Genomic DNA, 49,343 nt, shown 5'->3' on the forward strand with positions numbered 1-49,343 from the left:
GCTGAAGAAGCCGATCTCACCGGCGCCGTCGGCGATCTCGCCGTCCGCCCGGTCCTCCGGGCGCAGGTCGATGCGGCGGGACACGAACCAGAAGAAGCCGCCGCACATCGAGCAGAGCAGGAACGACAGCAGCAGCGCCACGGTGCCGACCCACTCGACCCGGCCGTCGCTGTCGGCGTACGTCCACGCGCCGTAGAGGATGGTGGCGCCGAAGAGGAACGCGGCGATGGTCAGGAAGATCTTCCACTCGGTCTTCATGCCGGACCCCTCAGCTTCCCGCGTCGGACGGGTTGAAGTTGGCGGTGTTGCGCCGCGTGTCGAAGGGCTTCGTCGTGCTGGCGTACTCGTCCTCGCCGATCGCCTTGAGCGCGTCCTGGGTCGAGTTGCCGGCCTTCTTCGCGGCCAGGAACTGCTCGTACTTCTCCGGGGAGACGACCCGCAGCTCGAAGTTCATGAAGGCGTGGTAGCTGCCGCACAGCTCGGCGCAGCGGCCGACGAACGCGCCCTCCTGGTCGATGCTGGAGACCTCGAACGTGTTGCGGATGCTGCCCGGCATGACGTCGCGCTTGAACAGCAGCTCCGGCACCCAGAACGAGTGGATGACGTCGCGGCTCTGCTCCTCGAACCGGATCGACCGGCCGCTCGGCAACACCAGCACCGGGATGACCTCGCTGGTGCCCAGCACCGAGGCGACGGTGTTGGCGTCCCGGCCCTGGCCGTCGCGGTAGTTGAACTGCCAGTTCCACTTGAAGGCGACGACCTCGACGGTGACGTCCGGGTTCTTCGTCTCCTTGACCACGTCGGTCTGCACGACCGCCGTGTAGTAGAAGAGCACGGAGACGATGAGGATCGGCGCGATGGTGTAGAGGAACTCCATCGGCAGGTTGTAGCGGGTCTGCACCGGCAGCTCGTTGCCGCGCTTGCGGTAGCGGATCACGCACCAGAAGATCAGGCCCCAGACGAAGAANACTCGGGGGTGATGCCGCCCTGCGGCCAGCCGAAGCCGCCGAACGTCTTGCCGACATCACAGCCGGTGAGCGTGACCAGCAGCGTCGCCGCGCCGAGACCGAGCCCGGCGAGTCGACCAGCACCACGCCGGCGCCCACCGGCCCCCGGGGAGGCGCTGTGCCGTACGGCCGACGGCCGTACCTCCGAACTCCTTGCGACCACCTGGTCCTGCCTCCCTAGCGCGCCGCGGCGATTGCTTTCCCTGACACCGACGGCAAAGGCGTCACCGACGGTCGCAGATTACTCGACCATGGCAGGCCGGACCGTGTTGGGGTCACTGTCCGCCCCCATCGGGGAGATCTTGGGCGTACCCGGGCGATAGCGTGGGACATCATGAGCGCATCCCCGGTCTACCTGGACGCGGCGACCGCCGCTCCGCTCCATCCGGTCGCGCGGCAGGCGATGCTGGCCGCGCTGGAGGACGGCTGGGCGGACCCGGCCCGGCTCTACGCGCCGGCCCGCCGGGCCCGCCAGCTCCTCGACGCCGCCCGGGAGGCCGCCGCGCAGACGCTCGGCGTCCGCGCCGACGAGCTGTCCTTCACCCCCAGCGGTACGACCGCGGCGCATGCCGCCGTACTCGGTGGCCTGGTCGGGCGGCGGCGGGCCGGTACGACGCTAGCGCACTCGGCGATCGAGCACTCGGCGGTGCTGCACGCCGCGCAGCGGCACATGGCCGCCGGTGGCGACGCGGTGTCCGTACCCGTGGACCGGCTCGGCCGGCTGGACCTGGACGCCTGGGCGGCGGCGGTGGCCGCGCCCGGTGTGGCCCTGGCCGCGTTGATCGGGGCCAGTCACGAGGTGGGCACCGTGCAGCCGGTGCCGGCCGCGGCGGAGTTGTGCGCCGAGGCGGGGGTGCCGCTGTACGTGGACGCGGCGCAGCTCGTCGGCCGGGCGCCACTGCCGGCGGGCTGGTCGGTGCTGACCGCCAGCGCGCACAAGTGGGGCGGCCCACCCGGCGTCGGCCTGCTGGTGGTGCGCAAGGGCACCCGGTGGGAGTCGCCCTACCCGGCCGACGAGCGGGAGTCGGGGCGTACCCCCGGGGTGGTGAACCTGCCGGCGGTGGTGGCGGCGGCGGCGAGCCTGCGCGCGGCGGCGGCCGACGCGGCGACGGAGGCGGCCCGGCTGACGCCGCTGGTGGACCGGATCCGGGCCCGGGTGGCGGCGGAGGTACCGGACGTGGAGGTGGTCGGCGACCCGGTGGACCGGCTGCCGCACCTGGTGACGTTCTCCTGCCTGTACGTCGACGGGGAGGCGCTGCTGCACGCGCTGGACCGGCGGGGGTTCGCGGTCTCGTCCGGTTCGTCCTGCACGTCCTCGACGGTGCGCCCGTCGCATGTGCTGGCCGCGATGGGGGTGTTGTCGCACGGCAACGTGCGGGTGTCGCTGCACCGGGACATCACCGAGGCGGACGTGGAGCGGTTCCTGGCCGAGCTGCCCGGGATCGTCGCGGACCTCCGCGCGCAGGCGGGGGTGACCGGGCTGTGAGCGAGCCGGACGAGATCCTCGACTGCCGGGGTCAGCGTTGCCCGCTGCCGGTGATCAACCTGGCCCGCCGGGTGCCCGCGCTGCCGGCCGGCACGGTGGTGCGGGTGCTCGCCGACGACCCGGCGGCGGCCGTGGACATCCCGGCCTGGTGCCGGATGCGCCGCCACGAGTTCCTCGCCGCTCACCCGGCCGCCGGCCCCGCCTACGACGTCCGCGTGTAAGGAGGGGCCCCTTGTTAACGCCTCCGGTATAGAAGGGGCCCCTTCTCACCGCCGACGGACGGCGGCGGCTCAGCGCAGGTAGGCGAGGATGCCGGGGAGCGGGTCGGTGGCCACGGCGGTGTCGACCACCAGGCGCGGCCCGATCAGCGGTTCGTACTCGGCGCGGCGGCGCAGCGTCTGTGCCCAGGTCGCCTGGTCGTCGGGCGGCCGGGCCTCGACCCGACGCCGGTGCTCGGCCTCGTCGCCGCAGTGCACCTCGATCAACCGCAGCGAAACGCCGGCCCGTTCGCCAGGTCGTGCCAGAGGCCACGGGCGCTGGCGACCGGGTTCACCGCGTCGACGACCACGCTCAACCCCAGGCCGAGCTGCACCTCGGCCAGGCCGGCGACCGCGCCGTACGCGGCCATTGCGGGCACGTCGCCGGCGAGGCCGTAGCGGCCCAGCGCCCGCTCGACCGGGTCGACCGGCAGGACCGGGGCGCGCAGCGCCGCGCCGACCCGGACGGCCAGGGTGGTCTTGCCCACACCGGGTAGCCCGGCGAAGGCGACCAGCAGCGGCCCGCCGCCGCCGGACGAGGCCCCGACGCCGTACGCGGCAGGGCCGCCGGTCACAGCAGGTGCGGCCGGACGTCCTCGGCGGCCGCGTCGCCGTACGACTCGGCGAGCCGCTTCACGAACAGGTCGCGGCGGACCTCGTACTCCTGGCCGCCGTAGTTCTCCAGCACCAGGGTGGCCAGCAGGCAGCCGACCTGGGCGGCGCGCTCCAGCTCGACGCCCCAGTCGAGCGCGGCGAAGAAGCCGGCCCGGAAGCCGTCGCCGACACCGGTCGGGTCGACGGCCTGCGCCTCCCGCGCGACCGGCACCCGGATGGCGCCGATCTCCCGACCGACGATCTCGACGCCCTGCTTGCCCAGCGTGGTGACGCGCACCTTCACCCGGTCCAGCAGTTGCTCGTCGGTCAGCCCGGCCTTGCTCAGCAGCAGCGACTTCTCGTACTCGTTGGTCATGAGGTATTCGGCGCCGTCGATCAGGCCGAGCACGTCCGCGCCGTCCATCCGGGCGAGCTGCTGCGACGGGTCGGCGACGAAGGCGTACCCCCGGTCGCGGCACTCGGCGGAGTGCCGGACCATCGCGGCCGGGTCGTTGGCGCTGACCAGCACCAGGTCGAGGCCGCCGAGGCGCTTCGCCACCGGGGCCAGCTCGATGTTGCGGGCCTCGCTCATCGCGCCGGCGTAGAAGGACGCGATCTGGCACAGGTCGGTGTCGGTGGTGCAGACGAAGCGGGCGGTGTGGGCCACCTCGCTGACGTGCACCGAGTCGCAGTCGACGCCGTGGCGCTCCAGCCAGGAGCGGTAGTCGGCGAAGTCGGCGCCGACCGCGCCGAGCAGCACCGGCCGCAGCCCGAGCTGGGCCATGCCGAAGGCGATGTTCGCCGCGGTGCCGCCGCGCCGGAGCACCAGCTCGTCGACGAGGAAGGACAGCGAGACCTTGTCGAGCTGGTCGGCGATGAGTTGGTCCGCGAAGCGGCCCGGGAAGCTCATCAGGTGGTCGGTCGCGATCGAGCCGGTCACGGCGATCTTCATGTCTACCCTCGCGGTCGGGAGCACGGCGCGGTCAGCCTACCGGGCGTCCGGACCGCCCGGGCGTCGGTCGGTGACCATCTGGTCGCCCCTCGCGCATCCGGACCTCACCGACCGGGTACGACAAAACGGCGGGACCACCCCGCAAGGGAGGTCNTCAGCTGAAGGAGTCGCCGCAGGCGCAGGAGTTGCCGGCGTTCGGGTTGTCGATGGTGAAGCCCTGGGCGTCGATCCGGTCGGCGAAGTCGATGGTGGCGCCGGTCAGGTAGGGGGCGCTCATCCGGTCGACGACGACCTCGACACCGCCGAAGTCGGTGACGACGTCACCGTCGAGCGACCGCTCGTCGAAGAAGAGCTGGTATCGCAGGCCGGAGCAGCCACCCGGCTGCACCGCGACCCGGAGCCGCAGGTCGTCGCGGCCCTCCTGCTCGATCAGGGCCTTGACCTTCTGCGCCGCGACGTCGGTGAGGACGACGGTGCTGGGGGCCTGCGTGGCCTCGGTCGACTCGGTCTGCGCTGGCGTGGTCACGTGGAAGTCTCCCTGCGCGGTATGAGGTCCGGACGTACTGGCCAACGCCACACGTCCGCCAGTATTCCCGGTGGTCCGCCTCCGATCGTACGCCGCGGCCGGCACCGTCACCGGGCGACGTGACCAGCGGAACGGGTCAGCGGCTCCACTGGCCGGCCAGCCGGGCGCCGAGCGCCCGCAGTCCCTCGGCGGGTCGCCCCATGGCCGCCGCCACTCCCCCGCGCTCCTCGCCGCCGAAGTGCTCGACCAGGCTGTACGCCTCGGTCACGCCGGCCGCGGCGGCCTCCCGACGCCCGGTGCTCACCCGTCCCGCCAGCACCACGCACGGCACACCGCGGTCCCGGGCGGCCCCGGCGACGCCGGCGACCACCTTTCCGCGCAGCGACNGTCCAGGCCGACCGCCCGGGTGACCAGTCCGATGCCCGAGGAGCACCGGCCACCCAGGGCGAGCACGGCCGCGCCGAGGCCGCCGGCCGCGCCGCCGCCGGGCAGCGCGCCGAGCCCGGCCGGGCAGCCCGGCAGCCGCTGCTCCAGGACGGCCGCCCAGCGTTCCAGCGCGGCGTCGAGCAGCAGCACGTCCGCCCGGTCGGCGCCCTTCTGCGGGCCGAAGACGCTGCTCGCGCCGTGCAGGCCGAGCAGCGGGTTGTCCACGTCGGTGGCGGCGACCAGCGTCACGCCGCGCAGCCGGGGCTCACCGTCGAGCCCGGCCACCGCGCCGAGCGCCGCCCCGCCGTACGGCAGCGCCCGGCCGGCTTCGTCGAGGGCGGTGACGCCGAGCGGCACGAGCATCCCGGCGCCACCGTCGTTGGTGGCCGAGCCGCCCAGCCCGATCACCACGGTCCGCGCACCCGCCTCGACCGCGGCGGCCACCAGCAGGCCCAGCCCGTACGAGGTGGTGGCCTTCGGGTCGCGCTCGGCGTCGGCGAGCAGGTGCAGGCCGCACGCCTGGGCGCTCTCCAGGTACGCCACGCCGTCGTCGGTGAGGAGGATCTCACCCGCGGCGGGACGGCCGAGCGGGTCGACCGTGGGCACCGGCAGCCGACGCCCGCCGAGGGCCTCGGCGAGCACGGCGACGAACCCCGGCCCGCCGTCGGCCAGCGGTCGGAGCAGCAGTTCGTCGCCGGGCGCGACGTCGCGCCAGCCCTCGGCCACCGCGGCGGCGACCTCCGGGGCCGACAGCGTTCCGGCGAACTTGTCCGGGCAGAGGAGCACGCGCATGCCGAGCAGTGTGGCAGGCCACATCAGCGGCGGCCGCGCGGCGGCCGGGCTGTGGGACCATGGGGGCGTGACGTCGACCTGGGTTGAGCCCTCCAACACCGCCACTGCGCTGCTGCTCCTCGGCCGCGGCAGCGACCCCGCCACCGAGCGTGGNCGGCGGCGGCGAAGGCCGCGCTCGGCACGAAGGTGTTCGTGCTGGGCCACCACTACCAGCGCGACGAGGTGATCCAGTTCGCCGACGTGACCGGCGACTCGTTCAAGCTGGCCCGGGAGGCGGCGGCCCGCCCCGACGCGGAGTTCATCGTCTTCTGCGGCGTGCACTTCATGGCCGAGAGCGCCGACATCCTCACCTCGGACGCGCAGCGGGTGATCCTGCCCGACCTGGCGGCCGGCTGCTCGATGGCCGACATGGCGGTGCTGTCGCAGGTCGAGGCCGCCTGGGACGCGCTGACCGACCTGGGTGTCGCGGCGGAGACCGTCCCGGTGACGTACATGAACTCCTCCGCCGACATCAAGGGTTTCGTCGGTCGGCAGGGCGGCGTGGTCTGCACCTCGTCGAACGCGAAGCGCGCCCTGGACTGGGCGTTCGAGCAGGGCCGCAAGGTGCTGTTCCTGCCCGACCAGCACCTGGGCCGTAACACGGCGGTGCTGGAGATGGGCTTCTCGCTGGACGACTGCGTGCTCTGGGACCCGCACAAGCCGAACGGCGGCCTCACCCCGGAGCGGCTGCGCGACGCGAAGATGATCCTGTGGCGCGGGCACTGCTCGGTGCACGGCCGCTTCACGCTGGAGAGCGTGGACGACGTGCGGGCCCGGGTGCCCGGCGTCAACGTGCTGGTGCACCCGGAGTGCCGGCACGAGGTGGTCACCGCCGCCGACCTGGTGGGCTCGACCGAGTTCATCATCAAGACAATCGAGGCGGCGCCGGCCGGTTCGGCGTGGGCGGTGGGCACCGAGCTGAACCTGGTCCGCCGGCTCGCGCTGGCCCNAACCGGATCGACCTGCCGCACCTGGTCTGGGCGCTGGAGGAGCTGGTCGCCGGCCGCGTGGTCAACCAGATCACGGTCGACCCGGAGACCGCCCGGCACGCCCGGGCGGCGCTGGACAAGATGCTGGCCCTGCCGGGGTCCTGATCACCGTCGGTGACCTTGCTGGCACGGAAACGCACCGGAAACCCCGGTTCGTTCCCTCGTTGGCGATGTGACCGATTCCATTCTCGTCACGGAGGGCTATGCTGCCGGGGCGACGACACGCGGTCCGTTTTCCGATGACCGCGATCCGGGTAGCCATGGACACCGTGGCCCCAACTTCTTACACGGCAGCACCCAACGCGCTGGAGGTTGCGTTGACCGACGACGTCCTGGTCGTACACGGAGGCACTCCGCTGGAAGGGCGGATCCGCGTCCGCGGCGCGAAGAACCTGGTGTCCAAGGCGATGGTGGCCGCTCTGCTCGGCGACACACCCAGCCGGCTGTTCGACGTGCCGCGGATCCGCGACGTCGAGGTGGTCCGCGGGCTGCTCGGCCTGCACGGGGTGAAGGTGACCGACGGCACCGAGGACGGTGAGCTGGTCTTCGACCCCTCGAACGTCGAGAGCGCCAGCACCGACCAGATCAACGTGCACGCCGGGTCGAGCCGGATCCCGATCCTGTTCTGCGGCCCGCTGCTGCACCGGCTCGGCCACGCCTTCATCCCCGACCTGGGTGGCTGCCACATCGGCCCGCGCCCGATCGACTTCCACCTCCAGGCGCTGCGCGAGTTCGGCGCGACGGTCGACAAGACCCCGGAGGGGCTGCACCTGTCCGCGCCGAACGGGCTGCACGGCACCAAGTTCGCCCTGCCGTACCCGAGCGTCGGCGCCACCGAGCAGGTGCTGCTCACCGCGGTGATGGCCGAGGGCGTCACGGAACTGCGCAACGCGGCGGTCGAGCCGGAGATCATCGACCTGATCTGCATCCTGCAGAAGATGGGCGCGATCATCAAGGTGCACACCGACCGGGTGATCGAGATCCAGGGTGTGAAGAAGCTGCACGGCTACACCCACCGGCCGATCCCGGACCGGATCGAGGCGGCGAGCTGGGCGGCGGCGGCGCTGGCCACCCGTGGTCACGTCGAGGTGCTGGGCGCCCAGCAGGCCGACATGATGACCTTCCTGAACATCTTCCGCTCGGTCGGCGGCGAGTACGAGGTCACCGACGCCCGGCCGCCGAAGCTCGGCGACCCGGGCCAGGAGGGCGGCATCCGGTTCTGGCACCCGGGCGGTGAGCTGAACGCGGTGGCGCTGGAGACCGACGTGCACCCCGGCTTCATGACCGACTGGCAGCAGCCGCTGGTGGTCGCGCTCACCCAGGCCCGGGGCCTGTCGATCGTCCACGAGACGGTCTACGAGCAGCGGCTCGGCTACACCGAGGCGCTGAACACGATGGGCGCCAACATCCAGGTCTACCGGGACTGCCTCGGCGGCACGCCGTGCCGCTTCGGCCGGCGCAACTTCAAGCACTCGGCGGTGATCGCCGGCCCGAGCAAGCTGCACGCGGCCGACCTGGTCATCCCGGACCTGCGGGCCGGGTTCAGCCACCTCATCGCGGCGCTCGCCGCCGAGGGCACCTCCCGGGTGTACGGGGTCGACCTGATCAACCGGGGCTACGAGGACTTCGAGGCCAAGCTGGCCGACCTCGGCGCGCACGTCGAGCGTCCCTGATCGCACCGCTCTCCGAGCCCGGCGCACCGCGATGTGCGCCGGGCTCGCGCGTTTGGCTACCCTTGCCGACGTGCCGTCGCTGTTTCGCCGCAAGCCCGCCGACCTCGTCGAGGAGTCCGTCACCCCGGTGACGACCGACGAGGAGTCCGCCGCCGCCCGCCCCCGGGGTTACACGCCCAGCAAGAAGGAGCTCGGGCAGACCACCCCGAAGCGCCCGGCGGCCGGTCGCCGCCCGGCCGCGCCGGCCCGTCCCCTGACCAAGGAGGAGGCCCGGGAGCAGCGCCGCGTGGCGCGAGCCGAGTCCGCGGCCGAGTTCCGCCGCGAGGGCGGCCCGCGTGACCGGGGCCCGGAGCGGCTGCTGGCCCGCAACGTGGTCGACTCCCGGCGTACGGTCGGCACCTGGTTCTTCGGCGGTGCGCTGATCGTGCTGGTCGGCTCCAACCAGGCCATGCCGCAGATCGTGCGACTGCTCTCCAACGTGCTCTGGGGCGCGCTGGCCCTCGGCGTGCTGGTCGACTCGGTGCTGATCACCCGGAAGATCAAGAAGCTGGTCCGGGAGCGGTTCCCGAAGAGCACCGAACGCCTCGGTTCGCTCTACTTCTACGCGATCATGCGGTCGATCACGTTCCGCAAGATGCGCGCCCCCGCCCCCCGGGTGGCCATCGGCGAGAAGATCTAAGTGTTAAGCGGGGCCCCTTCCTATACGCCAGGCGTTAACAGGGGGCCCTTCCTTTCATAGAGGCGGGCGACGACCGCCTCGATGTCCGGCTCGACGATGGAGATGTCGCGGAGTGTGGCCACGCCGGCCAGGGCGGCCACCACCTCGGCCACGCTCGCCGACTCCAGCGCGAACACCAGCCGGCGTCCGTCCGCCTCCACCCGCTGCACCGGCGCGCCGGGCAGCACCGGCGGTTCGGGGAGCGCGGCGTCCAGCTCGGCGACCACCATCCGGCGTGAGCCGTACCGGCGGTGCAACTCGGCGATCGAACCGTCGTGCACCACCCGCCCGTGGTCGATCACCACCAGCCGCCGGCAGAGCCGCTCGATGTCGGCCAGGTCGTGCGTGGTGAGCACCAGTGTGATGTCGCCGGCCCGGCCCAACTCGGCCAGGAAACCGCGGACCGCCTGCTTGCTGACCACGTCCAGCCCGATCGTCGGCTCGTCGAGGAACAGCACCTCCGGGCCGTGCAGCAGCGCGGCGGTCAGCTCGCCGCGCATCCGCTGCCCGAGGGAGAGCTGCCGGACCGGGGTGTCCAGGAACCCGTCCAGGTCGAGCAGATCCCGGCAGCGGGCCAGCCGGGCGGCGTGCGCGCCGGCCGGCACCCGGTAGACGTGCCGCAGCAGGCCGAACGAGTCCCGCAGCGGCAGATCCCACCAGAGCTGGGAGCGCTGCCCGAACACCACGCCGATGCGCAACGCCAGCCGGGTCCGGTCGGCGACCGGGCGCAACCCGCACACCCGTGCCACCCCGGCCGAGGGCATCAGCACACCGGTGAGCATCTTCAGCGTGGTCGACTTCCCGGCCCCGTTCGGGCCGATGTAGCCCAGCATCTCGCCGCGCTCCACCCGCAGGTCGACCCCGTCGACCGCGGTCACCGTCCGTTTCTCCCGCCGCAGCCGCCCGGCCCGCACCCGGACCGTGAATTCCTTGCGCAACCCGTCCATCTCGATGACGCTCATGACCCCGTACTCCGGTAGTGACGGATCCCGACCCGCCAGGCCAGGGCGGCGACCGACGCCGCGACCAGCGCGACACCCGGCGAGACCCAGCCCACCCAGGGTGGCAGGCCCAGCGGATCGGCGCGGCCCAGCAGCGCCAGCGCCGGGTGGTAACTGACGAACGCGAACCCCATCCCGTACGCGAACAACGCGCGGAACCAGCCGCCGTAGACGGTGATCGGGTACGAGGTGAAGTCGCGCCCGCCGTAGGTCACCGAGTTGGCCAACTCGCCCGAGTCGACCCAGTAGAACGACACCGTGGCGGTGGTGACGAAGACCGAGGCGAAGAAGACCACCGCGGCCGGCGGGACGACCACGGCCAACGCGACCCGGCCCGGCGTCCAGTCGATCCCGGCCGAGGCGAGCGCGTACAGCAGCACGGCCAGCCCGAACACCGCCCGGGACAGTTTGCGCAGCGGCACGTCCATCAGCAGCAACTGGGGCAGCGCGGCGAGCGGGCGCACCAGCACGGCGTCGAAGAGGCCGGTGCGGACGTACCGGGGCAGCCGTTCGATGTTGCCGACCAGCAGGTCGGCGGTGGCGAACCCGGACGACGACAGCCCGACCACGACGAGCGTCTCGCGCAGCGTGAACCCGCCCAGCTCGCGGGTGACCCCGAAGATCACCAGGACGGTGACCACGTCGAACACGGTCGCGCCCACGTTGCCGACCAGGTCGACCACGAACGACGTGCGGTAGGACGCCTGCGCACGCGCCTGCGCGCCGAGCAGCGACCGGTACGCCCGCAGCGCGCTGCCGCCCTCAGCCACCCTGCACCACCAGGCGACGTTCGGCGCGGCGCTGCACCAGCCGGCAGAGCGCCAGCAGCAGCACCGCCCAGCCGCACTGGATCCCGACCAGGCCCAGACCGGTCGACATCGGCTCCCGCTCGACCAGCACGTCCAGCGGGACCTGGAGGATGCTGGGGAACGGCGTGCCGTACCGCAGGGTCGACTCCAGCCAGCCGGGGAGGAAGCCGAGCGGGAAGTAGAGACCGGCCAGCACGCCCGACCCCAGCGTCCAGAGGATCATCGGGCCCCGGACGTCCTGCAACCAGTACGCGGTGGCGTTGACCAGGTACCGGCAGCCGAAGCAGATCACCACGGCGAGCAGCACGGAGAGCACGAACAGCGGCACCGTGGCCCACTGCCGGGGCAGGTAGACGGCGAAGAAGAACGGGCCGATCACCAGCGGGGGCACCAGCCGGGCCAGCGCGGCGAACCCGGCCCGGCCGACGTCGGCGGCGAGGTAGCTGGTCACCGGGTGCACCGGCCGCAGCAGGTCGGCGGCCACCTCGCCGGTGCGGATCCGGTCGGCCAGCTCGGTCCAGCCCCAGATGGCGATGACCGCCAGCAGCCCCTGCCCGGCCCAGACGAACGTGGCGAGCTGGGCCCGGTCGTAGCCGGCCACGGTGCCGGCCGCACCGGTGGCGGCGAGGAAGATGTAGCAGCGCAGGAAGCCGAAGACGGTGTTGGTGACGACGCCCGCCACGGCGGCCTGGCGGTAGGTGGCGTGACGACGAAAGCCGGCAGCCACTATCGCGCCGAATGTCCGAAACCATGGGGTAACGTGTGCGTCCGTGGGTGGTGCCACAGTGGCGGTGACCGAGCCCACGCCGCTACCCTCCTTCCGCAGCCAGACGTGCCGGACCGGGCGACTCTACCGGCGCGTTCGACGCCCAGCGCGACAATTTCCAACGAGGTGACACCGCCGTGAACGAGCGACGCGAGCCGGTTCCCGGGCCGCGCCGCGCGACCGGCGGGGGGGGNAGCGGCTGGGGCAGCTGGCGCGAGCCGGCGGAACCGGCCTGGGCCGCCGAGCCGACCCACGAGTGGGAGCCGCAGTTCCCCGGGCAGCGCTACCCCGGTGACATCGGCCTCGAACACCTGACACCACCGCCGCGACGGACCGTGGTCGGGCGTGCCGAGGTACGGCCGGTGAGCCCCGCTCCCGACGACATGCACCCGATCAGCCCGGCCGGGCCGCACCACGTCGGATCGCACCCGGTCAGCCCCGCCGGATCGCACCCGGTCAGCCCCGCCGGATCGCACCCGGTCAGCCCCGCCGGGGCGTACCCGGTCAGCCCCGCGCCCGGCGGCGGCAGGTACCCGGTCAGCCCGGCGAGCCCGCACGGCACGTACCCGGTCAGCGCCGCGCCGGCCGGCGGGGCGTACCCGGTCAGTCCCGCCGGTCCGGATGCGTCGGGAGCGCGGTACCCGGTCGGCCCGCCCGAGCGGCGCGGGTCCGGTCCGGGCAGTTCCCCCGGTCCGGACGGCCGGCGCGCGTCGTTCCCGGTGAGCCCCGACGGTCCGGACCGGACGCGGGACGACCGGCGCGGGTATCCGTCCGGGCCCGGCCCGGACGGTCGGCGCCCCTGGCCCGAGCAGCGGCCCGGCTCCGAGCCGTCGCCCGAGCGTCTCGACCAGCGCTGGACCCGGCCCGGCGCGTCCCCACACCGCCCGGCTCCGCCCGCGTCCGAGCCCGGATGGATGCCGGAGCCGAACGAGGCCCCGCGTGCCGAGCCGGGCTGGTCCGAACGGCGCCGACCGCTGGACGGTCGCGGCGCCGCCCCGGACGGGCGGTGGGGTCCGGCAGCCGACCCACGGCGGGACCGTACCTCCGACGGGCGTCACGAGCGCTCGCTCGACGGGCACCGCGGCTTCCCGGACGAGCGCCGACCCCCGTCCTACGACCCGCGGCGCGACGCCGCGCACGCCGGCCCGCACGACACCGTGCATGACGGCCGGCGCGACACCGGTCCCGGTCGGCCCGCCGGCTGGGCCGTGCCCCCGCCGGAGCACGACGCCGCCGCCCGTGACGGTCGGCGTGACCCGGTCCGTCCCACCACGGACCGGCGCGAGCCGACCGGCGGCCGATGGGACGACGGCGCGGGACGCCGGGACGTCGCCGCGTACACCGAGGCCCCGCACCGGGCCCCCGAGGACGGGCATCGCCCACACCGGACCGAACCCGACCGGTACGGTGCCGCGCGTCCCGCCGCTGACCAGCGGTGGGACGGCGCGCGCCCGCCGGTCGAGCGGGTGCGCCCCCAGCAGGGCGAGTGGCCGGTCATCGAGCCCCGGCCGCGCGTCGAGCCCGCCGCGTACCGGCCGGACGATCGACACCGCCCGCCCGTGGAGCGGCCGGTGCCGCCCGGGTATCCGGTGCCACCGGCCGACGGCGTGCGCCCGGACGGCCGTCGCCCCGGCCAGGATGGTCCCGGCCGCCCCGAGCCACGGGACATCCGGCCGGCCGCCGCCGAGCAGGCCGAATCCCGCTACGCCCGCCCCACGGACCCACGCGACACCCGACCGCCCGGCACTGTGGCCCGCCCCGAGCAGCCCGGCACTGTGGCCCGCCCCGAGCCGGGGCGGGCGCGACCGGAGCCGGCGGGCCGGCGGNCGGCGTCCCGCGGGATCAGTGGAGGGCCCGGCCGGACGAACACGGGCCCACCCGCGCCGCCGACGCCCGAGGCGCGGCACCGGTCGAGCCGGCAGCCCGTACCCGTCCCGACGACGGCCGGCCTCGTTCCGCCCCGGCGCGGCCGGATCAGGCGCCGGTCGCACCGAGCAGCCCCGGGGAACGGCCGACCCCGCCCCGGGCCGACGACGCCCCGGCCCGGCCGGTACCACCGGTGCGACGGCCGGACGAGCCGTACCGGGCGACGACACCGGCGCCGGGCCGGTACGACGACAGCCGCCGTCCGAGCGCCGAGCCCGACCGGCGGCTGTCCGGCGACCCGATGCCACCGGCACCCGTCCGCGACGCCCCCGTGTCCGGTACGCCCGCTCCCTCGTTGCCCGTGGCCGGTACACCCGCTTCCTCGACCCCCGTGTCCGGCGTGCCCGCAGCGTCGACACCGGACTCCGGCACGCCCACCCGCTCGACACCGCTCACCGGCGCGCCCGCGCCGTCGTCATCCCGTCCCAGCGCGGCCGGCCCGTCGACGCCGGCACCCGTCCCGCCGACGCACGTCCCGCCGACGCACGTCCCGCCGACGCACGTCCCTGATCTGCCCGCACCCGCAACGCCCGTCTCGGGTGCGCCGGTCCCCGGGGCGCCCGCGCCCGCAGCGATGCTTCCGGACGGCGCAGACCGAAGGGGCCGAAGCGACGACGTCAACGGGCCACCGCCGCCGCAGGTCCGTCCCGAGGATCACCAGGGTCCGCGTACCGTTCGACGACCGGAGCGGACCGCGACCGACGCGCCGGCCGACGGGCAGTCGACGCGGGCCACGGACGATCGGCCGGGCGACCAACGGGCAGAGCGGGTCGAAACCGGTCGACCGGCGGATGAGACAGGTCGGACGCCTCAGATCGCGGACTCCGGCGCGGAAGCGTGGTTCCGGCCGAGCCGACCGGCGGTGGCCGTGCAGCGGGACACCGACGAGCCGGCCGCCGGGGCGGACGCGGCGGTCGACCGTCCCACGAAGACGGTGTCGGAGTCCTCGGCCGACGTCGGCCGAGCCGGTGCGGCCCGACCGGTCGAGGCCGGTGCCCGACCCGACGACCCGACCGATTCGACGGATGCGGTCGAGGTCGCCCCGCGCGACCCCGCCCCGCCCGTCGATCCGTCCGCTGCCGGCGATCCGGTCGACGAGAGCCCCGCCGGCCGATCCTCGGCCGCGGAACCCCCGGCCGGTCCCTCCGGCCCGTCCGAGCCCGAACACCCGGCCGGTCCCTCCGGGGCCAACCACCCGTCGGGCGGCCGGACGTCCGGCGCCGGCGACCGCGTAGCGGTGGTGCGGGCCGAGGCCGGCGAGGACACCTGGGCGACCGGTCGCCCGGCGGGCGACGCGGACCGGGCCGCTCCCGACACCGGTGTCGGCCCGTCGCTTGCCGGCGCCGGGATGGTGCCGGCCGGCGCTGCGGCGGTCCCCGGCACGCGCCCGCCGGCCGAGGCCCGGACACCGACCTCGACCGAGGCACCGGCACCCACGCCGATCCCCGTCGACGCCCTGACACAGGCATCCGCACCGGTCGACGACACGGCACCGGCGTGGACGCAGGTCGAGACACCGACCGAAACCGCGACCCCGACACGAGACGAGGCCGCAACCGCGCCCCAGGCACCGGCCGAGGCACCCGCACCTGCGCGGGACGAGGCTCCGAAGCCGCCGTCCACACCGGCACCGTCCGCCAGGCCTCTCGTAGCGGTACAAGCCCCGGCCGAGGCGGAGGCACAAGCAGCCGAGGCGGAGGCACAAGCATCGGCATCATCGCCGGCCGAGGTCCGGCCCTCGGCACTGGCCGGCGCGTGGCAGGCCACCACGAGCACGCCCCAGCCGACCCACCCGCGGCAGGCCCCCACGAGCACGCCTCAGCCGGTCGACGCGCGGCCACCAGCGGCGGCCCGGACGACGTCCACTGCGGCAGCCGCTCCCACCCCCGACGCCGGCACCGTCGGTCCCTCCCGCCCCGTCGGGCCGGGGTCGGACGCCGGTCCGACGCCACCCGCCGTCATCGCGCCACCCGACGCCGCAACTGACTCCGACACCGACACGAAGGCACACCACACCGTCGCGCCCGCCCCCGAGAACACCGCCTACCCCGGTACCGGAACGAGGACGCACCACCCCGACGCGGAGACACACCACCTCACGACCCGCGACGGGCGGACGCCCGAGGTGGCCGCGTCGCCGGACGCCGTGGAGTCGACGGCGGCGCCCGACCACGCGGAACCGGGACCGGATCACGCACCCACGCCCGACCCCCCGGCAGCGGGACCGCTGCACGCACCCACGTCCGACCGGACCGACCGGGCAGCGGAGCACGCATCCACCGACACCGCTCGTGCCGACGACACCGAGGTCGGGGCCGACGACACCGAGGTCGGGGCCGACGACGCTGAAATCAGGGCCGACGACACCGAGGCCGGGGCCGACGACACCGAGGCCGGGGCCGACGACACCGAGGTCGAGGCCGACGACAGCGAGGTCGGGAAGGACACCGGGGAACGGGACGGGACCGACGAGGAGCCAGCGGAACCGGAGCAGGCCGACGCCCCGGCGAGAACGGAGCCGACCGGTGACGCCGGCGTCGACGGGTCGGCGGCGGCGCGTACCCCCGACCCGGGGTCGGAGGCCGAGGCCCCCGCGGAGCCGGCGCGGCCGGTGGACCCGGAGCAGGCCCTGGCCGCCGTCGGCTGGCGGCTGCACCCGGTGACGCTGCGCGAGGAGGCGCCCGACCCGGTGGAGCTGCGGCGGATCCGGGACGGCCTCACCGGCAAGCTCGACACCGCGCTGGACAACCGCAGCCGGGCCCGGCTGCTCCGCCTGCGTGCGGTGGCCTCCCGGGTGGTCGGTGACCTGGACGACGCGGTCGCCGCNCCGGCTCTTCGCCGAGGCCAACTCGCCGGAGCTGCCCGACCGGCTGCGCGCGTTGCTGCACGAGCACGCCGGGCGCTCCTGCTACGACCAGGGCCGGTTGACCGAGGCGTGCCTGCACTTCGAGCGGGCGCTGGACCTGCGCAGGGGCGAGGACGCGCAGCTCAACGCCCGGACCGAGGTCGCCTTGGACGCGGTCGCCACGCGGGCGGGCAGCGACGGCTTCGGCCCGCGGCCGCGCGGCCGGGAGGAGGTGCTCGGCAACCCGCGGTACCCGGTGGCGACGTTCGACGAGGAGCAGGGGCTCTGGGGGTACGCGGACGCCGACGGCGAGCTGATCATCGCGCACCGGTACGCCGAGGTGCAGCCGTTCCGCGAGGGTCTGGCCTGGGTACGCCGACCGGAGGCGTCCCGCTGGGCGTTGATCGACAGCACCGGCGCGGCGCTGATCGAGGCGAACAACGGCTACCGGGCGGTGGGCGGCTTCGCGGAGGGGCTGTCCTGGGTGTCCATGGACGGCAAGGGCCGGTGGATGGCCGTCGACCGGATGAACATCGTGCAGGTCCCACCCGGGTACGAGGACGTCCGGCCGTTCCGCAACGGCCTGGCCGCGGTCCGGCAGAACGGCGGTTGGGGGGCGGTGGACCGGGCCGGGGAGGTCGTGGTGCCGACCCGCTACCACGCGCTCGTCACGCCGCTGGCCGATGGTCGACGGCTGGACGGTTTCACCTCGGACGGGCTGGCGGTGGTCGAGCTGGCCGGCCGCCGGGGCGTGGTGGACCGTGCCGGGCGGGTGTTGGTGACGCCCGCGTACCCGATGTTGGTGATCCATCCGGTCGCGTTCCTGGTCACCGTCGAGTCGGGCCGCTGGGGCGCGCTGGACCGGCGCGGTGAGCCGCTGATCGACCCGGTGCACCCGGGCCGCGCCGAGGTGGTCGCCGAGATCGACCGGCTGCTGGCCGACGCGAGCCCGGTGCTCTGAGCGCCGGGGCGGGCACGCGGTTAGGGTCGGGGGATGGAATTCCGTCACCTGGGCCGTTCCGGCCTGATGGTCAGCGAGATCTCGTACGGCAACTGGATCACCCACGGCTCGCAGGTCGAGGAGGAGGCCGCCGTCGCCTGCGTGCGCGCCGCCCTCGACAGCGGCATCACCACCTTCGACACCGCCGACGTGTACGCCGGCACCCGGGCCGAGTCGGTGCTCGGCCGGGCGCTCAAGGGCGAGCGCCGCGAGGGGCTGGAGATCTTCACCAAGGTCTACTGGCCGACCGGCCCGGGCCGCAACGACCGCGGCCTGTCCCGCAAGCACATCATGGAGTCGATCGACGGCTCGCTGCGTCGCCTGCAGACCGACCACGTCGACCTGTACCAGGCCCACCGTTATGACTTCAGCACCCCGCTGGAGGAGACCATGGAGGCGTTCGCCGACGTCGTGCACGCCGGCAAGGCGCACTACATCGGCGTCTCCGAGTGGACCGCGTCGCAGTTGCGCGAGGCGCACGCACTCGCCCGCGAGCTGCGCATCCCGCTGATCTCCAACCAGCCGCAGTATTCGATGCTGTGGCGGGTCATCGAGACCGAGGTGATCCCGGCCAGCGAGGAACTGGGCGTCAGCCAGATCGTCTGGTCGCCGATCGCGCAGGGCGTGCTTTCCGGGAAATACCTGCCCGGTCAGCCGCCGCCGGCCGGCTCCCGCGCCACCGACGAGAAGTCCGGCGCGAACTTCATCGCCCGGTTCCTCAACGACGAGGTGCTCACCCGGGTGCAGCGGCTCAAGCCGCTCGCCGAGCAGGCCGGGCTGACCATGCCGCAGCTCGCCGTCGCCTGGGTGTTGCAGAACCCGAACGTGGCCTCGGCGATCGTCGGCGCGTCGCGGCCCGAGCAGGTGCACGACAACGTGAAGGCGGCGGGCGTGAAGCTCGACGCCGGCCTGCTCAAGGCGATCGACGAGATCGTCGAGCCGGTGACCGAGCGGGACCCGGCGAAGACCGAGAGCCCGGCGCAGCGTCCGTGACGCCCACCGTTTCCCGGGCCGGCACGCCGCCGGCCCGGGAACGGACCGGTCAGCCCTGCCAGAAGCGGATCAGGTAGAGACCCAGGCGGTAGAGGTCCGGCGGGAGGCCGATCGCGTCGCCGACCGCGAAGACCCCGCCGAAGAACGCGCCGCCGATGCGCGGGCTCCAGAGCAACGCGAAGAGCAGAATGAATCCGTACGGGGCGAAGAGGTCGTACATCCGCCGGTAGGCGGGGCTGAGCCAGGGCTGGATCATGTTGCCGCCGTCCAGGCCCGGCACCGGCAGCAGGTTGAGCACGCTGGCCATGAGCTGGAGGAACGCGAGCAGGCCGAGGCCGGCCCAGAACTCCAGCGGGCCGCCCAGCGCCGGCCCCCAGGTCACGGCCGCCACCAGCAGCAGCGTGAACAGCACGTTGGTGGCCGGCCCGGCCAGGCTGACCAGGGTGTGCCGCAGCCGGCCGGGAATGGCGTGCCGGTCCACCCAGACCGCGCCGCCGGGCAGGCCGATGCCGCCGAGCAGCACCACCACCACGGGCAGCACGATCGACAGCAGCGGGCTGGTGTACTTCAGCGGGTTGAGCGTCAGGTAGCCCCGGTGGGCGATGTCCCGGTCACCGGCCCGGTACGCGGTCACGGCGTGCGCGTACTCGTGCAGGCAGAGCGAGACCAGCCAGCCGGAGACCACGAAGAGGAACACGTCGAACCGCACGTTGCCGAAGCGGTTCCAGGTCATCGCCCCGCCCGCGACGAAGAGCGCGACCAGGGCGAGGAAGATCGGACTGGGCCGGAACGCCGCCCGGGGCACGCCGAGGACCAGCGGATCACCCGGGCGGTCGTGGCCGGTCATCCGGTCGGCTGCTCCAGGCTCATCCGGTATTCCACCCGGTCGTCCTCGACCAGCACGACGGTGGTGACGCCGGACGTCGCGAGCTCCCGCCAGGTCTGGCCGATCCACGACTCGGCGTCCGCCTGGTTTGGGAACGACTCAGCCGGCCCCTCGACCGCGTCGCCGTTCGTGCCCTCGTATCGCCAGCTCCACGCCATGCCGCGTCTCCCCTCGCCGCCGTAGCCCCACAGGGCCGGAAAACCCCCGCAAGCCTAGTCGCCCCGCCCCGTTCCCCGCCCCCTCCCGGCGATCTTGCAGTTGCGGCCCCGGCAGACCGCGCATTTCCGGCGCCCCGGGGGCCACAACTGCATGATCGACGCGGCATGGGAGAAGGGGGGTGGGGCGGGGGGACATGGGCGGGGGCGGGGTGGGAGAACTAAGGTACGGGCATGTCCGTTGACGGGTGGCACACCCTCCTGGTGCTCGGCGGTATCCGCTCCGGCAAGTCCGAGTTCGCCGAGTCGCTGGTCGCCGACGCGCCCATGGTCCGCTACGTGGCCACCGCCCCGGCCGGGGACCCGGAGGACACCGAGTGGGCGATCCGCCTCGCCGCGCACCGGGCCCGCCGGCCGGGGAGCTGGACCACCGAGGAGACCGCCGCGGATCCGGGCCGGCTGGCCGAGGTGATCGCCACCGCCGGCCCGAACGACACGCTGCTCGTGGACGACCTGGGCGGCTGGGTGACCGTGCTGCTCGACCCGGTCCACCAGCCGGCCGACGACACCGCCACCATCGCCGAGCTGGCCGCGGCGGTGCGGGCCAGCACCGCACGGCTGGTGCTGGTCAGCCCGGAGGTGGGGCTGTCGCTGGTGCCCACCACGCCGCTGGGCCGGGCGTTCACCGACGCGCTGGGCGCGACCAACCGGGCGGTCGCCGACGCCTGCGACGCGGTCGCGCTCGTGGTGGCCGGGCAGACCGCCTGGCTCAAGCCGGCCGTCACGCCGCTCCCGGGCCAGGCCACGCCGACCTCTCCGCCGGCGGCCACGACCGCAGCCCACCCGACCACCGACGCCGGGGCACAGGCGACCAGCCCCGCCGGAACGCACGAGGCCAGCCCCGCCGGCCCGACCTGGCGGACCGGCGGCCCCGGGGTCGACGAGGTGGCGCTGCCCGAGGTGTCCACCCCGACCGAGGCGCCGGCGGCCGCCCAGGCGGCGGGCGGAACGGCCGGCGCGGGCGACTGGGCGGCCCCCACCATGGCGCTGCCGATGATCGCCACCGGGCTGGTCATCCAGCCGGGCATGGAACTGCCGATGCCGGACGACTACACGGGTCCGCAGGCGGTCGACCGGCTGGCCACGCTCGACCTGCCCGGCGCCGGTCTGGGCGTGCTGGAGCAGGTGGTCGGCTTCGCCGCCGCCACCCAGGGCACCTCGACCCCCCGCCCGTGGGAGACCGTCCGGGTGCTGCTGCTGCACGGCGACCACACGGGCGGCGCGTCGGCGGGCGCGGCGCCCGGCGAGTCGGCCCGCCGGGCCCGGCAGGCCCGCGCCGGCCGGGGCGCGCTGGCCCGGCTGGCCGCCGAGAACCGCGCCAGCCTCCAGGTCGTCGAGGCGCCCACCTCGGCGCCGTTCGAGGCCGGTCCGGCGCTGCCGGTGGACCAGGTCGAGGCGGCGCTGCGCTACGGCTGGCGGCTCGCCGAGCAGGCCGCCGACGCGGGCGTACAACTGCTGGTGCTGGCGGCCTGCGGGGCCGGCGCCGAGGCGGCCGCCGCGGCGGTGCTGGCGGCCACCGCCGGCGCGGAACCGCCGGCGGTGCTCGGTCGGGTGGTCACCGAGCAGGGCGAGATCGACGACAACGCCTGGATGATCCGTTGCGCGGCCGTGCGGGACGCCCTGCACCGCACCCGGCAGTCCCCCCGGGAGGCCGTCGACGTCCTGGCCGAGCTGGGTGGCGGCGACATCGCGATGGCCACCGGCGTGCTGCTCGGCGCCACCGCCCGGCGGGTCCCGGTGCTGCTGGACGGGCCGGTCGGCACCGCCGCCGGCATGGTCAGCCGCGACCTGGCCGGGCAGGCCCGGCACTGGTGCCTGCTGCCCGACCACGGCGGCCGTCCCGGGGTGCGGCTCGCCGCCGACGTGCTCGGCCTGACTCCGCTGCTGGACCTGCGCCTGGACCTGGGCGAGGGGGCGACCGCGCTGGCCGCGCTGCCGCTGCTGCGCTCGGCGCTGGCGCTCGCCGCCACCCTGCCGGTGCACCCGTCGCTCGGCGGCGACACCGAGGACGAGAGCTTCGCCGAGCCCGAGCCGGCCGGTCCGGGGCCGGCCGCCCCGACGGACGACCCGGGGTACGCCGCGCCGGAGTTCGCCGAGCCGGAGCCGGCCGGGCCGGGGCCGACCACGATCGGATCCGACGAGCCGGTCTTCCCCGGCCGACGTGCCGACTGAGGTCCGGCTCGCCGACGGCCTCCGGCTGGCGCTGACCACGTTCACCACCGCGCCGGTGCGCGCCGGCCGGGTGGACCGGGCCACGGCCGGCACCGCGATGGCGCTGGCCCCGGCGGTCGGCGCGCTGCTCGGCGCGGTGCTCGGGGCGGCGCTGCTGCTGCTCGGGGCGCTCGCCCCACCGCTGGTCGCCGCCGGGGTCACGGTCGGGCTGGGGGCGTTGCTCACCCGGGGCCTGCACCTGGACGGGCTGGCCGACACCGTGGACGCGCTCGGCTCGTACCGTCGTGGGCCGGCAGCGTTGGAGATCATGAAGCAGCCGGACGTCGGCCCGTTCGGGGTGGTCGCGCTGGTGGTCGTACTCCTGCTCCAGACCTCGGTGCTCGCGGAGCTGAGCGGACGGGACGCGCCGGCGGCGCTGGCCGGGGTGGTCGCGGCCACCGCGGCCGGGCGACTGGCCGCCGCGCTGGCCTGCCGGCGCGGGGTGCCGGCGGCCCGGCCGGAAGGGCTGGGCGCGCTGGTCGCCGGCACGGTGGGGTGGGGCGCGCTGACCGTCGGCGCGCTCGCCGTGGCGCTGCTGGCCACGCCCGCGGTGCCGGGCCGCCCGTGGCAGGGACCGCTCGCCGTGCTCGGCGCGCTCGCCGTCGCGGCCGGGCTGCTGCGACACGCGGTACGCCGCTTCGGCGGCGTCACCGGCGACGTGCTCGGTGCCCTGGTGGAGACCGTCACCACGCTGTCCTACCTGGGACTGGTGCTGACCGGCTGATCGTCGCCCGGTCGGGCAGGTAGCGTTCGGGGTGGCGCACCGGGTCGAGGGAGAGGGCAGCATGCTCATCACGGACGACTTCCTTCCCGTGCCGGTACCCGAGTCGCTCGACGCGACCTACCTGGTGCCGATGACGGGGCTGCCCCGGGTGAGCCCGAAGACCGCGGTGGAGGGGCTGGCCGGCCGGCTCTCCGCGCCGGTGTACGGGCTGGCGAAGCAGATGCTGGACAGCCCGTTGATGAGCGTCGACACCCGCACGGTCGACGAGTTCCCGGCGCTGCCGCCGGACCTGCTCACCGCGTTCGGCGCCACCGACGAGCAGCTCGCCCGGCTGGCCGCCGCCACCCACCTGGTGGTGGTCCAGGCCGAGTACCGGCCGGGCTGGCCGCCCGCGCACGAGTGGGCGGCCCGAGCCGTCGCCGCGGCGGTCGCCGAGACGGCCGGCGGGGACGTGGTGGACGTCTTCGGGCTCCAGTTCCTCGACCCGGCGACCGCGCTGCGCTCGCTCCCCGACGAGCATGGCCGGATCCGGCTGGTCGACTGGGTGCTGGTGCCCTACTCCTCGCACGCCGACGGGCTCTGGTTCACCACCAAGGGGCTGCGCCGCTTCGGGCTGCTGGAGTTGCAGGCCCAGGGCGTGCCGGACCACCTCACCCGGGCCTGGGGCGCGGTGATGACCGGGGCGGCGCGACGGCTGCTGCGGGACTGGACCGAAGGGCTGGCCGGCGAGGAGGTGCCGGCGTTCGTGCAGCTCCCGGTCCTGGCCACGGTGACCGGGCACGACATCGCGGTCGCGTACGGCAACCCGGAGCAGCACGGCGCGACGGCCCCGGTGCTGCTGCGCCTTGAGCTGGACCCGGCCACCGACCCGGACGCCGACTCGTTCCTGAGCCTCAACCCGCCGCCCGGGCATCCCGGGCCGCCGGGCCGCTACTTCGCCGCCGCCTGCGCGACGCTGTTCAACGGCATCCAGCCCGACGTCCGGTACACCCGCACGGGTGACGCGATGAGCCGGGCGGTGGAGACCGCCCGGGCCGCGCTCGGTGACATCCGGGCCCGTTTCCTGGCCGGCCGGCTGCCGACGGAGAGCCAGCTCGTGGTCAAGTACGGCCTGCCCGGCGACGACGGCCCCGAGTACGTCTGGGCCGGGGTGACCTCGTGGGACGCCCCGGAACGGATCGTCGGCGCGAGCGCCAGCGACTCCGACAGCGACCCGAGCGTCCGGATCGGCTCGCCGGTGGTGGTCGAGGCGTCCGAGGTGGTCGACTGGGCCGTGCTGGACGGCGCCGGCATCATCGAGGGCGGCTGGACCCAGGCGGTGCTGGACGCGGGCGAGCGCCAGCGGGAGGACTGACGCCCGTCCGGGTCAGCGGACGGAGGGCTGGACGAAGGGTGGCTTCGTCAGGCGCATCCGGGCGCGCCGGCCGCGGATGTCCACCGCCAGCTCCTCGCCGTCGGGCAGCTTCGGGTCGGTGTCGACCAGCGCCAGCGCGATGCCGTGCTTGAGCGTCGGGCTGAACGTGCCGCTGGTGACGACGCCGACCCGGCGGTCCCCGGCGTACACGGCCATGCCGGGGCGCGGGATGGCCCGGTCGACGGCGGCGAGGCCGCGCAGCGTACGGGCCGGGCCGGCGGCCTTCTCGGCGCGCAGCACGTCCCGGCCCCAGAAGGCCGGCTTGTCCCAGCCCACCGCCCAGCCGGAGCGGCCCTGCACCGGGGTGATCTCCGGGGAGAGGTCCTGCCCGTGCAGCGGGTACCCCATCTCGGTGCGCAGCGTGTCCCGGGCGGCCAGGCCGCAGGCGCGCACGTCGTCGGCGGCGGCGAGGATCGCGTCCCAGACGGCGACCGCGTGGGCGGCCGGCACGACCAGTTCGTATCCCAGCTCGCCGGTGTAGCCGGTGCGGCAGACGGTCAGCTCGACCCCGGCCAGCGTGGCGGTGGAGAAGCTCATGTAGTCGTGCCCGGTGGGCAGGCCGAGCGCGCCGAGCAGCTCCGCCGAGCCGGGCCCCTGGACCGCGAGCACCGCGTACGCCTCGTGCTCGTCGGTGACGGTGACGCCGTCGGGCGCGGCGGCCCGCAGGCGGCGGGCCACCTCGGCGGTGTTCGCGGCGTTGGGCACCAGGAAGACGTGGTCGTCGGCGTGCAGGTAGGCGATGATGTCGTCCACCACGCCGCCGGTGGCGTCGTCGCAGCAGAGCGTGTACTGCGCCTTGCCGGGCGCGATCCGGCCCAGGTCGTTGGTGAGGCAGGCGTTGACGAGGTCGGCGGCGCCCGGCCCGGTCACCCGGACCTTGCCCAGGTGCGACACGTCGAAGACGCCCACCCCGGTACGCACCGCGGTGTGCTCCTTGAGCACGCCGCCGCCGGCGTACTCCAGCGGCATCTGCCAGCCGGAGAAGGGGGCGAACTTCGCGCCGAGCGCGGCGTGTCGCTCGTGCAGTGGGGAGCGGCGCAGCCGGGTCTCGGCGGCGGCGGAGGTCACCTCGGTCATGGGTGGCAACTTACCGGCCGGGACCATGGTGGTTAGCATCGGCGGGATCCTGTCGACACGTATCGGCGGGACAGCCACGCCTCCCGGCGGGTAGGTTGCCGCCGGAGAGACCTTCACCGCCGGTACGCGACGACGCGGCCGGCCCGGCCCGCCCGGAGTAGCTTTCGTGACATCGCCCCGCACCACCCTCAGCCTGGTCGACACCGATCCCGCCGAACTCGCCGTGGACGCGATCGTGATCGGCGTGCACAGCCAGACCACCGAGGCCGGCACCGGCGCGTCCGCCGACGCCCTGCTGCTGGCCAGCGGCGCGGAGAGCATCGCCGCCGCGTTCGACGGGAAGCTGACCGAGACGCTGGCGCTGCTCGGCGCGACCGGCGGTCCGGGCGAGGTGATCAAGCTGGCCACGTTGGGCACGGTCACCGCCCCGCTGGTCACCGTCGTCGGTCTGGGCCCGGAGCCGTCCGGCGCCGCCCCCGCCCCGGAGGCCCTGCGCCGGGCCGCCGGCGCCGCGGTCCGGGCGCTGGCCGGCGCGCCGCGGGTCGCCCTCGCGCTGCCGCTGCCCGACGACGCCGACGCCCCGGCCGCGCTGCGCGCGGTCGCCGAGGGCGCGCTGCTCGGCGGCTACCGGTTCGCCGGCTACAAGACCAAGCCGCAGCCGGCCCGGCGGGAGCCGGTGGCCGAGGTGCTGGTCGCGGTGCCGGACGCCGCCGACGCGACCGCCCAGGCCGAGATCGCCCGGGCGCAGGCGGTGGCCGGCGCGGTGCGGACCAGCCGGGACTGGGTCAACACCGCCCCCAACGAGCTGCGCCCGCCGGTGTTCGCCGACGCCGTGGCGACCGCCGCCCGGGAGGCCGGGCTGGAGGTCGAGGTGCTCGACGAGGCGGCGCTGGCGGCCGGCGGCTACGGCGGCATCCTCGCCGTCGGGCAGGGCTCGGAGGCCCCGCCGCGGCTGGTGAAGTTGACGTACACGCCGGCCGGTGGCGGCAACGGCAAGCGGGTCGCGCTGGTCGGCAAGGGCATCACGTTCGACACCGGCGGCATCTCGATCAAGCCGGCGCAGGGCATGTGGGAGATGAAGTCCGACATGGCCGGCGCGGCGGCGGTCGGCGCGGCCATGCTGGCGGTGGCGGCGCTCAAGCCGGCCGTCACGGTCACCGGGTACCTGCCGATGGCGGAGAACATGCCGTCGGGCACCAGCTACCGGCCGGGCGACGTGATCAGCATGTTCAACGGCAAGAAGGTGGAGGTGCTCAACACCGACGCCGAGGGCCGGATGATCCTGGCCGACGCCATGGCCCGGGCCTGCGCCGACGGCGCCGACTACCTGTTCGAGACCTCGACGCTGACCGGCGGTCAGGTGATCGCGCTGGGCAAGCGGATCGCCGGCGTGATGGGCACCGAGGAGCTGTGCGAGCGGGTCCGGGTGGCCGGCGACGCGACCGGCGAGCCGGCCTGGCCGATGCCGCTGCCGGACGACGTGCGCAAGGGCATGGAGTCCGACGTCGCCGACATCTCCCAGGTCAACGCCGGCATGGACCGGGCCGGGCACATGCTCCAGGGCGGCGTGTTCCTGCGCGAGTTCGTCACCGACGACGTGGCGTGGGCGCACATCGACATCGCCGGCCCCGGCTACCACTCGGGCGAGGCGACCGGCTACTGGACCAAGGGCGGCACCGGCGTACCCGTCCGCACGCTGGTCCACCTGGTCGAGGACGTCGCCACCAACGGCTGAGGTGCAAGGAGGGCCCCCGCTTAACGCATTCCGCATAGGCGGGGGCCCCTGTTAACACCGCTTCAGAACAGCTCGGGGCGGCGCTTGCGGCGCTCGTTGTAGTCGCGCATCCGCTGCGGATAGCCCATCAGGCGCACGTCGTAGATGGGGATGGCGGTCCGGTGCGCCCAACGGCGGGCGTCCTCCGGGCTGCCGACGCGCCGCCGGGTCCACTCGCCGTCGTCAGCGATCAGCATCACCGTGGTCTCGGTGACCGTCGTCCGCGGTTCCAGGTATGCCTCGACGCCCCGTCGGGTGCGGACGAAGTTCTCGAGGTGGTCCAGATCGGCGCGGTCGGCGGCCCGGTCCCGGCTCACCGCGGCCGCCTGCTTGCGTCGTCGGAACAGCGCCACCGGACCCACTCCTCCCCCGAACGTCATCGAAGACGATGCCAAGGGTACGTGTCTCCGACGTGTCGTTGGGCACCTCACTACGCGCCCGCCGCCCGGTGGTGACAAGATGACCGAGGTGGGGTGTGCCTGTTACCCCGCCGTAACCCCCGATGCAGTGACGCGACCTGGGAGTTGGATGTGAGCGAGCCGAACGACACGACCTTCGACATCGTCATCCTCGGAGGTGGTAGCGGCGGCTACGCGGCGGCGCTGCGTGCCGCCCAACTCGACCTTTCCGTCGCGCTCATCGAGAAGGGCAAGCTCGGCGGGACCTGCCTGCACAACGGTTGCATCCCGACCAAGGCGCTGCTGCACGCCGCCGAGATCGCCGACCAGACCCGCGAGTCGGAGCAGTTCGGCGTGAAGGCCGAGCTGGTCGGCATCGACATGGCGGCGGTCAACTCGTACAAGGACGGCGTGATCTCCCGCCTCTACAAGGGCCTCCAGGGTCTGGTGGGCAGCGCCAAGAAGATCACCTTCGTGGCGGGCGCCGGCAAGCTGGTCGGCAAGAACGTCGTCGAGGTCGACGGCAAGCGCTACACCGGCCGCAACGTCGTCCTGGCCTCCGGCTCGTACGCGAAGAGCCTGCCCGGCCTGGAGGTCGACGGCGAGCGGATCATCACCAGCGACCACGCGCTGACCCTGGACCGCGTCCCGGCGTCGGCGATCGTGCTCGGCGGCGGTGTCATCGGCGTCGAGTTCGCCAGCGTCTGGAAGTCCTTCGGCGTCGACGTGACCATCGTCGAGGCGCTGCCCCGCCTGGTCGCGGCCGAGGACGAGGAGTCGTCGAAGGCGCTGGAGCGGGCGTTCCGCAAGCGGAAGATCAACTTCAAGGTCGGCAAGCCGTTCGAGAAGGTCGAGAAGACCGACAACGGCGTCAAGCTGACCATTCAGGGCGGCGACACGGTCGAGGCCGAGCTGCTGCTGGTCGCCGTCGGTCGCGGTCCGAACACCGCCAACCTCGGGTACGAGGAGCAGGGCGTCAAGCTGGACCGCGGCTACGTGCTGACCGACGAGCGGCTGCGCACCAACGTGCCGAACGTCTACGCGGTCGGCGACATCGTGCCCGGCCTCCAGCTCGCGCACCGCGGCTTCCAGCAGGGCATCTTCGTCGCCGAGGAGATCGCCGGGAAGACCCCCGCCGTGATCGACGAGGCCGGCATCCCGCGCGTCACCTACTGCGACCCGGAGCTGGCCTCGGTCGGCCTGACCGAGGCGAAGGCCAAGGAGCAGTACGGCGCCGACAAGATCAAGACCTACAACTACCCGCTGGGTGGCAACGGCAAGAGCCAGATCCTCAAGACCACCGGCCACGTGAAGCTGGTCCGGGTGGACGACGGCCCGGTGGTCGGCGTGCACATGGTCGGCGCCCGGGTGGGTGAGCTGATCGGCGAGGCCCAGCTCATCTACAACTGGGAGGCCTACCCGGCCGAGGTGGCGCAGCTCGTGCACGCCCACCCGACCCAGAACGAGGCCCTGGGCGAGGCGCACCTGGCCCTCGCCGGCAAGCCGCTGCACGCGCACAACTGACACGACAACCGCGGCGTCCGGCGACGGGCGATGATCCCACCAGGGGAACGAAGGAGTCTGGAGAACATGCCGGTATCGGTCACCATGCCCCGGCTCGGCGAGAGCGTCACCGAGGGCACCGTCACGCGCTGGCTCAAGCAGGAGGGCGAGACCGTCGAGGTCGACGAGCCGCTGCTTGAGGTGTCGACCGACAAGGTCGACACCGAGATCCCGTCGCCCGCGGCGGGGGTGCTGAGCCGGATCGTCGTCGGCGAGGACGAGACCGCCGAGGTCGGCAGCGAGCTGGCGGTCATCGCCGGTGAGGGCGAGGACGCGGGCGAGGCCCCGCAGCAGGACGCCGAGCCGGCCACCGAGCCGACGGCCGCCGCCGAGGGCACCGGTCCGGAGCCGGAGCAGGCCGCGCAGGCCGCCGCGCAGCCCGAGGCCGAGGCCGAGCAGCCGGCCGTCGAGGAGCCGGCCCAGCCCGCCGCGTCGTCCGGCGAGGGCACCCCGGTGACCATGCCGGCCCTGGGTGAGAGCGTCACCGAGGGTACGGTGACCCGTTGGCTCAAGCAGGTCGGCGAGACCGTCGAGGTGGACGAGCCGCTACTGGAGGTCTCCACCGACAAGGTGGACACGGAGATCCCGTCGCCGGTCGCCGGGACCGTGCTGGAGATCAAGGTCGCCGAGGACGAGACCGCCGAGGTCGGCGGCGTACTGGCGATCGTGGGTGCGGCCGGCGCCGCGAAGGCCGAGGCGAAGCCGGAGCCGGAGCCGAAGGCCGAGGCCAAGCCTGAGGCCAAGCCCGAGCCGAAGGCCGAGGCCAAGCCGGAAGCGAAGCCGGAGCCGAAGGTCGAGGAGCCGACCCCGGGCCTGTCCTACAACGAGCCTTCCGCCGAGGCGGAGCAGGCCGCCCAGCCGGCCAAGGCCGAGCAGGCCGCCCAGCCGTCCGCGCCGACCACCCCGCCGCAGCGCCCGACCGCCCCGGCGCAGGGCGGCGGCGAGGAGGCCGCCGGGTACGTGACGCCGCTGGTCCGTAAGCTCGCCGCCGAGCACGGCGTCGACCTGGGGTCGCTCAGCGGCACCGGCGTCGGTGGCCGGATCCGCAAGCAGGACGTGCTGGAGGCGGCCGAGAAGGCCAAGGCCGCCCAGGCCGCACCGGCCCAGCCGGCCGCCGCCGAGCCCGCCGCCAAGGCCCCGGCCCAGCCGGCCGCGAAGCCGCAGCCGAGCAGCAAGCGGGGCACCACGGAGAAGCTGCCACGGATCCGGGCGACCATCGCCAAGCGGATGCAGCAGTCGCTGCACGAGACGGCGCAGCTCACCACCGTCGTCGAGGTCGACGTCACCAAGGTCGCCAAGCTGCGGGCCCGGGCCAAGGACTCGTTCCAGGCCAAGCACGGCGTGAAGCTGTCCTTCCTGCCGTTCTTCGCGCTCGCGGCCATCGAGGCGCTCCAGACCTACCCGATCGTTCAGGCCAGCATGGACCTGGACGGCGGCACGATCACCTACCCGGCCGCCGAGCACCTCGGCATCGCCGTGGACACCGAGCGCGGCCTGCTCGTGCCGGTCATCCACAACGCCGGTGACCTGAACATGGGCGGCATCGCCAAGCGGATCGCCGATCTGGCCGAGCGCACCCGGGCCAACAAGATCACCCCGGACGAGATGGCCGGCGCGACCTTCACGCTGACCAACACCGGCAGCCGGGGCGCGCTCTTCGACACCCCGATCGTGCCGTCGCCGCAGTCGGCGATGCTCGGCACGGGTGCCGTGGTGAAGCGTCCGGTCGTGGTCAACGACCCGGAGCTGGGCGAGGTCATCGCGGTCCGGTCGATGGTGTACCTGGCCATGTCGTACGACCACCGGCTGATCGACGGCGCCGACGCCGCCCGCTTCCTGACCGCGGTCAAGGAGCGGCTGGAGAGCGGCAACTTCGAGGCCGAACTCGGCCTCTGACGTTCGACACCCCAGGGGTGCCCGGCGGCTGCCGGGCACCCCTGGGGTCGTTTGCGGGTCAGTCGCGCAGGTGGTCCTCGGAGACCGTCCACAGCAGTTCGGCGGCCTCCGGGTCCCGGGCGTACGGGGCGTATCCGGTGCGGGTGCCCGGCTGGTTCACCCCGGCCTCCTGGCAGTCCTCGAAGTACCGGCCGCCGACGCCGGCCACCAGCGGCGAGGCCGCGACCAGCACGGAGGTGGCCGCCCCCTGCTCGGGCGTCTTCCAGTACGCCGCTCCCCCGCCGCTCTGCGTACGCATCCGCTCCAGTTCCTCGTCGCTGATGTAGCGCTGGAGGTTGGTCCGGATCGCGCCCGGCATCAGCGCGTTGACGTGGATCCCGTCGTCGGCCCACCGCCGGGTCGCCTCGACCGCGAAGAGCACGTTCGCGGTCTTGGCCTGCCCGTACGCCTGCCACGGGTCGTACGGCCGCTGCCGGAAGTGCAGGTCGTCGAAGACCACGGGCGAGCGCAGGTGAGCCGCCGAACTGACCGAGACGACCCGCGCGCCCCCGGCCGCGGCGAGCGCCGGGTGCAGTCCGGTGGCCAGGGCGAAGTGCCCGAGGTGGTTGGTCGCGAACTGCATCTCCCAGCCCTGCTCGGTGCGCATCTCGGGCGAGGCCATGATCCCGGCGTTGTTGACCAGCATGTGCAGCGGGCCGTCCCAGGTGCGGACGAAGGCCGCCACCGAGTCGAGGTCGGCGAGGTCGAGCGGAGCGACCAGGATCCGGTCGTTGCCGGTGGTGCCGGTGATGTCGTCGGCGGCGCGCCGCCCGGCGTCCGGGTTGCGGACCGCGAGGGTGACGTCCGCCCCGGCGGAGGCGAGCGCGCGGGCGGTCTCGACGCCGATACCGGAGGCGCCGCCGGTGACGACGGCCCGCCGGCCGGTCAGGTCGAGGTCGCGGACCACCTCCAGGGCAGTCGTCTCGCGGGAGAACGGGGTGGTGACGGGAGTGCTGGTGGTCATGATCCATCCTTGTCGGCGGCGGAGCGGACCGGTGTCCGCCCGCTACGATGAGAAGCGGAGGACCCTCCGTTAATACCGAGCCTAACCGGAGCATCCTCCGGTTGCCACTCCGGCCGGACGCGTGCCCCGGTCGAGCCGAGGAGGAGCCGTGCCCGACCGACCGCTGCGCGCCGATGCGCTGCGTAACCGGCAGCGACTGCTCGACGCCGCAGTCCAGGCGTTTTCCCGGGTAGGCGCCGAGGTAACGCTGGATCGGGTGGCCAAGGAGGCCGGAGTCGGCATCGGCACCCTCTACCGCCACTTTCCGACCCGCGAGGCATTGATCGAGGCGGCCTACCGCAACGAGCTGGCGAAGCTCTGCGACGCCGGGCCGGAACTGCTGGCCGACCGACCCGCCGAGGCGGCGCTGCGCGCGTGGATGGACCGGTTCGTCGACTACCTCGCCACCAAGCGGGGCATGGCGGACGCGCTGCGACTGGCCATCGCCTCCGGCGCGAACCCGTACGCGCACAGCCGGGACCGGCTGCTCGCCGCCCTGGACGACCTGCTGGCGGCCGGCGTCGCCGCCGGCACCGTACGCGCCGACGTGACCGCCGCCGACGTGCTCGCGAGCCTGAGCGGCGTCTCCCTGGTGGCCGGCGAGCCGGACCAACGCGACCAGGCGGGCCGCCTGCTCGACCTGCTGATGGACGGGCTGCGTCACCGGCAGGGCTGATCACGCGTACGGTCCACGTCGTTCCGGCCCGGCGCGGACCGCGCCCTGACACACTCGGCCGGTGGGCGGGTACGGGCGGCGTGGGCGCCTCGGGCCGGCGGTGCCGGTGGCGCCCGGCGCCCGGGTGGACCGGTTCGAGGTCTTCTTCGACCTGGTCTTCGTCTTCTCGTTCTTCATCATCACCCGGGCCACCGCGCTCCAGGTGAACGGCGGCGCGCTGCTGCACGCCCTGCTGGTCCTCGCCGTGCTCTGGTGGTCGTGGGTGGTGCACAGCGTGGTGGCCACCCGGATCCGGCTCGGCGAGGGCTTCGTCCCGGTGCTGATGACGATCGGCATGGCGGCGCTGTTCACGTTCGCGCTGTCGCTGCCGAGCGCGTTCCGGGACACCCGCGGCAACGACGCCGGGCCGCTGGTCGCGGCGATCAGCTACACCGTCCTCCGGCTGATGCATCTGCTGCTCTACTGGCACGCCGTGCGGGACAGCCCGCAGGAGCGTCGACAGTTGAGCCGGTTCGCGCCGGAGGTCGTCGGCAGCACGGTGCTGCTGCTCGCCGCCGCGCTGCTGCCGTCGAAGATCGACGGCCTCGGCTCCTCGGCGGTGATCCGGGACGGGTTGTGGGTGGCGGTGGTCCTGCTCCAGTACGGCACCGGGCTGCTCGCCGGCAGTTGGGGCTGGGTCGTCACCTCGGCGGAGCACTGGACCGAGCGGTACGACCTCATCCTGATCATCGCGCTGGGCGAGTCGGTCATCTCGGTCGGGGTGGGCAGCAACCTGCTCGGGCAGCCGCCCACCTGGCCGGCCGTGGCGGCGGCGGTGCTCGGCATCTTCTTCACCGCCGCGCTCTGGTGGGCGCACTACGACATGGTCGGACCGGCCGCCCGGATCGCCCTGCACGCGGCGAAGGACGGGCCACGGGTGGCGCTGGCCCGGGACGCGTACGCGTACCTGTTCCTGCCGATGATCGCGGGCATCATCGTGTTCGCGCTCGGCGCCGAGATGATCGTGCACGACATCGCCGACCCGGCCGTGCCGCCGCACGAGCGGGCGTACGGCTCGGACGTGCCGCTGCTCTTCGGCGGGGTGATCTGCTATCTCTGCGGCAACATGCTGTTCCAGTGGCGCGCCCTGCGCACGGTGAGCTGGACCCGGGTCGGCACGGTGGCGCTGCTCGGCGCGGCCATCCCACTCGCACAGCGGATGCCGGGCCTCGCCGCGCTGGCCCTGCTGACCGTGATCACGGTGGGTATGGTGGCCGCCGAGGTGGTCGTCTTCGACGAGGGCCGGCGGGCGCTGCGCAAACTCATCTTCGAGGAGCGGACCAGCCACGAGGCGCACGAGGCGGCGTGGCGGGCCCGCTGGAACGCCCGGCCCGACGAGAGCGGGTGAGCGCGGCGCGTGAACCGGTCGGACGCGTCCTGCGTGGAACACCTCGGNCCGCCGGCGCGGCCGGCACCTGGCAGCTCGGCGACCGGACCGTCAACCGGATCGGCCTCGGCGCGATGCGCCTGACTGCGAACGCCGACGGCAGCCCGAGCGACCGGGACCGGGCCGTCGCCGTGCTGCGCCGCGCGGTCGAGCTGGGCGTCAACCACATCGACACGGCGTCGTTCTACTTCTCGCCGCTGCGCTCGGCGAACGAGCTGATCAACCGGGCGCTGTCGCCGTACCCGGAGGACCTGGTCATCGTGACCAAGGTCGGGCCGGGCAAGGACCCGTCCGGCCGGTGGTTGCCGGCGGCCCGGCCGGACGAGCTCCGCGGTCAGGTCGAGGAGAACCTGCGCCAGCTCGGCCGGGACCACCTCGACGTGGTCAACCTGCGGGTGCACGGCCCGGAGCCGCTGGCCGAGCACTTCGGCGCGCTCGCCGAACTGGTCGACGCCGGGCTGATCCGGCACCTCGGCGTCTCGGCGGTACGCCCGCACCAGGTCGCCGAGGCGCGCACGATCGCCCCGGTGGTCTGCGTGCAGAACTCGTACGGCCTCGGCTACCGCCGGAGCAACGACGAGCTGATCCGGGACTGCGCCGCCCACGGCACCGCGTTCGTGCCGTTCTTCTCCATCGCCGCCAGCGGGCGGGAGGCCGGCGCGACCGGCGAGGAGCACCCCGAGGTACGCGCGGTGGCACAGGAGCGCGGCGTCAGCCCGGCCCAGGTGCGGCTGGCCTGGACGCTGAGCCGGGGCCCGAACGTGCTCGCCATCCCTGGCACCGGCGATCCGGCGCACCTGGAGCAGAACGTCGCCGCCGGCGCGCTCCGCCTCTCCGCCGCCGAACTGGCCCGCCTCGACGCGGTGTGAGGTGTTGAGCGGGGCCCCTCCTCACCCCTTCGGCCCTCGGCAGAAGGGTGCGGTGGGGAGCGGGGTGAGGCCGGAGACTGGGCCGATGGCGACCTTCTCCGTACAGGCCCGGCCCACCGACGCGGCGAGCTGGGCCGAACTGGCCCGCACCGTCGAGGCAGCCGGCTTCGACGCGCTCTCCGCCGCCGACCACCCGGGTTTCGGCCCGTCCCCCTTCGTGTCGCTCGCCGCCGCGGCGGCGGTGACCGGCACGTTGGGCCTCGGCTCGTACGTGTCGAACGCCGGCATCCGGGAACCGCTCCTGCTCGCCACCGACGTGGCCACGCTGGACGTGGTCTCCGGCGGCCGGGCGCGGCTCGGCCTGGGCGCCGGCCACACGCCGGGCGAGTGGCGGGCCGTCGGGCGCGAGCGCCCGGACGTCGCCGGCCGGGTCCGCCGCTGCGTCGCGGTGGCCGAGGCGGTACGCGCGCTGCTGGCCGGCGACGAGGTCACCGTGGACACGCCGGACCTGGCCGCGTACGCTGCCCGCCTCGACGAACCGCGACCGGTCCAGGACCGGATCCCCCTCACCCTGGGCACGGCCAATTCGACGCTGCTGCGCTGGGCCGGCGCGCACGCCGACGTGGTCGGCCTGACCGGCTTCGGCCGTACCCTGGCCGACGGCCACCGGCACGAGGCGCGGTGGCGGGCCGACCAGATCGAGGCGCAGCTCGCCCATGTGGTGGCCGGCGCGGCCGGCCGGGACACGCCGCCGGTCCTGGAGGCGCTGGTCCAGCACGTCGCCGTCACCGACGACGCCGAGGCCGCCGCGGCGCCGATCGCCGCCCGCCTCGATCTCACCGTCACCGAGCTCCTGGCCACCCCGTTCGTGCTGATCGGCACCGCCGACGAGATCGCGACGGCCGTCGCCACGCACGAGCGCCGCTGGGGCGTCACCCGCTTCGTGGTACGCGCCGACGCCGTCGACGCGATCGCGCCACTCCTGCCGCGGATGGCCGAAACGGGTCGACTTCGAGCGCACTCCAAGTAGGACACTGGGGCCATGACGACGACACGACGACTGGGCCGCAGCGGCATCGAGGTCAGCGCCATCGGGATGGGCTGCTGGGCGATCGGCGGCCCGCTCTGGGCCGGTGAGCAGCCGCTCGGCTGGGGCGAGGTGGACGACGACGAGTCGATCCGCACCGTCCACCGGGCGCTGGACCTGGGCGCGACCCTCTTCGACACCTCCAGCAACTATGGCGCGGGGCACAGCGAGCGGGTGCTCGGCCGCGCGCTCGCCGGCCGCCGCGACCGGGCGGTGATCGCCACCAAGTTCGGCTACCCCACTGACGAGGCGACCCGGCAGGCCGCCGGCGAGGACGGCACTCCCGACTATGCGCGGCGCAGCCTGGAGGGCTCGCTGCGCCGGCTCGGCACCGACCATGCCGACCTCTACCAACTGCACCTGGGCGGGCTGCCGGTGCCGCAGGCGCTGGACCTCGTGGACACGTTGGAGGGCCTGGTCACCGAGGGCAAGATCCGGGCGTACGGCTGGAGCACCGACGATCCGGCGGCGGCGCGGGCGTTCGCCGAGGCGGGCCCGCACTGCGCGGCGATCCAGCACGACCAGTCGGTGCTGCGGGACAACGCCGCGATGCTCGCGGTCTGTGAGGAGTTCGACCTGGCCAGCCTCAACCGGGGGCCGCTGGCGATGGGCCTGCTCACCGCCAAGTACCAGGACGCGCCGGCCGCCCGGGGCGGCGACGACGTGCGCGGCGTGGCACCCGAGTGGCTGACCTGGTTCACCGACGGCGTCCCGCGCGCCGACTGGGCCGACCGGGTGGCCCAGGTCCGCGAGGCGCTCACCGCCGACGGCCGCACGCTCGCCCAGGGCGCGCTGGGCTGGCTGCTCGCCCGCAGCCCGCAGACGCTGCCGATCCCAGGCTGCCGGACGGTCGGCCAGGCCGAGGAGAACATCGGCACCCTGGCGTACGGGCCGCTGCCCGAAGCGTCGTTCGCCGAGGTGGAACGCCTCCTGGCCGACCTGCGCACCGCCCCGGCGACCGCCTGAGCGCTGCGTCGACATGACGTAGCGGGACATCACTAGCAAGGTGTCGCGGTCGCGGTCGAGGCTGCGGCCGCCACACCGGCGTCCGGGGTCACGCGGATCGGCCGACCTCGCGACTAAGCTCTGATCATGCTGACTCGGCTGGAGGNATCGCTGGCGCGAACGGGATGGGGAAATCGAACGTATTCGACGCGATAGAGTTTCTGTCCTACCTGGCGACCGACTCCCTGGCTCGGGCCGCGCAGCGAGTACGGGGAACATCCGACGCCGTAGGCAGCGACCCTCGGGATCTCTTCTGGGACGGCTATCGGCAGGACGAGCACCGCATCCGGATCGCCGCGGAAATGATCGTGCCGAGCGAAGTCGAAGATGAACTCGGCGAACAGGCTCGCCCCGAGGCAACGTTCCTTCGTTACGAGGTGACGCTCGGCTACGGGCCAACGCGCGGTGAACATGGTGGAGGGCGGCTCCATCTGCTGCGTGAGGACCTACGTCAGGTCGAAAGTCCGAAGGCACGACTCGGTTTCGCAGCCGACGACGCCTTCCTCGACTCGATCATTCTGAGCAGCGAGAGAGATCCCGTCTATCTTTCCACCGACCGACGTGGTACGCAGGCCGTCTTCATCAACAGTCATGAGGGCGGGCACACCGTGGAAAAATCACGGTCTCCCGGCCGCGCCGCGCGCACGGTGCTCAGCACTACGATCACCGCCGAAAACCCGACCATCCTCGCAGCGCGTCACGAGATGCAGCGGTGGCGCCGGCTGGCATTGGAACCGTCGGCGTTACGATCGCCGGACGGCGAGACCAGTCCGGAGAGAATGAGTTCGCGTGGGCGCCACCTTCCGAGCACGCTGTACCGGGTGGCGCATGCGCCAGACTGGTCGGGCGACCCGGAGCGGATCTATGCCCGGGTCGCGGGCCGTTTGTCGGACCTCACCGGGCTCGCCGTCGAGGCGCTCGATGTCGAGTTCGACGACGTGCGCCAGACATTCACCCTCTTCCTGCAGGAAAGGGGAGGACTTCGTCTCCCTGCGCGCGCCCTCTCCGAGGGCACTCTCCGCTTCCTGGCGCTTTGCGTGCTGCTGGAGGATTCGGAGTTCAACGGACTCGTTTGCATGGAGGAACCGGAGAACGGGATTCATCCAGCGAACCTGCCCGCAATGGTGCAACTTGTCGGCGACCTCGCCGTCGATCCGACGGATTCACCGAGTGCGACCAATCCCTTCCGACAGGTGATCATCAACACGCACTCGCCGGGCGTCGTCCAGCTTTGCGACCCGAGCGACCTCCTATTGGCGCAACTCCGACCACGCTCACTGCCCGGACGGGGAATCGTGCGATCACTCGCACTCCTGCCGTACCGGAGCTCCTGGCGTGCCCAGCCGGGGCGTTCCACATTCTCGGAGGCCGACGTGGTGGCCTACCTGACCAATCCTCCGTCGGCTCAGCTGCACATTCCTCCAGGTCTGTCGGCATGAGCAGCCGGGTCTTCTCCGGGCTGTTCATCGCCGAAGGCAGCTCCGACCAACCCTTGGCAGAGCACATCCAGTTGCTGTTCTACGAGCGTGGGGTGGAGCTGACTCTCAGCTCCCCGGAGTTCGAACGGCTGCCGTCCCGGGTCTCGAAGGACGTCGGGTCCCGGATGGCTGCGGGCTTGGCGTTGACACACGGCCCGGTCGACCTGATCGTGGTGCACCGGGACGCTGACAACGCCGGCTACCCGGCGCGTCTGCAGGAGATCACCAAGGCCCACGCCGCCACCTCACGCGATGCGGCGCTGATCCCGGTGATACCCGTACGGATGACGGAGGCCTGGCTGCTGCTCGATGAGGCCGCGATTCGGCAGGTCGCCGGAAATCCCCGAGGACGGACAAACCTAGGCCTCCCGAAGGTCCACGAGGTGGAATCGATCAGGGACCCTAAAACGCGGCTGGCGGACTGCATTCTCCGCGCGGCCGACGAGACGGGGAGACGCCGCGACGTCGTCAAGGCACGGTTCAACGAACATCGTCGTCAACTTCTGGCTCGACTGGAGCTGTCCGGTCCGCTCTGCCGACTGGAGAGCTGGAATCGGCTCACACACGACGTCGACCAGGTGGTGAAGGGCTGGAAGTAGATGCGTGACGAGTGAGTGACTCCGCTCAAGGCATCCGGATCGCGCCGCGTACTCGAAGATGTGAGCATGCGGATCCTCATGGCCGGCGCGTCCGGCTTCCTCGGCACCCGACTGGTCGACCGGCTCACCGCGGACGGCCACCAGGTCACCCGCCTGGTCCGCCGCCCGCCGCGCGTCCCGGACGAGCGGCAGTGGAATCCGTCCGCCGCGCAGCTCGACCCGCAGGTGGTCGCGGACGCCGACGCGGTGGTCAACCTGGCCGGCGCGGGGGTGGGCGACAAGCGCTGGAACGACGACTACCGAAAGCTGATCCGGACCAGCCGGGTGGACAGCACCACCACGCTCGCCATCACGATCGCCGGCCTGCCCGCCGGGGACCGGCCGGCGGCGCTGCTGAACTCGTCCGCGGTCGGCTGGTACGGCAACACCGGCGACCGGACGGTGGAGGAGGACGCGCCGGCCGGTGAGGGGTTCCTCGCCGACGTCTGCCGGGTCTGGGAGGCGGCGACCCGACCGGCCGAGGACGCCGGGGTACGGGTGGTGCGGCTGCGTACCGGCCTGCCGCTGCACCGCGACGGCGGCCTGCTCAAGCCGCAGCTCCTGCCGTTCCGGCTGGGCGTCGGCGGCAAGCTGGGCAGCGGTCGGCAGTGGCTGCCGTGGATCTCCATGCCGGACTGGCTGGACGCGGTGGGCTTCCTGCTGGCCCGCGAGGATGTGGCCGGGCCGGTCAACGTGGTCGGCCCGGCGCCGGTCACCAACGCCGAGTTCACCCGGGAGCTGGCCCGGCAACTGCACCGGCCGGCGATCATGCCGATCCCGGCGCTGGCTTTGAAGGTCGCCCTGGGTGGGTTCGCCCAGGAGGCGCTCACCAGCACCCGGGTGCTGCCGGCCGTCCTCGGCAAGGCCGGCTTCACCTGGTCCCACCCGGACCTGCCGAGCGCGCTGCGCGCCGCCCTCGACGGGTGAGGGCGGNCTCTACCGGAGGCGTTAACAGGGGGCCCTTCCTTGCAGGTGTCAGCAGTTGACGACCCAGTAGTTGGGGGCGGTCTGCTTCAGCGTGGTGGAGTAGAAGGTGTTGTAGAGGCCCATCCGCTGGCCGCTGCCCAGCGCGTACGCATAGCCGCCGGACTGGTAGGCGCGGCCGGCGGCGACGTGCGCGTAGTTGCTGGCCGTGACGCAGACCGGCGCGGTGGTCGGCGACGCGGTCGGGGTGGGCGACGCGGTCGGCCTGGGCGTCGCGGTCGCCGTCGGGGTCGGGCTGGGCGCGACGCCGCCGCCGAGGCCGAAGAAGAGCGCGTCGCGGTACGTCGAGCAGATGGTGTCCAGGAAGTACGCCCCGGCGGTGCCGCACTGGTCGGCCGCCGAGCCCGGGTCGACCGGGGTGCCGTGGCCCATGCCGGCGACCCGGTAGAGACGTACCTGGTCGTTGCCGTAGACCTCCAGGCTGGTGCCGCCCGGCAGCGACGAGGTGCTGGTCGGGGTCGCCGACACGCCCAGCACGTTGGTCCACTGGTCCCGTGACTCGGTCGCGTTGACCACGTTGACCGTGTAGTCGCTGGTGCCGTGCCAGACGGCCACCTTCGGCCGCCGGCCGGAGTAGCCGGCGTACGCGTTGCGGACCAGGTCGCCCCACTGCGCCGGGGTCTTGTCCACGCCCGGGTTCATGCAGCTGTAGGCGCTGGTCGTGCTGGTGGCGCAGCGGTACGGGACACCGGCGATGATCGAGCCGGCGGCGAACACGTCCGGGTAGGTGGCGAGCATGACCGAGCTCATCGCGCCGCCGGCGGAGAGGCCGCTGACGTAGACCCGGCTGGCGTCGGTGCCGTAGGTCGTCCTGGCGTGGTCGACCATCTGCTTGATCGACAGCGCTTCGCCCTGGCCCCGGGCGGTGTCGCCGGTCTCGAACCAGTTGAAGCAGGAGGTGCTGTTGTTGCTCGACGGCTGCTGCGGCACGATCAGCGCGAACTTCCACTGGTCGGCGTACTTCTGCCAACCGGAGTTGGTGAAGTAGGTGGCGGCGTTCTGGGCGCAGCCGTGCAGCAGCACCACGGCCGGCGCGTTGGCGGGCAGGCCGTCCGGGCGGTAGGCGTACATGGTCAGGTTGCCGGGGTTCGAGCCGAATCCGGTGACCTGGGTCAGCGAGGCGGCCTGCGCGGGCAGCGCGGCGACCAGGACGCCGGCCGCGGCCAGCACGACCCCGGCCGCCGCCCCGGCGAGGCGGGTGATGAGGGATGAGGAGCGGGACACGGGGACCTCCCGATCATGGAATGTGAACTGAATCACTCTCCGAGTTGCCGAGACGTTACGGCCGTGTTTCGCCCCTCGGAATGGGTGCTGGTCACACATTCACGGTCCGGGCGGTGTGCCCTGGTCCGGTTGGTAACGTCCGCTGCGTGCCGTCCTCCCCGTCCCCGGTCACCCGCGACCGTCGCGCCGATCTGCTGGTGACGCTCGCGGCGGTGGCGCTGGCGCTCTGGGTGACCAGCGGGATGTGGCGGGACCCGAACACCCGCACGATCACCGTCAACTCCAGCGACCAGGCGCTGTTCGAGTGGCTGCTGGCCTTCGGCGGGCACGCGCTCACGCACGGCCAGAACCCGCTCTTCACCCACCTGATCAACGTTCCGGACGGGGTGAACCTCGCGGTCAACACCTCGATCACCGTGTACGCGGCGGTGTTCGCGCCGCTGACGTACCTGATCGGGCCGCCGGCGACGTTCCTGGTGATCCTCACGCTCAACCTGGCCGCCACCGCGGTGGCCTGGTACTGGCTGCTCAGCCGGCACCTGGTCGGCAGTCGGCTGGCCGCCGGGGTGGGCGCGCTGTTCATCGCCTACTGCCCGGCGATGGTGTCGCATGCCAACGCGCACCTGAACTGGACCGCCGGCTGGCTGGTGCCGCTGCTGATCTGGGGCGTGTTCCGGCTGGCCCGGCCCGGCCCGGCCCACCGCGCGGTCCTCGGCGGGGTCGTGCTCGGCCTGCTGGTGGCGGTGGCGTTCTCGATCGCCGCCGAAGGGCTCTTCTTCACCGCCCTGGCGCTCGCCGCGTTCCTGCTGCTCTGGGCGCTGCACCCGGCCCGTCGCGCGGAGGTGCGGGCGGTGCTCCCGCGCGTGCTGGCCGGGCTCGGGGTGACCGCGTTGGTGGCCGGCGCGCTGCTGGCGTACCCGCTCTGGCTGCACTTCGCCGGGCCGCAACGGTTCCACGGCACCGGGTTCGACCCGCTGATCCACTCCGAGGACATCGCCGCGTACGGGTCCTATCCGCGCCGGTCGCTCGCCGGCTGGGCCGGGTTCGGCACCTCACTGGCCCCGAACCCGACCGAGGAGAACTCGTTCTTCGGGGTTCCGCTGCTGCTGCTCGCGGTCGCCTGCTTCGCGCTGCTGTGGCGGCGCGCGGACCGGGCGTTCCGGGCCACCCTGCTGGCGCTCGGCGTGACCGCCGTGGTCTTCGCGGTGCTCTCCTGGGGGCCGACCGTCAAATGGAACGGCCGGCGTACCGACCAGCTCCTGCCGTTCGGCGTCCTGGACAACCTGCCGGTGATCAACGCGGCGTTGCCGTCCCGGCTGGCGCTGGTCGTCGCGCCGGTGATCGGCCTGCTGCTGGCGTACGCGATCGACGCGCTGCGCGCCCGGCCGCCCCGACGGCGGGCGAGCGGCGCGGCCTGGGTCGTCGGGTTCGTCGCCGCGCTGCTGCCGCTGCTGCCCACCCCGCTGCTCACCAGCGTCCGCGAGCCGGTCCCGGTCTTCATCACCGGCGGGGCCTGGAAGCGCTACGTCCCGCCCGACGGGGTGCTCACCCCGCTGCCGCTGACCGTCGACGTCTACCCGGACGGGCAGCGGTGGCAGGCGTACGCGCTCGCCCACCGGCAGGGTGAGTTCCGCATCCCGGCCGGCTTCTTCCTCGGCCCCGGCGGGCCGGACGGCCGGGGCCGGATCGGCCCGGTGCCGCGCACCTTCGACTCGCTGATGGACCAGGCCGGCCGGACCGGGCTGGTGCCGATCGTCACCGAGGGCAGCATCGAGGAGTCCCGGGCCGACCTGCGGTACTGGGGGGTGCGGGCGGTGGTGCTGGCCGACCGGGTGCACGGCGCCAAGTTCGACGTGGACGAGGAGGCGCTGCGGCGCACCGCCACCGCCCTGCTCGGCCCGCCCGAGCGGGTCGAGGACGTCTGGCTGTGGCGGGTGCCGGCGGCGTGACCTCTGCCGTGCGACGGTCCGGAGTGACGCGACGAGCGTCACGAGGGGACGACCCGACCGGCCGGACTAGGCTGGAGCGGTGAGCGTGACGACTTCCGAGCCGACCGCCGTGCGCGCCGGCCGGCTCGACTACCAGGCCGCCTGGGACGAGCAGCGCCGGCTGCACGAGGCCGTGGCGGCCGGCGAGCGTGGCGACACGGTGCTGCTGCTGGAGCATCCCAGCGTCTACACCGCCGGCAAGCGCACCGAGCCGTGGGACCGGCCGATGGACGGCACGCCGGTGGTGGACGTGGACCGCGGCGGCAAGATCACCTGGCACGGTCCGGGGCAGCTCGTCGGCTACCCGATCGTCCGCCTGCCCGACCCGGTCGACGTGGTGGCGTACGTCCGGCGCACCGAGCAGTTGCTGATCGACGTCTGCGCCGAGTTCGGGCTCGCCGCCGGCCGGGTCGAGGGACGCAGCGGCGTCTGGGTCCCGGAAGACGACCGTGGCCCGGCGCGCAAGGTGGCCGCCATCGGCATCCGGGTCGCCCGTGGTGTGACGCTGCACGGCTTCTCCGTCAACTGCGACTGCGACCTGGGCTTCTTCGACCGGATCGTGCCCTGCGGCATCCGCGACGCCGGGGTCACGTCGCTCACCGCCGAGCTGGGCCGGCCGGTGACGGTCACCGACGTGCTGCCGGTCGTCGAGCGGCACCTGCCCACCCTGACCCGCGTCTGACCCGGGTCGCGGAAGGATCAATAGATAGTCATTGATATTTACTGTCGCGAATGCGACGCTGGGGATGGAAGCGCTCCCACACCCATCCTATGCGCCGAAGGAGGACGTAACCGTGCGTTCCCACCACCAAACCGACCGGTCGCGATCAGCCGTCCGCCGCCCCGTCCGCGCGCTCGTCATGGCGCTCGCCCTGCTGGCCGGCATCCTGGCCGTGCCCGGCGCGGCCCAGGCACACGGCACGATCGTCAGCCCGGCCACCCGCGCCTACAAGTGCTGGCAGACCTGGGGCAGCCAACACACCAACCCGGCCATGCAGCAGCAGGACCCCATGTGCTGGCAGGCGTTCCAGGCCAACGCCGACACCATGTGGAACTGGATGAGCGCGCTGCGCGACGGCCTCGGCGGGCAGTTCCAGGCCCGCACCCCGGACGGGCAGCTCTGCAGCAACGCCCTGTCCCGCAACGACAGCCTGAACCGGCCCGGGGCGTGGAAGACCAGCAACATCGGTCGCAACTTCTCGGTCCAGCTCTACGACCAGGCCAGCCACGGCGCGGACTACTTCAAGGTCTACGTGAGCAAGCAGGGGTTCAACCCGACCACCCAGACCCTCGGGTGGAGCAACCTCGACTTCATCACGCAGACCGGCCGGTACGCGCCGTCGCAGAACATCAGCTTCAACGTCTCGACCTCCGGCTACACCGGACACCACATCCTGTTCGTGATCTGGCAGGCGTCCCACCTCGACCAGGCGTACATGTGGTGCAGTGACGTCAACTTCACCTGATCCGAGGCGCACCGCTCCGGGCCCGGGACGCACTCGTCCCGGGCCCGGGCTCGTCCCCCTCAGGGAGTGAGGCGGTGCAGGTCGCGCGGGAAGGCGGTCACCTCCCGGACGTTCGCCGCGCCGATCAACCGGGCCACGAACCGCTCCAGCCCGATCGCGAACCCGCCGTGCGGCGGCATGCCGTGCCGGAACGCGTCCACGTACCCGGCGTACGGCTCGACCGGCTCGCACCGCGCCGCCAGCGCGGCCAGGTAGTCGGCGTGCCGGTGCAGCCGCTGCCCGCCGGTGACCAGTTCCATGCCCCGGAACAGCAGGTCAAACCCGTTCGAGTACGCCGGGCGGGCCGGGTCCGGGTGGGTGTAGAAGGGCCGCTTCGCCATCGGGTACCCGGTGACGAACAGGAAGTCGCTGCCGTACTCGGCCCGCGCCCACTCCCCCAGCGCCCGCTCGTGCGCGGGCGCCAGGTCCGGCTCGCCGGCCGGCGCACCGGCGATTGCCAGCGCGTCGGTGAAGTGCACCGCCGGGATCTCGGCGGGCACCGCCGGCACCGTCACCCCGAGCGTGTCCAGCGCGCCGCCGGCCCGGTCCGCGACGCCCGCCAGCATTCCGGCGACGGTGTCGCGCAGCACCGCCATCACGTCCCGGTGATCGGTCACGAAGCCCAACTCGACGTCGAGCGAGGTGTACTGGGCCAGGTGGCGGACGGTGTCGTGCGGCTCGGCCCGGAACACCGGCCCCACCTCGTAGACCCGCTCGAAGACGCCCACCATGAGCTGCTTGTAGAACTGCGGCGACTGGGCCAGGTAGGCGGGCCGGCCGAACCAGTCCAGCGCGAAGACGTTCGCGCCGCTCTCGGTGGACGAGCCGACCACCTTCGGGGTGTGCACCTCGACGAAGCGCCGCCGGTCGAGCGTGGCCCGGAAGCCGGCCACCGCCGCCGCCGAGATCCGCAGCGCGGCGGAGCGGGTGGGATGGCGCAACGCGGTCGACGCGTGGTCGAGCTGGGTGGGCAGGCTCGCGGCGAGCACCGGCCGGTACAGGTCGAACGGTGGCGGCACGGCGGGCGGGCCGAGCGGTCGTACCGTCGGCTCGACGACCTCGACCCCGGCGGGCGCGGTGGGGTTCGCGACCACGGTGCCGACCACCTCGACGACGGTCTCCTCGGTGAGCGCCTCGACCTGCGCGCGCACGTCGGGCGCGGCGACCACGACCTGCGCGAGCCCGGCGGCGTCCCGGACGATCAGGAAGGCCACCGACTTGAGCAGCCGGCGGCGGTGGACCCAGCCGGCGAGCCGTACGCTCGCGCCGACGTGGGCGGGGAGTTGGGTGGACAGGATGCGTTGCACGGTGGCTACCTCCTTGTTCAAATCGCAACGCGATCCCCAGGGAGGTGTGGGCGAGCGGGAAACCTCGCGGTGCCACCACACCTTCGCCCCCGCCGGAGCGGGAGCCTCGTTCGTCGCCTTTTCACCGGGGCCGGCCGGGCGGGTTCTACTGGGCGCGGGTGTTAACAAGGGGCCCCGCCTCTACCGGAGGCGTTAACAGGGGGCCCTTCCTAACACCGCCACCGCCGAAATGTGACGAGGTTTTTTGGCCTCTCGTGTCCGGTGTCACAGCGGTTCCGGCGTGACCGCCGTCGCCCGACGTTCATCGACCGTCGCCGACCGGCGTAGGCTCGGTTTCGTGACGATCGAGCAAACCGCGCCGACGACTGAGCAGCCAGCGCGCACCGCGACGGTCGCCCCTGAGGGGCGGCGGATGCTGCGGATCGAGGCGCGCAACGCCGAGACGCCGATCGAGCGTAAACCGCCGTGGATCAAGGTCAAGGCCAAGATGGGCCCGGAGTACACCCAACTGCGCGGGCTCGTCTCGCGCGAGGGGCTGCACACCGTGTGCCAGGAGGCCGGCTGCCCCAACATCTACGAGTGCTGGGAGGACCGGGAGGCCACCTTCCTCATCGGTGGCGACCAGTGCACCCGGCGCTGCGACTTCTGCCAGATCGACACCGGCAAACCGGCCGAGTTCGACGCCGACGAGCCGCGTCGCGTCGCCGAGTCGGTCGCCGCGATGGGCCTGCGCTACGCGACCATCACCGGCGTGGCCCGTGACGACCTGCCCGACGGTGGCGCCTGGCTCTACGCCGAGACGGTCCGGCAGATCCACGCGTTGCAGTCCGGCTGCGGCGTCGAGCTGCTGATCCCCGACTTCAACGCGGTGCCCGAGCAGCTCGCCGAGGTCTTCGGCGCGCGCCCGGAGGTGCTCGCGCACAACGTCGAGACGGTGCCGCGCATCTTCAAGCGGATCCGCCCGGCGTTCCGCTACGAGCGCTCGCTCGACGTCATCCGCCAGGCGCGCGCGGACGGGCTGGTCACCAAGAGCAACCTCATCCTCGGCATGGGCGAGGAGCGCGCCGAGATCTCCCAGGCGCTGCGCGACCTGCACGAGGCCGGCTGCGAGCTGATCACCATCACGCAGTACCTCCGCCCGTCCCCTCGGCACCACCCGGTCACCCGCTGGGTCAAGCCGGAGGAGTTCGTCGAGCTGCGCGAGGAGGCCGAGGAGATCGGCTTCGCCGGCGTGATGAGCGGGCCACTGGTCCGCTCGTCGTACCGCGCCGGGCGGCTCTACCAGCAGGCGCTCGCCGCCCGCGACGGGGTCGCCGTCGCGGGCTGAGGCTCGCGCGTCGCCAGATCGCCGAACTGGTGTCATCGAACCGGACCGGACCCCGCCACCTCGCCGAAACGGCGTCGATACCCCGTCCGACGCCGTGCCCGACCACGGAACCGGTGGCCACGGATCAACCGCTTGTGCGGCGCCCACTAGACTCTGCGACATGGCAAAGCCCCAGGAGAAGGTCTCGTTCGGCCAGCGGCTGAAGCAGATCGGGATGGTGTTCAAGTTCACCGCCAAGCAGGACAAGTGGTTCGCGCCACTGGCCGCGGCGGCGGTGCTGATCCCGCTCGCGCTCACCGTGGTCGCGGTGATCGCCTGGGGCTGGATCTGGCTGCCGATCGGCATCCTGCTCGCGTTGCTCGCCCTGCTGGTCGTGCTCAACCTGCGCTCCAACAAGGCGATGATGAACGCGGCCGAGGGGCAGCCCGGCGCGGCGGCGCAGATCATGGAGAGCATGCGCGGCGACTGGCGGGTCACCCCGGCGGTCAGCTCGACCACCCAGATGGACATGATCCACCTGGTGGTGGGCCGGCCCGGGGTGATCCTGCTGGCCGAGGGGAACCCGCAGCGCATCCGGGGTCTGCTCGGCCAGGAGAAGCGCCGGCTGGCCAAGGTGATCGGCACCGCGCCGCTGCACGACTACGTGATCGGGCAGGGCGAGGGCGAGTTGCCGGTCCGCAAGCTGCGCATGACGCTGATGCGGCTGCCCCGCAGCCTCACCCCGAAGGACGTCAACGCGCTCGACAAGCGGCTCAAGGCGCTGACCGCACGGCCGCAGATGCCCAAGGGCGCGGTCCCGAAGAACATGCGGCCGCCGCGCGGCGCGTTCCGGCAGACCCGGGGTCGCTGACCCTCGACGTACGCCGAGAAGGAGCCGGTCCCGCGTGGGGGCGGCTCCTTCTGCGTGGGCGGGTCAGCGCCGGGTCGCGTCGGTGACGACCGCGCCGGTGAGCCGGTCGTGCAGGCCGCGCCGGTGGTGGTCCATGATCAGGGCGGGCACCACGAGGGCGAGCAGGAGGCCCCGCAGCAGCGCCCGGGCCAGCCCGATCCGACCGCCGTCGGTCCAGGCGACGACGCGCAGCCGGGTCAGGTACATGCCGGGGGTCTGGGCGAAGAGGCCGAGGAAGAAGCCGTACTCCAGGATCAGCACCAGCACCGGGGGCCAGCCGTCGCGGACCGGGTCGGCGAAGGACCGGGCGACCATCAGGCAGAGCACCCAGTCGATGACCAGCGCGCCGAAGCGGCGGCCGAGGCCGGGGGGCGTGAAGGTGGGGTCGGTGGCGGGCGGCACCGGCGTGGCGGCGGTATCGGTCACAGCGGTCAGGGTAGCGCCGGACCGGCACCTGGCGAAAAATACGACAGATGCCGTCAATCGCTCACAGAGCGCGCGGGCATGACGCTCCGCGAGCGACGTAACACGGCGGAAACAGAAGAGACATGGCCGGGCAACCCCCCGGCCATAGCGTCGCCAGGAGCCAGCCACCGACGTGGACCTGCCAGGAGGACGTGTGTTCGCCAATCCCGAGGAACTCCTGCGATACCTCAAGAACGAGGACGTGAAGTTCGTCGACGTACGTTTCTGTGACCTGCCCGGCGTGATGCNGTCGTCCATCCGCGGCTTCCAGGCCATCCACGAGTCGGACATGCTCCTGCTCCCCGACGTGGCCACCGCGTTCGTCGACCCGTTCCGGGCACAGAAGACCGTCGCGATCAACTTCTTCATCCACGACCCGTTCACCCGCGAGGCCTACTCCCGGGACCCGCGCAACGTGGCCAAGAAGGCCGAGGCCTACCTCGCCGCCAGCGGCATCGCCGACACCGCCTACTTCG

40 protein-coding genes and 5 pseudogenes are annotated in these 49,343 nt (G+C 73.4%); 27 read left to right on the top strand and 18 right to left on the bottom strand.

Annotation, left to right across the window (positions count from 1 at the left end; genetic code table 11):
- Positions 1-258, bottom strand: a pseudogene (ctaF, locus tag B1205_RS21760) (aa3-type cytochrome oxidase subunit IV); the annotation flags it as partial.
- A gap of 10 nt (positions 259-268) precedes the next feature.
- Positions 269-1,170 (bottom strand): annotated as a pseudogene (gene ctaC, locus B1205_RS21765) (aa3-type cytochrome oxidase subunit II).
- 171 nt (positions 1,171-1,341) lie between these two features.
- Here ctaC and B1205_RS21770 point away from each other — a divergent pair.
- Positions 1,342-2,493: a cysteine desulfurase family protein gene (locus tag B1205_RS21770; protein ID WP_089157287.1), complete on the top strand. Its 1,152-nt coding sequence runs from the start codon at positions 1,342-1,344 to the stop codon at positions 2,491-2,493.
- Positions 2,490-2,714, top strand: coding sequence for a sulfurtransferase TusA family protein (locus B1205_RS21775; protein ID WP_089157288.1), 225 nt, complete (start codon positions 2,490-2,492; stop codon positions 2,712-2,714). The genes B1205_RS21770 and B1205_RS21775 overlap by 4 nt, the downstream gene beginning before the upstream one ends.
- A gap of 69 nt (positions 2,715-2,783) precedes the next feature.
- Here the strand turns inward: B1205_RS21775 and B1205_RS32080 are convergent, their stop codons facing one another.
- From B1205_RS32080 to B1205_RS21795, 5 genes and pseudogenes are all read right to left on the bottom strand, one after another.
- Positions 2,784-2,978 (bottom strand): hypothetical protein, encoded by a 195-nt coding sequence (locus tag B1205_RS32080; protein ID WP_254910113.1) that lies wholly within the window; start codon positions 2,976-2,978, stop codon positions 2,784-2,786.
- Positions 2,975-3,325 (bottom strand): AAA family ATPase, encoded by a 351-nt coding sequence (locus B1205_RS32085; protein WP_254910114.1) that lies wholly within the window; start codon positions 3,323-3,325, stop codon positions 2,975-2,977. Before B1205_RS32085 ends, B1205_RS32080 begins: the two co-directional genes overlap by 4 nt.
- Positions 3,322-4,296 (bottom strand): carbohydrate kinase family protein, encoded by a 975-nt coding sequence (locus B1205_RS21785; RefSeq protein ID WP_089157289.1) that lies wholly within the window; start codon positions 4,294-4,296, stop codon positions 3,322-3,324. The genes B1205_RS32085 and B1205_RS21785 overlap by 4 nt, the downstream gene beginning before the upstream one ends.
- Before the next feature lie 154 nt (positions 4,297-4,450).
- Positions 4,451-4,822 (bottom strand): iron-sulfur cluster insertion protein ErpA, encoded by a 372-nt coding sequence (gene erpA, locus B1205_RS21790; RefSeq protein WP_089157290.1) that lies wholly within the window; start codon positions 4,820-4,822, stop codon positions 4,451-4,453.
- Positions 4,823-4,958: 136 nt separating this feature from the next.
- Positions 4,959-6,064, bottom strand: a pseudogene (locus B1205_RS21795) (glycerate kinase family protein).
- 43 nt (positions 6,065-6,107) lie between these two features.
- On the opposite strand from B1205_RS21795, the pseudogene nadA reads away from it, so the two are divergent.
- The 3 genes and pseudogenes from nadA to B1205_RS21810 all read left to right on the top strand — a co-directional run bounded on the left by nadA (position 6,108) and on the right by B1205_RS21810 (position 9,420).
- Positions 6,108-7,173: pseudogene (gene nadA, locus B1205_RS21800) on the top strand (quinolinate synthase NadA).
- Positions 7,174-7,385: 212 nt separating this feature from the next.
- Positions 7,386-8,741, top strand: a complete 1,356-nt coding sequence (gene murA, locus B1205_RS21805) for a UDP-N-acetylglucosamine 1-carboxyvinyltransferase (protein WP_089157291.1) — start codon at positions 7,386-7,388, stop codon at positions 8,739-8,741.
- 31 nt (positions 8,742-8,772) lie between these two features.
- Positions 8,773-9,420, top strand: coding sequence for a DUF3043 domain-containing protein (locus B1205_RS21810; RefSeq protein WP_176308721.1), 648 nt, complete (start codon positions 8,773-8,775; stop codon positions 9,418-9,420).
- A gap of 20 nt (positions 9,421-9,440) precedes the next feature.
- Here B1205_RS21810 and B1205_RS21815 read toward each other — a convergent pair whose 3' ends face one another.
- From B1205_RS21815 to B1205_RS21825, 3 genes are read right to left on the bottom strand one after another with little or no spacing between them, the layout of a single operon-like run.
- A complete protein-coding gene (locus tag B1205_RS21815) occupies positions 9,441-10,421 on the bottom strand; it encodes an ABC transporter ATP-binding protein (protein ID WP_089157292.1) in 981 nt (326 codons plus the stop codon).
- On the bottom strand, positions 10,418-11,230 hold the full coding sequence (locus tag B1205_RS21820) for an ABC transporter permease (RefSeq protein ID WP_089157293.1): 813 nt from the start codon (positions 11,228-11,230) through the stop codon (positions 10,418-10,420). Before B1205_RS21820 ends, B1205_RS21815 begins: the two co-directional genes overlap by 4 nt.
- Positions 11,223-12,074, bottom strand: a complete 852-nt coding sequence (locus B1205_RS21825; protein ID WP_089157294.1) for an ABC-2 family transporter protein — start codon at positions 12,072-12,074, stop codon at positions 11,223-11,225. The genes B1205_RS21820 and B1205_RS21825 overlap by 8 nt, the downstream gene beginning before the upstream one ends.
- 3,752 nt (positions 12,075-15,826) lie before the next feature.
- On the opposite strand from B1205_RS21825, the pseudogene B1205_RS33510 reads away from it, so the two are divergent.
- Both B1205_RS33510 and B1205_RS21840 read left to right on the top strand, forming a co-directional pair.
- A pseudogene (locus B1205_RS33510) lies at positions 15,827-17,767 on the top strand (WG repeat-containing protein).
- Positions 17,768-17,800: 33 nt separating this feature from the next.
- On the top strand, positions 17,801-18,799 hold the full coding sequence (locus B1205_RS21840; RefSeq protein ID WP_089157296.1) for an aldo/keto reductase family protein: 999 nt from the start codon (positions 17,801-17,803) through the stop codon (positions 18,797-18,799).
- A 49-nt stretch (positions 18,800-18,848) separates the two neighbouring features.
- On the opposite strand, the gene B1205_RS21845 is transcribed toward B1205_RS21840, so the two are convergent.
- Together B1205_RS21845 and B1205_RS21850 are read right to left on the bottom strand one after the other, a co-directional pair.
- On the bottom strand, positions 18,849-19,646 hold the full coding sequence (locus tag B1205_RS21845) for a site-2 protease family protein (RefSeq protein ID WP_089157297.1): 798 nt from the start codon (positions 19,644-19,646) through the stop codon (positions 18,849-18,851).
- On the bottom strand, positions 19,643-19,843 hold the full coding sequence (locus B1205_RS21850; RefSeq protein ID WP_089157298.1) for a hypothetical protein: 201 nt from the start codon (positions 19,841-19,843) through the stop codon (positions 19,643-19,645). Before B1205_RS21850 ends, B1205_RS21845 begins: the two co-directional genes overlap by 4 nt.
- A 231-nt stretch (positions 19,844-20,074) precedes the next feature.
- Between B1205_RS21850 and B1205_RS21855 the strand changes: the two genes are divergently transcribed.
- The 3 genes from B1205_RS21855 to B1205_RS21865 all read left to right on the top strand — a co-directional run bounded on the left by B1205_RS21855 (position 20,075) and on the right by B1205_RS21865 (position 24,189).
- Positions 20,075-22,072, top strand: coding sequence for a bifunctional adenosylcobinamide kinase/adenosylcobinamide-phosphate guanylyltransferase (locus B1205_RS21855; RefSeq protein WP_089157299.1), 1,998 nt, complete (start codon positions 20,075-20,077; stop codon positions 22,070-22,072).
- Positions 22,062-22,835: an adenosylcobinamide-GDP ribazoletransferase gene (gene cobS, locus B1205_RS21860; RefSeq protein WP_089157300.1), complete on the top strand. Its 774-nt coding sequence runs from the start codon at positions 22,062-22,064 to the stop codon at positions 22,833-22,835. The genes B1205_RS21855 and cobS overlap by 11 nt, the downstream gene beginning before the upstream one ends.
- A 61-nt stretch (positions 22,836-22,896) precedes the next feature.
- On the top strand, positions 22,897-24,189 hold the full coding sequence (locus tag B1205_RS21865) for a DUF2314 domain-containing protein (protein WP_089157386.1): 1,293 nt from the start codon (positions 22,897-22,899) through the stop codon (positions 24,187-24,189).
- A 12-nt stretch (positions 24,190-24,201) separates the two neighbouring features.
- Here B1205_RS21865 and gcvT read toward each other — a convergent pair whose 3' ends face one another.
- Entirely contained in the window at positions 24,202-25,326 is a 1,125-nt protein-coding gene (gcvT, locus tag B1205_RS21870) for a glycine cleavage system aminomethyltransferase GcvT (RefSeq protein WP_176308722.1), read from the bottom strand.
- A 166-nt stretch (positions 25,327-25,492) separates the two neighbouring features.
- Between gcvT and B1205_RS21875 the strand changes: the two genes are divergently transcribed.
- Positions 25,493-27,061: a leucyl aminopeptidase gene (locus tag B1205_RS21875; RefSeq protein ID WP_089157302.1), complete on the top strand. Its 1,569-nt coding sequence runs from the start codon at positions 25,493-25,495 to the stop codon at positions 27,059-27,061.
- A 62-nt stretch (positions 27,062-27,123) separates the two neighbouring features.
- Here B1205_RS21875 and B1205_RS21880 read toward each other — a convergent pair whose 3' ends face one another.
- The gene (locus tag B1205_RS21880) at positions 27,124-27,453 is read right to left on the bottom strand and encodes a hypothetical protein (RefSeq protein ID WP_089157387.1); all 330 of its coding nucleotides are present in this window, start codon (positions 27,451-27,453) and stop codon (positions 27,124-27,126) included.
- A 177-nt stretch (positions 27,454-27,630) separates the two neighbouring features.
- Here B1205_RS21880 and lpdA point away from each other — a divergent pair, with 177 nt between their 5' ends.
- Both lpdA and sucB read left to right on the top strand, forming a co-directional pair.
- A complete protein-coding gene (lpdA, locus tag B1205_RS21885; RefSeq protein WP_089157303.1) occupies positions 27,631-29,022 on the top strand; it encodes a dihydrolipoyl dehydrogenase in 1,392 nt (463 codons plus the stop codon).
- A 66-nt stretch (positions 29,023-29,088) separates the two neighbouring features.
- The gene (gene sucB, locus B1205_RS21890; protein ID WP_089157304.1) at positions 29,089-30,957 is read left to right on the top strand and encodes a 2-oxoglutarate dehydrogenase, E2 component, dihydrolipoamide succinyltransferase; all 1,869 of its coding nucleotides are present in this window, start codon (positions 29,089-29,091) and stop codon (positions 30,955-30,957) included.
- A 58-nt stretch (positions 30,958-31,015) separates the two neighbouring features.
- Here sucB and B1205_RS21895 read toward each other — a convergent pair whose 3' ends face one another.
- Positions 31,016-31,960 (bottom strand): SDR family NAD(P)-dependent oxidoreductase, encoded by a 945-nt coding sequence (locus tag B1205_RS21895; RefSeq protein WP_089157305.1) that lies wholly within the window; start codon positions 31,958-31,960, stop codon positions 31,016-31,018.
- A gap of 148 nt (positions 31,961-32,108) precedes the next feature.
- Between B1205_RS21895 and B1205_RS21900 the strand changes: the two genes are divergently transcribed.
- The 8 genes from B1205_RS21900 to B1205_RS21935 all read left to right on the top strand — a co-directional run bounded on the left by B1205_RS21900 (position 32,109) and on the right by B1205_RS21935 (position 40,105).
- A complete protein-coding gene (locus tag B1205_RS21900) occupies positions 32,109-32,675 on the top strand; it encodes a TetR/AcrR family transcriptional regulator (protein ID WP_089157306.1) in 567 nt (188 codons plus the stop codon).
- A gap of 61 nt (positions 32,676-32,736) precedes the next feature.
- A complete protein-coding gene (locus B1205_RS21905; RefSeq protein WP_089157307.1) occupies positions 32,737-34,062 on the top strand; it encodes a low temperature requirement protein A in 1,326 nt (441 codons plus the stop codon).
- Positions 34,063-34,091: 29 nt separating this feature from the next.
- Positions 34,092-34,970 (top strand): oxidoreductase, encoded by an 879-nt coding sequence (locus tag B1205_RS21910; protein WP_089157388.1) that lies wholly within the window; start codon positions 34,092-34,094, stop codon positions 34,968-34,970.
- A gap of 85 nt (positions 34,971-35,055) precedes the next feature.
- Positions 35,056-36,000: an LLM class flavin-dependent oxidoreductase gene (locus B1205_RS21915; protein ID WP_176308723.1), complete on the top strand. Its 945-nt coding sequence runs from the start codon at positions 35,056-35,058 to the stop codon at positions 35,998-36,000.
- Between the two features lie 12 nt (positions 36,001-36,012).
- On the top strand, positions 36,013-37,023 hold the full coding sequence (locus B1205_RS21920; protein ID WP_089157308.1) for an aldo/keto reductase: 1,011 nt from the start codon (positions 36,013-36,015) through the stop codon (positions 37,021-37,023).
- A gap of 164 nt (positions 37,024-37,187) precedes the next feature.
- Entirely contained in the window at positions 37,188-38,501 is a 1,314-nt protein-coding gene (locus B1205_RS21925; RefSeq protein WP_089157309.1) for an AAA family ATPase, read from the top strand.
- Positions 38,498-39,139, top strand: coding sequence for a DUF4276 family protein (locus B1205_RS21930; protein WP_089157310.1), 642 nt, complete (start codon positions 38,498-38,500; stop codon positions 39,137-39,139). Before B1205_RS21925 ends, B1205_RS21930 begins: the two co-directional genes overlap by 4 nt.
- 66 nt (positions 39,140-39,205) lie before the next feature.
- Positions 39,206-40,105 carry a TIGR01777 family oxidoreductase gene (locus B1205_RS21935; RefSeq protein WP_089157389.1) on the top strand — a complete coding sequence of 300 codons (900 nt, stop codon included), beginning with the start codon at positions 39,206-39,208 and terminating at the stop codon, positions 40,103-40,105.
- 48 nt (positions 40,106-40,153) lie between these two features.
- Here B1205_RS21935 and B1205_RS21940 read toward each other — a convergent pair whose 3' ends face one another.
- The gene (locus B1205_RS21940) at positions 40,154-41,386 is read right to left on the bottom strand and encodes an extracellular catalytic domain type 1 short-chain-length polyhydroxyalkanoate depolymerase (RefSeq protein WP_089157311.1); all 1,233 of its coding nucleotides are present in this window, start codon (positions 41,384-41,386) and stop codon (positions 40,154-40,156) included.
- An 80-nt stretch (positions 41,387-41,466) separates the two neighbouring features.
- Between B1205_RS21940 and B1205_RS21945 the strand changes: the two genes are divergently transcribed.
- The 3 genes from B1205_RS21945 (at position 41,467) to B1205_RS21955 (ending at position 44,840) form a co-directional block, all read left to right on the top strand.
- Entirely contained in the window at positions 41,467-43,335 is a 1,869-nt protein-coding gene (locus tag B1205_RS21945; RefSeq protein ID WP_089157312.1) for a DUF2079 domain-containing protein, read from the top strand.
- A 79-nt stretch (positions 43,336-43,414) separates the two neighbouring features.
- On the top strand, positions 43,415-44,056 hold the full coding sequence (lipB, locus tag B1205_RS21950) for a lipoyl(octanoyl) transferase LipB (RefSeq protein WP_089157313.1): 642 nt from the start codon (positions 43,415-43,417) through the stop codon (positions 44,054-44,056).
- A 112-nt stretch (positions 44,057-44,168) separates the two neighbouring features.
- On the top strand, positions 44,169-44,840 hold the full coding sequence (locus tag B1205_RS21955) for a lytic polysaccharide monooxygenase auxiliary activity family 9 protein (RefSeq protein WP_254910119.1): 672 nt from the start codon (positions 44,169-44,171) through the stop codon (positions 44,838-44,840).
- A gap of 59 nt (positions 44,841-44,899) precedes the next feature.
- On the opposite strand, the gene aspS is transcribed toward B1205_RS21955, so the two are convergent.
- Entirely contained in the window at positions 44,900-46,186 is a 1,287-nt protein-coding gene (gene aspS, locus B1205_RS21960) for an aspartate--tRNA(Asn) ligase (RefSeq protein WP_089157315.1), read from the bottom strand.
- A 280-nt stretch (positions 46,187-46,466) separates the two neighbouring features.
- On the opposite strand from aspS, the gene lipA reads away from it, so the two are divergent.
- Positions 46,467-47,513 (top strand): lipoyl synthase, encoded by a 1,047-nt coding sequence (lipA, locus tag B1205_RS21965; RefSeq protein ID WP_176308725.1) that lies wholly within the window; start codon positions 46,467-46,469, stop codon positions 47,511-47,513.
- A gap of 160 nt (positions 47,514-47,673) precedes the next feature.
- On the top strand, positions 47,674-48,363 hold the full coding sequence (locus tag B1205_RS21970; protein WP_089157316.1) for a DUF4191 domain-containing protein: 690 nt from the start codon (positions 47,674-47,676) through the stop codon (positions 48,361-48,363).
- A gap of 63 nt (positions 48,364-48,426) precedes the next feature.
- Here B1205_RS21970 and B1205_RS21975 read toward each other — a convergent pair whose 3' ends face one another.
- The gene (locus tag B1205_RS21975; protein ID WP_089157391.1) at positions 48,427-48,837 is read right to left on the bottom strand and encodes an RDD family protein; all 411 of its coding nucleotides are present in this window, start codon (positions 48,835-48,837) and stop codon (positions 48,427-48,429) included.
- Positions 48,838-49,021: 184 nt separating this feature from the next.
- Between B1205_RS21975 and B1205_RS32100 the strand changes: the two genes are divergently transcribed.
- A partial coding sequence (locus tag B1205_RS32100) for a glutamine synthetase beta-grasp domain-containing protein (RefSeq protein ID WP_441338534.1) occupies positions 49,022-49,343 on the top strand: 322 nt, incomplete at its 3' end.

This window comes from Micromonospora sp. NBS 11-29, assembly GCF_002140155.1.
Taxonomy (GTDB): Bacteria; Actinomycetota; Actinomycetes; order Mycobacteriales; family Micromonosporaceae; genus Micromonospora.

Bases quoted from the DNA above. Each gene is read 5' to 3' on its own strand.
- B1205_RS21770 (WP_089157287.1), top strand. From the start codon at position 1,342: ATGAGCGCATCCCCGGTCTACCTGGACGCGGCGACCGCCGCTCCGCTC.
- B1205_RS21785 (WP_089157289.1), bottom strand. From the start codon at position 4,296: ATGAAGATCGCCGTGACCGGCTCGATCGCGACCGACCACCTGATGAGC.
- B1205_RS21810 (WP_176308721.1), top strand. From the start codon at position 8,773: ATGTGCGCCGGGCTCGCGCGTTTGGCTACCCTTGCCGACGTGCCGTCG.
- B1205_RS21815 (WP_089157292.1), bottom strand. From the start codon at position 10,421: ATGAGCGTCATCGAGATGGACGGGTTGCGCAAGGAATTCACGGTCCGG.
- B1205_RS21840 (WP_089157296.1), top strand. From the start codon at position 17,801: ATGGAATTCCGTCACCTGGGCCGTTCCGGCCTGATGGTCAGCGAGATC.
- B1205_RS21845 (WP_089157297.1), bottom strand. From the start codon at position 19,646: ATGACCGGCCACGACCGCCCGGGTGATCCGCTGGTCCTCGGCGTGCCC.
- B1205_RS21850 (WP_089157298.1), bottom strand. From the start codon at position 19,843: ATGGCGTGGAGCTGGCGATACGAGGGCACGAACGGCGACGCGGTCGAG.
- B1205_RS21855 (WP_089157299.1), top strand. From the start codon at position 20,075: ATGTCCGTTGACGGGTGGCACACCCTCCTGGTGCTCGGCGGTATCCGC.
- B1205_RS21865 (WP_089157386.1), top strand. From the start codon at position 22,897: ATGCTCATCACGGACGACTTCCTTCCCGTGCCGGTACCCGAGTCGCTC.
- gcvT (WP_176308722.1), bottom strand. From the start codon at position 25,326: ATGACCGAGGTGACCTCCGCCGCCGCCGAGACCCGGCTGCGCCGCTCC.
- sucB (WP_089157304.1), top strand. From the start codon at position 29,089: ATGCCGGTATCGGTCACCATGCCCCGGCTCGGCGAGAGCGTCACCGAG.
- B1205_RS21895 (WP_089157305.1), bottom strand. From the start codon at position 31,960: ATGACCACCAGCACTCCCGTCACCACCCCGTTCTCCCGCGAGACGACT.
- B1205_RS21915 (WP_176308723.1), top strand. From the start codon at position 35,056: ATGGCGACCTTCTCCGTACAGGCCCGGCCCACCGACGCGGCGAGCTGG.
- B1205_RS21920 (WP_089157308.1), top strand. From the start codon at position 36,013: ATGACGACGACACGACGACTGGGCCGCAGCGGCATCGAGGTCAGCGCC.
- B1205_RS21925 (WP_089157309.1), top strand. From the start codon at position 37,188: ATGGGGAAATCGAACGTATTCGACGCGATAGAGTTTCTGTCCTACCTG.
- B1205_RS21930 (WP_089157310.1), top strand. From the start codon at position 38,498: ATGAGCAGCCGGGTCTTCTCCGGGCTGTTCATCGCCGAAGGCAGCTCC.
- B1205_RS21935 (WP_089157389.1), top strand. From the start codon at position 39,206: ATGCGGATCCTCATGGCCGGCGCGTCCGGCTTCCTCGGCACCCGACTG.
- B1205_RS21945 (WP_089157312.1), top strand. From the start codon at position 41,467: ATGGGTGCTGGTCACACATTCACGGTCCGGGCGGTGTGCCCTGGTCCG.
- B1205_RS21970 (WP_089157316.1), top strand. From the start codon at position 47,674: ATGGCAAAGCCCCAGGAGAAGGTCTCGTTCGGCCAGCGGCTGAAGCAG.